The sequence below is a fragment of the Bradyrhizobium sp. SZCCHNR1051 genome (assembly GCF_032489615.1).
Classification (GTDB): Bacteria; Pseudomonadota; Alphaproteobacteria; order Rhizobiales; family Xanthobacteraceae; genus Bradyrhizobium.
In genome coordinates this window covers 1-57,209 of the sequence record NZ_JAUEYJ010000001.1, presented here as the reverse complement: position 1 = coordinate 57,209, position 57,209 = coordinate 1, and the positions used below count along the sequence as shown (strand labels likewise).

Annotated in this window: 51 protein-coding genes, 1 tRNA gene and 1 pseudogene (1 of these 53 running past the window's edge); 26 read left to right on the top strand and 27 right to left on the bottom strand. The window is 65.7% G+C overall.

Annotation, left to right across the window (positions count from 1 at the left end; translation table 11 throughout):
- Together QW868_RS00265 and QW868_RS00260 are read right to left on the bottom strand one after the other, a co-directional pair.
- On the bottom strand, positions 1-1,436 hold the 5' portion of the coding sequence (locus tag QW868_RS00265) for an FAD-dependent oxidoreductase (RefSeq protein ID WP_316229654.1). The gene continues 265 nt to the left of window position 1, outside the view; only the first 1,436 of its 1,701 coding nucleotides appear in the window; the start codon lies at positions 1,434-1,436; its stop codon lies off the left edge, out of view.
- A 20-nt stretch (positions 1,437-1,456) separates the two neighbouring features.
- A complete protein-coding gene (locus QW868_RS00260) occupies positions 1,457-2,830 on the bottom strand; it encodes an MFS transporter (protein WP_315779964.1) in 1,374 nt (457 codons plus the stop codon).
- A gap of 128 nt (positions 2,831-2,958) precedes the next feature.
- On the opposite strand from QW868_RS00260, the gene QW868_RS00255 reads away from it, so the two are divergent.
- Entirely contained in the window at positions 2,959-3,861 is a 903-nt protein-coding gene (locus QW868_RS00255; RefSeq protein WP_315738006.1) for a LysR family transcriptional regulator, read from the top strand.
- 23 nt (positions 3,862-3,884) lie between these two features.
- Here the strand turns inward: QW868_RS00255 and mazG are convergent, their stop codons facing one another.
- The gene (gene mazG / locus QW868_RS00250; RefSeq protein ID WP_316229653.1) at positions 3,885-4,703 is read right to left on the bottom strand and encodes a nucleoside triphosphate pyrophosphohydrolase; all 819 of its coding nucleotides are present in this window, start codon (positions 4,701-4,703) and stop codon (positions 3,885-3,887) included.
- Between the two features lie 134 nt (positions 4,704-4,837).
- Here mazG and queC point away from each other — a divergent pair, with 134 nt between their 5' ends.
- Positions 4,838-5,554 carry a 7-cyano-7-deazaguanine synthase QueC gene (gene queC, locus QW868_RS00245; protein ID WP_315757501.1) on the top strand — a complete coding sequence of 239 codons (717 nt, stop codon included), beginning with the start codon at positions 4,838-4,840 and terminating at the stop codon, positions 5,552-5,554.
- Positions 5,555-5,606: 52 nt separating this feature from the next.
- On the opposite strand, the gene QW868_RS00240 is transcribed toward queC, so the two are convergent.
- The 4 genes from QW868_RS00240 to nthA all read right to left on the bottom strand — a co-directional run bounded on the left by QW868_RS00240 (position 5,607) and on the right by nthA (position 8,249).
- Entirely contained in the window at positions 5,607-6,383 is a 777-nt protein-coding gene (locus QW868_RS00240; RefSeq protein WP_316229652.1) for a hypothetical protein, read from the bottom strand.
- A gap of 185 nt (positions 6,384-6,568) precedes the next feature.
- On the bottom strand, positions 6,569-6,955 hold the full coding sequence (locus tag QW868_RS00235; RefSeq protein ID WP_316229651.1) for a nitrile hydratase accessory protein: 387 nt from the start codon (positions 6,953-6,955) through the stop codon (positions 6,569-6,571).
- The gene (gene nthB, locus QW868_RS00230; RefSeq protein WP_315779952.1) at positions 6,952-7,614 is read right to left on the bottom strand and encodes a nitrile hydratase subunit beta; all 663 of its coding nucleotides are present in this window, start codon (positions 7,612-7,614) and stop codon (positions 6,952-6,954) included. The genes QW868_RS00235 and nthB overlap by 4 nt, the downstream gene beginning before the upstream one ends.
- Positions 7,614-8,249, bottom strand: a complete 636-nt coding sequence (gene nthA, locus QW868_RS00225; RefSeq protein WP_315779950.1) for a nitrile hydratase subunit alpha — start codon at positions 8,247-8,249, stop codon at positions 7,614-7,616. Before nthA ends, nthB begins: the two co-directional genes overlap by 1 nt.
- 278 nt (positions 8,250-8,527) lie before the next feature.
- Between nthA and QW868_RS00220 the strand changes: the two genes are divergently transcribed.
- On the top strand, positions 8,528-9,988 hold the full coding sequence (locus QW868_RS00220; protein WP_316229650.1) for a GH1 family beta-glucosidase: 1,461 nt from the start codon (positions 8,528-8,530) through the stop codon (positions 9,986-9,988).
- Between the two features lie 103 nt (positions 9,989-10,091).
- Here QW868_RS00220 and QW868_RS00215 read toward each other — a convergent pair whose 3' ends face one another.
- Positions 10,092-10,232 (bottom strand): hypothetical protein, encoded by a 141-nt coding sequence (locus QW868_RS00215; RefSeq protein WP_315737998.1) that lies wholly within the window; start codon positions 10,230-10,232, stop codon positions 10,092-10,094.
- On the opposite strand from QW868_RS00215, the gene QW868_RS00210 reads away from it, so the two are divergent.
- The gene (locus tag QW868_RS00210; RefSeq protein ID WP_316229649.1) at positions 10,231-11,064 is read left to right on the top strand and encodes a hypothetical protein; all 834 of its coding nucleotides are present in this window, start codon (positions 10,231-10,233) and stop codon (positions 11,062-11,064) included. The two genes, QW868_RS00215 and QW868_RS00210, sit on opposite strands and share 2 nt — an antisense overlap.
- Positions 11,065-11,134: 70 nt before the next feature.
- On the opposite strand, the gene QW868_RS00205 is transcribed toward QW868_RS00210, so the two are convergent.
- Entirely contained in the window at positions 11,135-11,959 is an 825-nt protein-coding gene (locus QW868_RS00205) for a hypothetical protein (protein WP_315779945.1), read from the bottom strand.
- A 358-nt stretch (positions 11,960-12,317) separates the two neighbouring features.
- Between QW868_RS00205 and QW868_RS00200 the strand changes: the two genes are divergently transcribed.
- From QW868_RS00200 to QW868_RS00190, 3 genes and pseudogenes are all read left to right on the top strand, one after another.
- A complete protein-coding gene (locus QW868_RS00200) occupies positions 12,318-13,136 on the top strand; it encodes a DUF2167 domain-containing protein (RefSeq protein WP_316229648.1) in 819 nt (272 codons plus the stop codon).
- Positions 13,133-13,858, top strand: coding sequence for a site-2 protease family protein (locus QW868_RS00195; RefSeq protein ID WP_316229647.1), 726 nt, complete (start codon positions 13,133-13,135; stop codon positions 13,856-13,858). The genes QW868_RS00200 and QW868_RS00195 overlap by 4 nt, the downstream gene beginning before the upstream one ends.
- An 80-nt stretch (positions 13,859-13,938) precedes the next feature.
- Positions 13,939-14,137: pseudogene (locus tag QW868_RS00190) on the top strand (ABC transporter ATP-binding protein); the annotation flags it as partial.
- Between the two features lie 173 nt (positions 14,138-14,310).
- On the opposite strand, the gene QW868_RS00185 reads toward QW868_RS00190, so the two are convergent.
- The gene (locus tag QW868_RS00185) at positions 14,311-15,135 is read right to left on the bottom strand and encodes a hypothetical protein (protein ID WP_316229646.1); all 825 of its coding nucleotides are present in this window, start codon (positions 15,133-15,135) and stop codon (positions 14,311-14,313) included.
- Positions 15,136-15,613: 478 nt separating this feature from the next.
- Between QW868_RS00185 and QW868_RS00180 the strand changes: the two genes are divergently transcribed.
- Genes QW868_RS00180 through QW868_RS00170 form a run of 3 tightly spaced genes read left to right on the top strand, consistent with a single transcriptional unit; the run spans position 15,614 to position 20,397 of the window.
- The gene (locus QW868_RS00180; RefSeq protein ID WP_315811018.1) at positions 15,614-16,633 is read left to right on the top strand and encodes a TRAP transporter substrate-binding protein; all 1,020 of its coding nucleotides are present in this window, start codon (positions 15,614-15,616) and stop codon (positions 16,631-16,633) included.
- A gap of 25 nt (positions 16,634-16,658) precedes the next feature.
- Complete coding sequence (locus QW868_RS00175) at positions 16,659-18,725, top strand: TRAP transporter large permease subunit (protein WP_316160192.1); 2,067 nt, start codon at positions 16,659-16,661, stop codon at positions 18,723-18,725.
- A gap of 28 nt (positions 18,726-18,753) precedes the next feature.
- Entirely contained in the window at positions 18,754-20,397 is a 1,644-nt protein-coding gene (locus QW868_RS00170) for an acyl-CoA synthetase (RefSeq protein WP_316160194.1), read from the top strand.
- A 43-nt stretch (positions 20,398-20,440) separates the two neighbouring features.
- Here QW868_RS00170 and QW868_RS00165 read toward each other — a convergent pair whose 3' ends face one another.
- Positions 20,441-20,677, bottom strand: a complete 237-nt coding sequence (locus QW868_RS00165; RefSeq protein ID WP_315711932.1) for a helix-turn-helix transcriptional regulator — start codon at positions 20,675-20,677, stop codon at positions 20,441-20,443.
- Positions 20,678-20,683: 6 nt separating this feature from the next.
- On the bottom strand, positions 20,684-21,232 hold the full coding sequence (locus QW868_RS00160; RefSeq protein ID WP_315779930.1) for a DUF2975 domain-containing protein: 549 nt from the start codon (positions 21,230-21,232) through the stop codon (positions 20,684-20,686).
- A gap of 163 nt (positions 21,233-21,395) precedes the next feature.
- Between QW868_RS00160 and QW868_RS00155 the strand changes: the two genes are divergently transcribed.
- Positions 21,396-21,893, top strand: a complete 498-nt coding sequence (locus QW868_RS00155) for a hypothetical protein (RefSeq protein ID WP_316229645.1) — start codon at positions 21,396-21,398, stop codon at positions 21,891-21,893.
- Between the two features lie 5 nt (positions 21,894-21,898).
- On the opposite strand, the gene QW868_RS00150 is transcribed toward QW868_RS00155, so the two are convergent.
- The 7 genes from QW868_RS00150 to QW868_RS00120 all read right to left on the bottom strand — a co-directional run bounded on the left by QW868_RS00150 (position 21,899) and on the right by QW868_RS00120 (position 29,346).
- Entirely contained in the window at positions 21,899-22,528 is a 630-nt protein-coding gene (locus tag QW868_RS00150) for an antibiotic biosynthesis monooxygenase family protein (RefSeq protein WP_315779928.1), read from the bottom strand.
- Between the two features lie 180 nt (positions 22,529-22,708).
- Positions 22,709-23,506, bottom strand: coding sequence for an MBL fold metallo-hydrolase (locus QW868_RS00145; RefSeq protein ID WP_315811023.1), 798 nt, complete (start codon positions 23,504-23,506; stop codon positions 22,709-22,711).
- Complete coding sequence (locus tag QW868_RS00140; protein ID WP_316229644.1) at positions 23,503-24,294, bottom strand: TatD family hydrolase; 792 nt, start codon at positions 24,292-24,294, stop codon at positions 23,503-23,505. The genes QW868_RS00145 and QW868_RS00140 overlap by 4 nt, the downstream gene beginning before the upstream one ends.
- Complete coding sequence (gene metG, locus QW868_RS00135) at positions 24,294-26,348, bottom strand: methionine--tRNA ligase (RefSeq protein WP_316229643.1); 2,055 nt, start codon at positions 26,346-26,348, stop codon at positions 24,294-24,296. The genes QW868_RS00140 and metG overlap by 1 nt, the downstream gene beginning before the upstream one ends.
- Positions 26,349-26,418: 70 nt before the next feature.
- Positions 26,419-27,459, bottom strand: coding sequence for a DNA polymerase III subunit delta' (locus QW868_RS00130; protein ID WP_315774775.1), 1,041 nt, complete (start codon positions 27,457-27,459; stop codon positions 26,419-26,421).
- Positions 27,456-28,136, bottom strand: coding sequence for a dTMP kinase (gene tmk, locus QW868_RS00125; RefSeq protein WP_315779918.1), 681 nt, complete (start codon positions 28,134-28,136; stop codon positions 27,456-27,458). The genes QW868_RS00130 and tmk overlap by 4 nt, the downstream gene beginning before the upstream one ends.
- Before the next feature lie 4 nt (positions 28,137-28,140).
- The gene (locus QW868_RS00120) at positions 28,141-29,346 is read right to left on the bottom strand and encodes a D-alanyl-D-alanine carboxypeptidase family protein (protein WP_316229642.1); all 1,206 of its coding nucleotides are present in this window, start codon (positions 29,344-29,346) and stop codon (positions 28,141-28,143) included.
- 218 nt (positions 29,347-29,564) lie between these two features.
- Here QW868_RS00120 and QW868_RS00115 point away from each other — a divergent pair, with 218 nt between their 5' ends.
- Positions 29,565-30,518 carry an alpha/beta hydrolase gene (locus tag QW868_RS00115; protein WP_316229641.1) on the top strand — a complete coding sequence of 318 codons (954 nt, stop codon included), beginning with the start codon at positions 29,565-29,567 and terminating at the stop codon, positions 30,516-30,518.
- Here the strand turns inward: QW868_RS00115 and QW868_RS00110 are convergent.
- From QW868_RS00110 to QW868_RS00095, 4 genes are all read right to left on the bottom strand, one after another.
- The gene (locus QW868_RS00110; RefSeq protein ID WP_316229640.1) at positions 30,515-31,033 is read right to left on the bottom strand and encodes a GNAT family N-acetyltransferase; all 519 of its coding nucleotides are present in this window, start codon (positions 31,031-31,033) and stop codon (positions 30,515-30,517) included. The two genes, QW868_RS00115 and QW868_RS00110, sit on opposite strands and share 4 nt — an antisense overlap.
- A gap of 18 nt (positions 31,034-31,051) precedes the next feature.
- Positions 31,052-31,600 carry a phage tail protein gene (locus QW868_RS00105; protein ID WP_315774770.1) on the bottom strand — a complete coding sequence of 183 codons (549 nt, stop codon included), beginning with the start codon at positions 31,598-31,600 and terminating at the stop codon, positions 31,052-31,054.
- 62 nt (positions 31,601-31,662) lie between these two features.
- Positions 31,663-32,190, bottom strand: a complete 528-nt coding sequence (locus QW868_RS00100) for a phage tail protein (protein ID WP_315711949.1) — start codon at positions 32,188-32,190, stop codon at positions 31,663-31,665.
- Positions 32,191-32,319: 129 nt separating this feature from the next.
- Positions 32,320-32,862 (bottom strand): phage tail protein, encoded by a 543-nt coding sequence (locus tag QW868_RS00095; protein WP_315797419.1) that lies wholly within the window; start codon positions 32,860-32,862, stop codon positions 32,320-32,322.
- Between the two features lie 1,026 nt (positions 32,863-33,888).
- Here QW868_RS00095 and QW868_RS00090 point away from each other — a divergent pair.
- Complete coding sequence (locus QW868_RS00090) at positions 33,889-38,319, top strand: IPT/TIG domain-containing protein (RefSeq protein ID WP_316229639.1); 4,431 nt, start codon at positions 33,889-33,891, stop codon at positions 38,317-38,319.
- Positions 38,320-38,394: 75 nt separating this feature from the next.
- Here the strand turns inward: QW868_RS00090 and QW868_RS00085 are convergent, their stop codons facing one another.
- On the bottom strand, positions 38,395-39,315 hold the full coding sequence (locus tag QW868_RS00085) for a septal ring lytic transglycosylase RlpA family protein (protein WP_316178239.1): 921 nt from the start codon (positions 39,313-39,315) through the stop codon (positions 38,395-38,397).
- Positions 39,316-40,235: 920 nt separating this feature from the next.
- Between QW868_RS00085 and QW868_RS00080 the strand changes: the two genes are divergently transcribed.
- A tRNA-Ser gene (locus QW868_RS00080) sits at positions 40,236-40,325 on the top strand.
- 116 nt (positions 40,326-40,441) lie between these two features.
- Here the strand turns inward: QW868_RS00080 and QW868_RS00075 are convergent.
- Both QW868_RS00075 and QW868_RS00070 read right to left on the bottom strand, forming a co-directional pair.
- Positions 40,442-41,875, bottom strand: a complete 1,434-nt coding sequence (locus QW868_RS00075; RefSeq protein WP_316229800.1) for a hypothetical protein — start codon at positions 41,873-41,875, stop codon at positions 40,442-40,444.
- A 280-nt stretch (positions 41,876-42,155) separates the two neighbouring features.
- On the bottom strand, positions 42,156-42,884 hold the full coding sequence (locus tag QW868_RS00070) for a Spy/CpxP family protein refolding chaperone (protein ID WP_316229638.1): 729 nt from the start codon (positions 42,882-42,884) through the stop codon (positions 42,156-42,158).
- A gap of 408 nt (positions 42,885-43,292) precedes the next feature.
- Here QW868_RS00070 and QW868_RS00065 point away from each other — a divergent pair, with 408 nt between their 5' ends.
- The 12 genes from QW868_RS00065 to QW868_RS00010 all read left to right on the top strand — a co-directional run bounded on the left by QW868_RS00065 (position 43,293) and on the right by QW868_RS00010 (position 56,533).
- Entirely contained in the window at positions 43,293-44,633 is a 1,341-nt protein-coding gene (locus QW868_RS00065; protein WP_315757472.1) for an ABC transporter substrate-binding protein, read from the top strand.
- A gap of 123 nt (positions 44,634-44,756) precedes the next feature.
- Positions 44,757-45,692, top strand: coding sequence for a sugar ABC transporter permease (locus QW868_RS00060; RefSeq protein ID WP_315737945.1), 936 nt, complete (start codon positions 44,757-44,759; stop codon positions 45,690-45,692).
- A complete protein-coding gene (locus QW868_RS00055) occupies positions 45,692-46,603 on the top strand; it encodes a carbohydrate ABC transporter permease (protein WP_315737944.1) in 912 nt (303 codons plus the stop codon). Before QW868_RS00060 ends, QW868_RS00055 begins: the two co-directional genes overlap by 1 nt.
- A 19-nt stretch (positions 46,604-46,622) precedes the next feature.
- Positions 46,623-47,723 carry a sn-glycerol-3-phosphate ABC transporter ATP-binding protein UgpC gene (locus tag QW868_RS00050; protein WP_315737943.1) on the top strand — a complete coding sequence of 367 codons (1,101 nt, stop codon included), beginning with the start codon at positions 46,623-46,625 and terminating at the stop codon, positions 47,721-47,723.
- Positions 47,724-47,751: 28 nt separating this feature from the next.
- Positions 47,752-48,750: a hydroxyacid dehydrogenase gene (locus tag QW868_RS00045; protein ID WP_316229637.1), complete on the top strand. Its 999-nt coding sequence runs from the start codon at positions 47,752-47,754 to the stop codon at positions 48,748-48,750.
- Between the two features lie 252 nt (positions 48,751-49,002).
- Complete coding sequence (locus QW868_RS00040; protein WP_315774757.1) at positions 49,003-49,413, top strand: hypothetical protein; 411 nt, start codon at positions 49,003-49,005, stop codon at positions 49,411-49,413.
- Between the two features lie 176 nt (positions 49,414-49,589).
- Complete coding sequence (locus tag QW868_RS00035) at positions 49,590-50,381, top strand: transporter substrate-binding domain-containing protein (protein WP_316229636.1); 792 nt, start codon at positions 49,590-49,592, stop codon at positions 50,379-50,381.
- Between the two features lie 275 nt (positions 50,382-50,656).
- A complete protein-coding gene (locus QW868_RS00030) occupies positions 50,657-51,025 on the top strand; it encodes a hypothetical protein (protein WP_316229635.1) in 369 nt (122 codons plus the stop codon).
- A 91-nt stretch (positions 51,026-51,116) separates the two neighbouring features.
- Positions 51,117-51,509, top strand: coding sequence for a FixH family protein (locus QW868_RS00025; RefSeq protein ID WP_315779891.1), 393 nt, complete (start codon positions 51,117-51,119; stop codon positions 51,507-51,509).
- A 78-nt stretch (positions 51,510-51,587) separates the two neighbouring features.
- Positions 51,588-53,012 carry an efflux RND transporter periplasmic adaptor subunit gene (locus tag QW868_RS00020; protein WP_316229634.1) on the top strand — a complete coding sequence of 475 codons (1,425 nt, stop codon included), beginning with the start codon at positions 51,588-51,590 and terminating at the stop codon, positions 53,010-53,012.
- Positions 53,009-56,182: an efflux RND transporter permease subunit gene (locus QW868_RS00015; RefSeq protein ID WP_316229633.1), complete on the top strand. Its 3,174-nt coding sequence runs from the start codon at positions 53,009-53,011 to the stop codon at positions 56,180-56,182. The genes QW868_RS00020 and QW868_RS00015 overlap by 4 nt, the downstream gene beginning before the upstream one ends.
- A gap of 69 nt (positions 56,183-56,251) precedes the next feature.
- Complete coding sequence (locus QW868_RS00010; protein ID WP_315779885.1) at positions 56,252-56,533, top strand: GNAT family N-acetyltransferase; 282 nt, start codon at positions 56,252-56,254, stop codon at positions 56,531-56,533.
- A 330-nt stretch (positions 56,534-56,863) separates the two neighbouring features.
- Here the strand turns inward: QW868_RS00010 and QW868_RS00005 are convergent.
- The coding region (locus QW868_RS00005) for a hypothetical protein (RefSeq protein ID WP_316229632.1) at positions 56,864-57,209 on the bottom strand (346 nt) is incomplete at its 5' end.

The following is a 57,209-nucleotide window of genomic DNA, read 5'->3' as shown; positions in this document are numbered from 1 at the left end:
TCGAACCGCACCAGCGTGTAGGCCGGGCCAAGCGCATCCAGCAGCGATCGGCCATCGGCCAGCCAGACGTGCGGCGCGCGTGCGCCGGGCACTGTGGACGCGCTGAAATGGCCCATGCCGTAGGGCGGCGGCGTCTCGCCATCGTATGAGATCGCCGGAGACCGGTCGTAGTAATAGCCGAAATTCAAGCCGGCGCAGCAATATTGCTGCACGTTGAGATCATAGGCGGCCTTGCCGACCTTGCTGCGCGCCGCGTCGCCGACGGGGCCATCGATCTCCACCTCCGCAGGCACGGCGCGTCTCTGGCTCATCACCGCGAGCGCGTGGTTCATCGCGAAGTGCGACACCTGCTCGGTGATCGGCTGCCGCTCCGCTTCGTACGCGTCGAGCAGGGCAGGGGTGGCCCAGCCGTGGAGGACGCCGGCAAGCATCCAGCACAGGTCGACCGCATCGGCGATCCCTGCATTCATGCCGTAGCCGGCATAGGGGATCCACAGATGCGCCGCATCACCGCAGATGAAGGCGCGGCGATCGCGGAAGCGATCCGCCACCAGGCGACGTCCGATCCAGTCCTCCTTGCTGATGATCTCATACTGGAAACGGTCGTCGACACCGAGAATGGTGCGCAGTGCCCAATCGCGATCGACACTGTCGAACTCGAGCTCCTCGGCCGCGAGGTGGTTGTGGATCAGCCAGTTGTCGCGGCCGTCGATGGAGACGGTGGTGCCGCAGCGCCGCGGGTTGAGCGACATCGTCATCCAGGCCGGCTTCTGGGTGATCAGCTCCTTCAGCGCGGGAGCGTGGATGTAGGTCGACTGCACCCGCTGCACGACATCGGTGCCGCTGAGCCGTGAGCCGATGAGCTTGCGCACCGTGGAGCGGCCGCCGTCGCAGCCAATCAGATAGTCGGCTGAGATGGTGATGTCCCGGCCGGCGTCGAGATCGCGCGCCCGCGCGATCACGCCGTTTTCATCCTGGTCGAACCGATCGACCTGGACGCGGTTGAGAATCGTGATGCCGCGTTGCGCCTCTGCGCAAGCGAACAGGATCGGCTCGAGATAGATCTGATTGATGCGATGCGGCGGCTCGGGCGTCGGCCAATCGGTGTCCGGCCCACCGGTTGCCGTGTAGCGGTCCTGGCGGCATGGGATCGGGATGCGCGTCAGCTCGCGGCCGACGACGGCGGTGCGATAGGCGCAGTCGTTTGGAAAATCAGCCGGCAGGCCGCCTTCGCGCACCTCGCGGACGATGCCGAGGCGGCGGAACACCTCCATCGAGCGCGCGGAGACGTGGTTGCATTTCACGTTGGGCGGCTCTCCGGCGCGCCTGATCTCCGCGACCACGACGTCGATGCCGCGCGAGGCGAGATCCATGGCGGCGGTCAGTCCGACCGGGCCGGCGCCCACGATGAGCACCTGGGTTCGTATCGTCTTCATGTCGGTTCTCTTGCTTTGATCTACGCGCGCTCGGGCGTGGAGAGCGCACTGCGTTGCGCATCGTCGGCGCTCGGAAGACTGCCGCGCATGCCGAGGACCGCGAGGCCGAGGATCACCAGCGCCGAGAACAGTTGCGGTACCGCGCTGGCCTGAAACAGCGAGGAGACGTCCCATTTCGCCGCGAGCATCAACCCGCCGATCGTGACGCCGAGGATCGAGCCGAAGCGGCCGATGCCCAGTGCCCAGCCGATGCCGGTGCCGCGGATGTAGGTCGGATAGATGCGCGCCGCATAGGCGTTGCAGCCGATCTGTCCGCCGATCACCGCGACGCCGGCAATGAAGACGGCCGGCACGAGAATCGGCAACGAGGCTCCCGCGATACCGATGGTGATGATCGAGAGGAAGCCGGCAACGTAGGTCGCGAACAGGACGCGATCGAAGCCGAACTTTTCGATCAGCAGGCCGAGCCCGACGGTGCCGAGCATGCCGCCGAGCTGGAAGGCGATGCCGACGGCGATCGCCGCCTGGACGTCGAGCCCGACACCATGTGTGAGCGTCGGCAGCCAGCTGTTGAGGAAATAGATGTCCATCATGTTCATGAAGAACATGACCCACAGCAGCAAGGTCGGCAGCAGACGCCGCTTGGTGAACAGCTGTGGCAGCAGAAAGCCCTTGCCGCTCTCCTCGATGATCGTAAAGCGCGCGTCGGCGGGGAGGCGGTCCGACGGATCGATCCGCGTCAGCAGCGCGCGCACGCGATCATTCTTGCTGTCGTCGAGGGCCAGCAGCGAGAGCGATTCCGGCAGCCAGATAATGAGGACCGGACAGAGGATGAGCGGCAGAATGCCGCCGATGAGAAAGATGATCTGCCAGCCATAGGCGGTGATGAGCTTGGCCGCGACCGCTCCCCCGATCGCCGATCCCAGCGACACCGTCATGAACATCAGCATGATCAACAGGGTCCTGCGACGCTGCGGCGAATATTCGCCGGTCAGAGCGATCGTGTTGGGCAGGACGCCGCCGAGCCCGAGGCCGGTGAGGAACCGAATGATGACGAGGTCGGATACGCTCGTGGCCTGGGTGGTCGCCAGCGATCCAAGCGCGAACACGAGAACGCCGGCGACGACGAGCCATTTGCGCCCGAGATAGTCGGCCAGCGCGCCGAACACCAGCGAGCCGATCATCACGCCGAACAGGGACGCACCGAACACGGGTCCCAACGCGCCCGGCGCCAGATGCAGGTCCTTGCTGAGGGCAGGGGCGACGAAGCCGAGCGCCTGGGCATCGAAGCCGTCGAGCCCGACGACCAGCGCGCACAGGCAGATCACCCTGATCTGGAATCCCGACAGCGGCCGCTCGTCGACGTAGCGCGTGAGATTGATCGCTTGCGTCAAATGTCCCTCCCCATGTGCTTGTTGTTGCCTGGCCGCTTCACCGCAGCCGCCGGCTGTTTGCAAATATGTTGCATGATCAAACTCTTTCGATTAGTCACAAAATTCTCATTCATTCATGAGGAAAGCTAATGCCCCCGACCTTGCGGCAATTGGAGGCCCTGGTCCTGGTGTATCGGCTCGGCAGCATCACCAAGGCGGCCGCCGAGCTGCGCGTCACGCAGTCGGCGATCAGCCTGCTGATCCGGCAGATCGAGGAGAACTTTCAGCTCAAGCTGTTCGATCGCACGACGCGGGCGCTGCACCCGACGGCGGCCTGCCGCGAGGCGATCACCGCGGCGGAACGCATCCTGGCGGGGACGCAGGGGCTGTCGCAGCGGATGCGCGACCTGGCCGAGATCAAGGCCGGCCGAATTTCCATCGCGGTCTCAGCGGGCGTCGCGTCGGCGCTGCTTCCACGCGTGTTTGCGACGTTTCGATCGCGCCATCCCGAGGTGCGCATCGATCTGCGTGATGTCGCGCCCGACGAGCTGCTCGCGATCGTGATGGCCGGGCATGCGGAGTTCGGCCTCGGCAGCGTGGAGGACGAGGGCGTACCGGAGGTCAGGATCGAGACGCTGATGCAAAGTCCGCTCTCGGCGATCGGCATCAAGGACGGGCGGTTCGAGAAGCACCGCCGTCTGACGTGGGACGGCATCATGAGCTCCGACCTGATCACGATGCGTCACGGCACGCGCATCCGCCGCCAGATCGACGAGGCGCTGGCGGAGACCGGGCGGTCGCTGAAGCCTGCCTGGGAAGTGTCGCTGATCACGACCGCGCTGGCGCTCACGGCGGAGGGCGCCGGCATCAGCATCCTGCCCGCGCACATGCTGCCCAAGGCACAATTTCCGACCTTGGCCGCGATCCCGCTGTCGCAGCCGACGATTCATCGGCACGTCTCGCTGCTGAGCCGCGCCGACTTTGGATTGTCGCCGGCCGCCCAGCGCTTCGTCGAGATCGCAAGGGCCGAGCTGTCGCGCAAGGGCGGCTGATCACGACCTCGGAGCCGGGGACGCTACTTCTCCAGCCGCTTCGCCTCGTTCCACAATTCGTCCATCTCGTCGAGCGACGCTTCTTCGAGTGTGCGGCCCTTCGCCATCAACGCCTGTTCGATGTGCGCGAAACGGCGCTCGAACTTGGCGTTGGTGCCGCGCAATGCGGTCTCCGGATCAACCTCGGCGTGGCGGGCAAGATTGACCAGCGCGAACAGGAGATCGCCGGTCTCTTCGGTCAGCTCGGTCGCATCCTTGTTGTCGAGCGCGGCCTCGATCTCGTCGGCCTCCTCGCGGATCTTCTGCAACACCGCGCGCGGATCGTTCCAATCGAAGCCGACGGTCGCGGCCTTGTGCTGCAGCTCCATGGCGCGAACCAGCGCCGGCTGTCCGGCCTTGATGCCTGATAGCAGCGAGGACTTGCTCGTCTGCGCCTCGGGCGGCCGCCGCGCGGCGCGCTCGGCCTTCTCCTCGGCCTTGATGCGGTCCCAGGTGCCTTTGGTGGGCTGGGTGACGTTGCCGTCCTTGTCCGGGAACACATGCGGATGGCGGCGGACCATCTTCGTCGTGATGCCCTCGACGACGTCGCCGAATGCAAACGCGCCTTGTTCCTCGGCGATGCGGGCGTGATAGACCACCTGCAGCAGGAGATCGCCGAGCTCCTCGCGCAGATCGTCGAGATCGTCGCGCGTGATCGCGTCGGCCACCTCATAGGCTTCCTCGATGGTGTAGGGCGCGATGGTCCGGAACGTCTGCTCGATATCCCACGGGCAGCCGGTGACCGGCGTGCGCAGCGCCGCCATGATCTCGATCAGGCGTGAGATGTCGCGGGAGGGGATCATGGGCAGGTCCTGACAGCATCGTTCGCTCGGGTCCTGTATGCCCCAAGCCGCGCGCGGCTCCCAGCGAAAAGGGCGACTGCACGGGATGCGCCCGGCGGGTTGGCCCGACCCGTCGATGATGCTAAGCGGGAGCCATGAGTGAGCAGGACACGACGGCCCTGGTGCTGTTCTCGGGCGGGCAGGATTCCACGACGTGCCTGGCCTGGGCGCTCGACCGCTTCGCGCGCGTCGAGACGATCGGTTTCGCCTACGGGCAGCGCCATGCGATCGAGCTCGCCTGCCGCGACCGGCTGGTCGAGGGCATCGCGCGCCTGCGCCCCGACTGGGCAGCCAAGCTCGGTGACAGCCACACGCTGGAAATTCCAACGCTGGCTGCGATCTCCGAGACCGCGCTGACGCGCGACGTCGCGATCGAGATGGGCGCCGACGGCCTGCCCAACACCTTCGTGCCGGGCCGCAACCTGGTGTTCCTGACCTTTGCGGCGGCGCTCGCCTATCGCCGCGGCATCCGCCACATCGTCGGCGGCATGTGCGAGACGGACTATTCGGGCTATCCGGACTGCCGCGACGAGACCATCAAGGCGCTACAGAATGCGCTGAGCCTGGGCATGGCGCGCGCGTTCGAGCTGCACACGCCGCTGATGTGGCTGTCGAAGGCCGCGACCTGGCAGCTGGCGCATGACCTCGGCGGCGCCGGTCTCGTCGACCTGATCCGCGACCAGTCGCACACCTGCTATCTCGGCGAGCGCGGCGCGCGGCATGACTGGGGTCACGGCTGCGGTCACTGTCCCGCCTGCGAGCTGCGCGCCAAAGGATGGCGCGCGTACGTCGCGGCGGGCGGGCCATCCTGAATCGGAAGCGGGGCCCTCGGGCCCCGCGGAGAGCTGCGCGACAGACGAGCGCTCAGGCGGCTTCGTTGTCCGACGGCTCACGCTGGCTGACGATGACGAGATCCGCATCGGCGAGGTCGTGGCCGTCATCGGCCTCATTGGCTGCAGCGGAGGCCGCCTGCGCGACGAGGCGCGCGGTGATGTCGTCCTTGGCGTCCTTGCCGCTCTTCTCCCAGGCAGGCGCGTTGAGCACGACGATGTCGTCGTCGTGGGCGGCACCGTCGTGATCGGCGGGCACGATCGACGGCGACTTCACTGGGGTGTCGACGATACGCAGGGTGGGGGCCTCGGCTTCGACCGGCTCCGCTGCGGCTGCGGCCGGTTCGTCCTCGGCCATTTCTGCCTGCTCCGGCTCGGGGGGCGCGGCCTCTTCGGCGGGGGCATCGGTGTCGGCGCTCGCAGCGCGGGCCACAGCCTCGGCGGCTTCGGCGGGCTGTTCGGCGGCCGCGGCAAGGCCCTCCTTGGCCGGCGCATCATCATGCGGCGCGAGGCCGAGATGCTGCGAGATTTCCTTGATCAGCCTGTCGATCGCCACCAGCACGCGATACTCCGGGATCGAGGCCATATGCTGCTCGAACCGGTTGCGCGCATATTGCAGCGAATCGATCACGTCGGTGGCGATGGAGGAGCCCGACGCCTCGGTGCCGTGCAGGGCACCGGCGGCCTTCTCGGTCGAGCTCTCGATCAGCAGGAAGGCCTCGTATTGCGGAATCGATTTGAGCTTCTCGTGATAGTCCTGACGCACGCCGGCGAGCGTGTCGACGATGGTGGCGAACTCTGGCGCGGGCATTTCGACGTCCCCCTCAACTTCAGCAAAGAAGATGCGCGGGACGCTACGGACGCACTGATGAACGTTCAATTTCGAACGAATACCGCTATTCGCGGCATGAATAGCCGGCCGTTAAGACCGGACCATCAAAAGCAGGATCGCTCGCTCACCGGGCATTAAGCATCCGTCGGACGCGCGCGAAGGGCTCAGCCGACAAAATCCTCGGGCCTGAGCTCGATCGGCTTGCCATGCGGGGTGCGATCGGCAGCGTGATCCCAGGCATTGCGGTAACGCGTCAGTGCGTCGGCGGAGGTGACGCCCTTCTCGGCGACGAGGCGCTCGAGCGTCGCGAGCCAGTGCCGGTAATAGGTATCGCCGCAATCGGGATCGCCAGACGCTTGCGCGCGCGAAATCTCGTCGGCGAGCGCAGCCGCCCATTCGGGCCAGGTAAAGAGGCCGCGGGCGTGCAGCGTGACGGCCATCGCGAAGGCGTGGGCTTCCCACGGCTCGCGAAACACGGGCCCGCTGTCGTCGACGGGAATGCCGGGCAGGGCGCGCGTCGCCGCGGCCGCCGCCTCGCGGTCCGGTTTCATCGGGCCGGCTCCAGATAGGGCTCGAAGGCGTCGACCGTGACCTCCAGCAGCGGATCGGGCGCATCGGCCCACAGCTCGGCGCCGCTGAACGACACCGTGTAGAGCCATTGCGGGTCTTCGCCGCCGCCATGGGCGTTGCTGTCCGGAAACACGTGCACGCCTCTGACCGCCTCGACGCGGCCGAGATGGCCGCGCACGTAGCGCGGCAGCCGCGTATGCGTCGTCGGATGGATGTCCTTGGCGCGGACGCGGTCGCCGACCGCGAACAGCGCCGGCTTCGTCGCCGCGCGCTCGGTCGGGCCGCCGCGACGCAAGGTCGGCGCGACGGCATCGGCGGTGAGGATCTTGGCGACGGGCTTGGCCGGATGCAGCACCTTGCCGGCGACGATCTCATCGGCGTCGACCAGATGCCGCTCCTGCATCAGCCGTTCGATGCCCGCGAGCCAGATCTGGTAGTAGCTCATGCCGAGGTAGTCGTCCGGCGGACGGTTCTCGCGCGCGAAGCGCGACATGTCGATGTTCCAGCCGCCGGGCGTCGCCATCGCCAGCGTCATGGCAAAGGCGCGACGCTCCCATTCGGCGTGGAACACCGGCTCGTTCGGCTCGGGGCGGACCGGACCAAAGCCGGCCACGCCGCCCATGTCATGCGCACCATCCATCAGCGGCCAACCTCGTGCGGTTGCTTCGGCAGGCCGGTGCCGATCATGCTGTCGCGCGTGACGAGCGCGGCGAGCTGATCCTCGCTCCAGCCATCGGTCCCGGCGGGGCGGATCGGCAGCACGAAGTAGCGGACCTCGGCCGTCGAATCCCACACCCGAATCTTCGTCGTCGGCGGCAGCTCGAAGCCGAAATCCTTCAGGACGCCGCGCGGATCCTTCACCGCCTTGGCGCGATAGGGCGCCGATTTGTACCAGACCGGCGGCAGGCCGAGCACGGGCCACGGATAGCAGGAGCACAGCGTGCACACGACCATGTTGTGCAGATCCGGCGTGTTCTCGACCGCCACGATGTGCTCGCCCTGGCGGCCGGCATAGCCGAGCTCGCCGATCGCAGGCGTGGCGTCGGCAAGAAGGCGCGCCCGATAGGCGGGATCGGTCCAGGCCCGCGCCACCACCTGCGCGCCGTTGCGGGGACCGACCTTGCTCTCATAGGTCTCGATGAGCACGTCGAGCGCGGCGGGGTCGATATACCCCTTCTCGGTCAGGATGCTTTCGAGCGCGCGGACGCGCAGATCGGTCTCGGACAGGTCCGAGTGATCGTGCTGATGGTCGTGATGGTGATCGTGATCCGTCATGACTCAACCATAGGCGTAATCGGGCACCACTGTCGAGCCGGGGCCACTACGAACCCACGGTGCGAGCAGCCGCGTTTCACTGCCGCCGCAGCCGTGCGGCGGTCACAATGCCGAGCGCGGCGTCCTCGGTCATTGACGCGCCGATTCCGGACGCAGATGTGATCGGGGCCGCTCCATTGCCGCCACCTCGGGCGGTTCAAATCGGAGCCCAGATATGGTTCGTAGTGCTTTCGCCGTCCCGATCGGGCACGATAGCAGCAGAGGTTTGAGGTTCATCAATGCCGAACGACGTTTCCCGCCGTGATCTTGCGAAGCTGGCCGGGCTGGCCGCCCTCGGGGCGGCCAATGGCCCGGCGCAAGCGGAGGAGGGCGCGGTGAAGGAGGACATCGGGCGGCGGTTTCCCGCCGATTTCGTGTGGGGGACGGCGACGTCGTCGTACCAGATCGAGGGCGGGGCTACGGCCGATGGCCGCGGGCCGTCGATCTGGGACGTGTTCACGCATTTGCAGGGCAACATCGAGGACGGCAGCACTGGCGACGTCGCCTGTGATCACTACAACCGCTACAAGGACGACGTGCGGCTGATCAAGGAGCTCGGCTGCCGGGCCTATCGGTTCTCGATCGCCTGGCCCCGGCTGTTTCCCGACGGCGGGCTGACGCCCAATCCGAAGGGCCTCGACTTCTACAACCGGCTCGTCGACGAGCTCCTGGCGAACGGCATCACGCCGTACGCAACGCTGTATCATTGGGATCTGCCGCAGGCGCTGCAGGACCGTGTCGGCGGCTGGCTCTCGGCCGACACGGCCAGGGCCTTTGCGCAATATGCGGGCTACGTCGCGCAGCATCTCGGCGACCGTGTCAAGACCATCTTCACCATCAACGAATGCGGCCGCTTCGTCCCGTTCGGCTATGGCCTCGGCGTCGACGCGCCCGGGCTGAAGCTGCCGCAGCAGCAGGTCAACCAGGCGCGCCATCACGTGGCGCTGGCGCACGGTCTCGCCGTCCAGGCCATCCGCTCCGGCGGGCGCGCCGGCATGCGCGTCGGCATGGCCGAGAACATCACGGCCTGCCTGCCGGCGATCGACACGCCGGAGAACATCCGCGCCGCCGAGATCGCGACGCGCGAATTGAATGCCGGCTTTCTCAACGTCATCCTCGAGGGGCGCTATACCGAAGGGTTCCTGGCGTGGTCCGGCAAGGACGCGCCGAAGTTTACCGCCGACGAACTGAAGATCATTTCGGCGCCGGTCGATTTCGTCGGCCTCAATATCTACGCGCCGCAAGCCTATGTCGTCGCGTCGGACCGCGCGGCCGGATTCGACGTGCTGCCGATGCCGTCCTCGTTCCCGCACATGAGCTCACCCTGGCTGCTGGTCGGTCCGGAGACGGCCTATTGGGTGCCGAAGCTCGCCGCCAAGATCTGGAATCTCCAGACCATCTACATCACCGAGAACGGCACCTCCTCGGACGACAAGCTGACCGCCGATGGCAAGGTCCACGACCTCGACCGCGTGATGTATCTGCGCAACTATCTCGCCCAGCTGCAGCGCGCTACGTCCGAGGGCGTGCCCGTGAAGGGCTACTTCCTGTGGAGCCTGCTGGACAATTTCGAGTGGGTGTTCGGCTACAAGCAGCGCTTCGGCATCTATCACGTCGACTTCGACACGCAGGTGCGCACGCCCAAGCTCAGCGCGTCGTACTACCATCACGTGATCAGCCGCAACGCCGTGAGCGCGTGAAGCGCCGCGACGCCACCCGGGGTCCAGCCGGACGCAGTCCGCGCCATTCAGGCGGCCAATGTGCCGTCGGCATCCGGCGCATTGAGTGTCGGCACGCCGGCCTTCACGCCGCGATTGCAAATTCATGATGCGGAAAGCACACCTTGTGCGACTCTTTTGCGCGCATGCCGTTTTCGTGGCGAAAGCTGGCTGCAGATGACGTAAACCGGCAATCTGCCGGCCCCTCAAGCGAGTTTTCCAGCATGCAAGTTTCCGTTGTTTGTCCGCCAGCCGTCCGCGCCGGCGTTCTGTTCTGCGTCCTCGGAGTGATCGCTGGCTCCAGCGCCTGGGCTCAGGGAGCCGCGAACGATGCGGCCAAGCCCGCCACGGAGCAGTCTGCCGCGCCGACGGCCGACAAGCCCGCAGAGTCCGAGCCGAAACCCGCGGTCGCTGAAACCAGGCCCGCCGAGCAGCCCTCGGATGCCGCCGGCAAGCCTGCGGCCGAGCCTGAGAAGACGGCCGAGAAGCCCGGCGAGCCAGCCGCTGCGGACACCAAGCCCGTTCAGGCCACAGACAGCGCGAGCCAGCCGCCGGCGGACAAGGCATCGACTGAAAAAACCGCGACGGATGCTGCGGCCGAGAGCAAGCCGGCCGAGGCCAAATCCGAGACCAAGGTCGAACCGAACTCCGGCACCGACGTCGGCCAGAAGCCGGCCGTGACCGAGTCGAAACCGGCAGAGCCCACTCTGGCCGTTCAGCCCGCTGCCGTCGCCAAGGACGCGCCCGCATCGGAGAAGGTCGAGGAGAAGGCCGCCGAGAGCAAGCCCGCGGCCACGCCGGAGAAGGCGGCTGCGAAGCAGAACACCGCAACCACGTCAGCCAAGCCCGAACGGCACGGCCAAGCGCATCACCATGCCGAGGACGACGCCAAGCCCGCCAAGCGCGAGCACCGCGCCCGCAAGCCCAAGAGCGAACCGAAGAGCGACATGAAGCGGGAGGCGAAGAGGCGGGGTGTGAACTGCAAGAGCTTCCGCACCTATGACGCGGAGAAGGGCACCTATCGGGGCTACGACGGGCGCGTTCACACCTGCTCGTAAGGACCGATCGGCGAGTGCGCTCATCGGCGGCGGCCAAGACCGCCACCGATCGCCGCTGCCGATCACACCATCAACGCGGCATCGGCGGCTGAATGCCCGAGGTGTTGCGGGTAAAGAGTGTCCCGAACGTCGAGCCCTGCGGCTGCGCCGGCTGCGGACGGGCCATTCCCGTCGTGGTCCGCTGCTGCGGCGTCACGATGATCTGCTGGGGCGGGCCCGGGGGGACCGCAGTGCCGCGTGCCTGCACCGCCTGGTTCGTCATCCGCGACACCAGTCGCATCAGCTGATCCTGGCCGGCCTGCAGTTGCTCGATGGCGCGGGTGTGATCGCGGCTGGCCTGATCCTGCGTCGACTTGATCTGCTCGATGCCCTGCTGCAGCTCGGCGATGTCGCGCGCCATCCTCTGCATCAACGTTCCCGGCTCACGGGCGCCGGTGGTGTCTTCCGCTCCCCTCAGTGAGGCATTCGACATCATGGCATCCTCGCTGCCCTGCTGGACCGACGCCTCATCCTGCGACGCTTCGCTGGCGCCCGGCATCCAGCGGTCCATCAGCGAGGTGCCGGCGTCGCGCTGCGACCAGGCGACGGAGCCACCGACCAGCACGACCAACAGAGCGAGACCAACGGCGTTGCGCCCGCGCAGCTTGCCGAGCGGCGCCTTCATCCGCGCCCAGCGGCCGGCCCCGCTGCCCGTCGCCTCGCTCGTGCTCGCCGCCGCAGCAGCATCCGCCGCCACACCCGGCTTCTCGATCGCCGCGAGCCGCGTATCGATCCGGGTCAGCACCTCGCGCAGCACCCGCCGGTACAGTTGATCGTAGCTTGCCTTCTCGGGCTTCTCCGGGGCGAGGCCGATCTCGCTCTGATCAATCTGTTGCACGTTCTGTGTGGACTGCATTGCTGATCCCCAAACCCTTTAGCCCGCCGCCGACGCCGCTGTTCTCTTTGAATTTTCAAACGTGACTCGACCCGCCGCTTTGGCCGAAAGCAAGACAGCGTCGTGACGAGGAGGGGGCCTTTTCGGACCATCTCTCCCTCGGTGCAGCGCCAGCAGATCGCTTCGAGAGGCCTGAATCCGCCCTTGGTTGCGCACCGCCGAGCCTTCGAGGTACTATCCGACCGATATTTTTGGGGGACTGGGGCCGGTGCAGAGCTTGATTGTCATTGCGCGCGCAGTGTTGTGCGCAGCGTTCGTAGTCCTTGCGGTTCACGTGCAGGCCGCGCCAGCGGATGAGGCCACGCGCAAGGCTGAATTGATGGCGGCTTGGCAGGCGGCGAGCCAGGCGGGCACCGACGGACCAAGCGACATCGTGCTGATCGATCAGGGCACGCTGAAGCTGCCGGCCGACTACTTCTACGTGCCGAAGAGCGAAGGCCTGCGGGTCCTACGCGCGCTCGGCAACGTCGTCAACGACGCGACCTTCGTCGGGCTGGTCGTCGGCAGACGCCAGAACGACGATTGGATGGTGGTCATCAAGCACATCAAGGACGGCTACATCAAAGACGACGACGCCAAGAACTGGAACGCGGACGATCTCCTGAGCAACCTTCGCGCCGGCGCCGAGGAGGCGAACAAGGACCGTGCGGCGCGCGGATTTCCGGAAATGGCCGTCGTCGGCTGGGTCGAGCCGCCGGCCTACGATGCCACGACGCATCGTCTCGTCTGGTCGCTGCTCGCGAAGGAGAAGGGCCAGCCCGACGATGCGCCGAAGAACGTCAACTACAACACCTACGCGCTCGGGCGTGACGGCTATTTCAGCCTGAACCTCCTGTCCGGCTCGGAGCGGATCGCGGGGGACAAGGCGGTGGCGCACGAGCTGCTGTCCGATCTCTCCTACAATGCCGGCAAGCGCTATGAGGATTTCAGCGCGAGCACGGATCGGATCGCCGAATATGGATTGCTTGCGCTGGTCGGCGGCGTTGCCGCCAAGAAGCTCGGACTGCTGGCGCTCGCCGGCGCCTTCGTCCTGAAGTTCGCCAAGATCATCATCTTCGCGGTCATCGGGTTCGGGGCTGCGGTCATGAACTTCTTCCGCCGCAAGTCGCGCAACGACAACGCCGGCGGAGCTGCGTGAAAGCCCTCCTGCTGATCCTGTTCTCCGGCCTGAAATGGGGCAAGCTCGCGATGAGCGGCGGCACCATGCTGCTGTCGCTGGTCGTGTATGCCGGCATCTGGGGCTGGCGCTATGCCGCCGGATTCATCGCGCTCCTGTTCGCCCATGAAATGGGGCACTACATCGCGGCGCGCCAGCGCGGCCTCAACGTCGGCGCTCCCGCCTTCATCCCCTTCGTGGGGGCGTGGATCGCGCTGAAGGAGCAGCCGGTCGACGTCGAGACGGAGGCCTATGTGGCGCTCGCCGGCCCGCTGGTCGGGACTGCTGCGGCGCTGGCGGTCTATCTGTGGGCGAGGTCGGACGACAGCGGCCTGCTGCTTGCGATTGCCTATTCCGGCCTGTTCCTCAACCTGTTCAACCTGCTGCCGATCTCGCCGCTGGACGGCGGCCGCGTCACCAGCGTGCTGAGTCCGCGCATCTGGCTGCTTGGCGTTCCCATGCTGCTGACCTTGATGCTCTATCGGCCGAGCCCGATGCTGATCATCATCGCCATCCTCGCAGCGCCACAACTGATGAAGGCCTGGCGCTACGATCCCGGCGCGCCCGAGAACGTCGCCTATTACGGCACGACGCTGCAGACGAAGCTCGAATATGCCGGGACTTATCTCGCGCTGGCGGCGCTTCTCGCCGTCATGACCTACGACGTGCACGAGATGCTTGGGCACTTGCGTCAGCTTGGCTGAGTGCTGTTGAGGTCGCCGCTTCAGTTGAGAAGCTTCATGTAGGTCAAGGCGCCGCCTCGTCGTGAGGACATGGGCCTTCCTCAGCGTCCGAGGTCGCCGACTTCTCCGACCTCATCCGCGACGTGCTGCTGGTCGATCACAACGTCAAGAGCGTGTCGGCGCTGGTCGATCGCGTGCTCGCGATGTATCTCGGCAAGAGGATCGCCGAGGGCAGGGCGACCGAGGGTGATGCAGGACGAGACCGTGCGCCGCGTCTATCTCGGCGGCGCGCTGGTCGCAGCCTTGCCGGCGGCCCGGCGGTGCAGATCGCGCGATCCGGCATCGTGCTGGATCATGCCAAGATCGTCTGGGAAGGCCCGCCTGAACGCTTCGAGGCGGAGGCTGCGGCGGACTATCTCTGAGGGACAGGAGCAGGGGTCCCAGCTCCCTGCCCGGATCTCATTCGTTCGGAGCTACGGGAAACGGGGCGGGCGCGCCTGGGGCGGCCGGGGCGCGAGGCGCGCCGCTGCGCCGACGGTCGTCGGTTCGGTCTTCGCAGCGCGGAACGCACGCGCGAGCTGGTCCTGGCTCGCCTGCAGCTGTTCGATCGCCCTGGCGTGATCGCGGTTGGCCTGCTCCTGACTGGCCTTGAGCTCCTGAAACCCGCTCTGCAGTTCGGCGACATCATGCGCGATCTTCTCGATCAGCGGCGCGACGTCCCGGTCGGGAGCGGGCGGCATGTCATGCTCCGGCGTTGCCTCCGCCATCGCGGAGGATGGATCGCTGGAGCGCGTTGATGCTGATGCCGTCTCGGGTGTCGGCGAAACGGATGGTGATGGCGAGGAAGGGGCCGTCTCTGCCGTCTCGGCCGCGCTCGATCCGCTCGCCGCCGTCTCCGGTGACCCGGCCGGATTCGCCGTCTGAGCGTTCTCACGCCGGATGGATTGAACCGCCGCTTCGATCCGGTCGGTGACGGAGGTGATGGTCTCAGTATGGTCCCGCGCCAGGGTGACGGCAGCGCCGACGAGCCCGGCTGACGCTATCAGCGTGATCATCGCCCGCAATACGGGCCGGCGCCGGGTCGGAGGAGGCGTTTCCACGGGCTCGCTGCCTACAGCGGGGTCGGCAGCCTCGACTGCATCAGCGGCGGCCTGGGCCTCGATGGCGGCGATCCGCTGGTCGATACGTGCGCGCACCTCGGCCAGCACCCGCTGATAGATCTCCTCGCAGATATCGTCGTCGGGCGGCAGCGCGACATCACCCGGATCAACTTCCTTCGGCGTCGACTGAACTGGCATGTCTTCGGGTCCCATTCGCGATACGCCCGTGCCCAATCCTGAAGGATGCGCTTTTGACCTCCGGGCTTTGACCAAACGAAGACTGCGGGGTGACAAGGCGGGGGCGATTTCGCACAGGCGCCGACGTGCGCTGGGCGGGCCGTTGTGCGGCTTCTCACGTCAGGAGCCGCCCATAAGCAATTCGCATAAGGTATATTATGGAATATTAATATGCTAGGGCAAATCAGAGACTTGCGGCCGACTCCTCAAACTCTGCCGTAGCACCGAGCCTGCAGCCCGCGTCGCGAGCACGACCATCGCCGCTCGCCATTGGCGCCTGAAACCCGCGCCAAGGCGCCCGCAGCGAACGCCGCATATTGCTGCTGCGGCTCATCGCTGCAATAAGCGCTGATGACGCTGCTAACGTCGCGGGATTCGGACCGCGCCATCATGCGGCGACTGGATGCAACAAGAAGAAGCTTCTCAGGGAGAAACGAGCATGAGCCTGTCACGACGCGCGCTGCTGAAGGCCTCCGCAGCGTCAGCCGTACTGGGTGGGATCGCGGCGCCGCATGTGGCGCGCGCCCAGAGCGCCGAATTCACCTACAAGTACGCCAACAACCTGCCCGACACCCATCCGCTCAACGTTCGTGCCAAGGAGATGGCGGCGGCGATCAAGGCCGAGACCAACGGCAAGTTCGACTTGCAGATCTTCCCGAACAACCAGCTCGGATCCGACACGGACATGCTGAGCCAGATCCGCTCCGGCGGCGTCGAGTTCTTCACGCTGTCCGGGCTGATCCTGGCGACCCTGGTGCCGGCGGCCTCGATCAACGGCATCGGCTTCGCGTTCCCGGACTACGACACGGTCTGGAAGGCCATGGACGGCGATCTCGGCGCTTACGTGCGCGGCCAGATCAACAAGGCCGGCCTGGTGGTCATGGACAAGATCTGGGACAACGGCTTCCGCCAGACGACGTCGTCGACCAAGCCGATCAATGGGCCCGACGACCTCAAGGGCTTCAAGATCCGCGTGCCGGTGTCGCCGCTGTGGACCTCGATGTTCAAGGCATTCGAGGCGGCGCCCGCCTCGATCAATTTCAGCGAGGTCTATTCGGCGCTGCAGACTAAGGTGGTCGAGGGCCAGGAAAACCCGCTGGCGATCATCTCGACCGCCAAGCTCTACGAGGTGCAGAAATACTGCTCGCTGACCAACCACATGTGGGACGGCTTCTGGTTCCTAGCGAACCGCCGCGCCTGGGAGGCCGTGCCGGCCGACATGCGCACGATCGTCGCCAAGCACATCAACGCGGCCGCCCTAAAGGAGCGTGAGGACGTCGCCAAGCTCAATGCCGGCCTGCAAGCAGAGCTCGCATCGAAGGGCCTGACCTTCAATCAGCCCAACGTCGCGCCGTTCCGCGACAAGCTGCGTACCGCCGGCTTCTATGCCGAGTGGAAGGGCAAGTATGGCGACGAGGCCTGGGCGCTGTTGGAAAAGGCCGTCGGCAAGCTGTCGTAACGTGTAGGGGCGTTCGGGTGACGTCATGGCGCATGCCGAGTTCACGGAAATCGCGATCAGCGAGGTGGTCATCGAGACCCCTCGCCGCCGGTCCTGGCTGGATGGACTGGAGGCCCTGCTCGGCCTCCTCGTCGAGATTCCAGCCGCGCTGCTCGTCGTGGCCGAGATCGTCATCCTCTTCGCGGGCGTGGTCGCGCGCTACGTGTTGCACCAGCCGCTGATCTGGTCGGACGAACTGGCCTCGATCCTGTTCCTGTGGCTCGCCATGCTCGGCGCCGTCGTTGCGTTCCGCCGGTCCGAGCACATGCGGATGACGGCGGCCGTTGCCATGGCAGGCCCTCGACTATGGGTCTTTCTGGACATCGCAGCGATCGCCGCGGCACTGGCATTCCTGCTGATGGTGGCTTGGCCGGCCTATGAATACGCCTATGAGGAAAGCTTCATCACCACGCCGGCGCTGCAGATCGCCAATATCTGGCGGGCGGCGGCACTGCCGATCGGCATTGGCCTGATGGCGGTGTTCGCGGTGCTGCGGTTGGCGCGGTGCGGCGAGCACCGGATAGTCGTGGGCGCGATCCTATCGGTTGCCCTCATTATCGGACTGTACTGGTATGCGCTCCCTCACCTGTGGGTGCTCCCGGTTCCGAAGCCGGAGAGCTGGCTCGGGGCGCTGGCTGTTGGTACCTGCTTGGCAGTGCTATTTGCCTTCCTGCTAGTAGCGCGCAGCAGCCAGAACAAGTTGGTCGTAGGCGCGATTATGTGTGTCGTCGCCGTGATCGCGCTGTTCTGGCTGGCGCAACCGCTGCTGAAGCCGCTCGGCAACATCAATCTCGTGATTTTCTTCGTCGGCGTGGTCGGCTTCTGCGTCTTCGCCGGCGTGCCGATCGCGTTCGCGTTCGGGTTGGCGATCTTCGGCTATCTCGCGCTGACCACCCGCACGCCGCTGATGGTGCTGGTCGGGCGCATGGACGAGGGCATGAGCCACTTGATCCTGCTGTCGGTGCCGCTGTTCGTCTTTCTCGGCCTGCTGATCGAGATGACCGGCATGGCGCGCGCCATGGTCGCGTTCCTGGCGAGCCTCTTGGGTCACGTCCGCGGCGGCCTGCACTACGTGCTGGTCGGCGCGATGTACCTGGTGTCCGGCATTTCCGGCGCCAAGGCGGCCGACATGGCCGCGGTCGCGCCGGTGCTGTTCCCGGAGATGAAGGCGCGCGGCGCCCGTCCCGGCGATCTCGTCGCCCTGCTCGCCGCCACCGGCGCACAGACCGAGACCATTCCGCCGAGCCTGGTTCTGATCACGATCGGCTCCGTCACCGGCGTGTCGATTGCGGCGCTGTTCACCGGCGGCCTGCTGCCGGGCGTCGTGCTGGCGATCACGCTGTGCGCGCTGGTGTGGTGGCGTTACCGCAACGAGGATATGAGCGGCGTCCGCCGCGCGACCGGAGCCGAGATCGGCAAGGCCTTCATCGTCTCGCTCCCTGCCCTGGCCCTGCCCTTCGTGATCCGCGCTGCCGTCGTCGAGGGCGTCGCGACGGCGACGGAGGTCTCTACCATCGGCATCGTCTATGGCGTGCTGGCGGGCCTGCTGGTCTATCGCCGCTTCGACTGGCGCCGCCTGATGCCGATGCTGATTGAGACGGCGGCGCTGTCCGGCGCCATCCTGCTGATCATCGGGACTGCGACCGGCATGGCCTGGGGCCTGACGCAGTCCGGCTTCTCACGCGCGCTGGCCTCCGCCATGACCGGGCTACCGGGCGGCCCGGCGACGTTCATCGCGGTCTCGATCGTCGCCTTCACGATCCTGGGCAGCGTGCTCGAGGGCATTCCGGCGATCGTGCTGTTCGGCCCGCTGCTGTTTCCGATCGCGCGTGCCGTCGGCGTGCACGAGGTGCACTATGCCATGGTGATCATCCTGGCGATGGGAATTGGCCTGTTCGCACCGCCGTTCGGAGTTGGATATTACGCCGCCTGCGCGATCGGCCGGGTCGATCCCGCCGAGGGCATCCGTCCGATCTGGGGCTACCTGCTGGCGCTTCTCATCGGCCTCATCATCGTTGCGATTTTTCCGTGGATTTCGATCGGGTTCCTGTAAACTCTTCAGATGACGAGGGAGGGTGGTGATGAGCACGAACCAGTATCAGCTCGGTCTGGACAAGACGCCGGCCAACTACGTGCCGCTGACCCCGCTCAGCTTCCTGGCGCGCAGCGCGGCCGTCTATCCCGACCACGTCAGCACGGTCTATGAAGGCCGCAGCTTCACCTGGCGCCAGACCTATGACCGCTGCCGGCGCTTCGCGTCGTACCTCGCGGGCCGCGGCATCGGCGTTGGCGACACGGTGGCGGCGATGCTGCCGAACATCCCGGCGATGAACGAGGCGCATTTTGCCGTGCCGATGGCCGGCGCCGTGCTCAACACGCTCAACATCCGCCTCGACGCGCCGTCGATCGCGTTCCAGCTCGATCACGGCCAGGCCAGGATCATCCTGGTCGATCCGGAGTTCTCAGGCGTGATCAGCGAAGCGCTGAAGCTGATGAGCGGCGCAAAGCCGTTCGTGATCGACGTCGACGACGCCTCCTATGCCGGCGGCAGCCGCATCGGCGAGATCGAGTACGAAGCCGCCGTCGCCTCGGGCGATCCGCTGTTCGAGCCGCGCCGTCCGGCGGACGAATGGGACGCGATCGCGATGAGCTACACCTCGGGCACCACAGGCAATCCCAAGGGCGTCGTCACCCATCACCGCGGTGCCTATCTGAACGCTGTCAGCAACATTCTCGCGGGCGGGCTCGGCCAGCATCCGGTCTATCTCTGGACCCTGCCGATGTTCCACTGCAACGGCTGGTGCTTCCCCTGGACCATGGCCGCCGCGGCCGGCGTCAATGTCTGCCTGCGCAAGGTGGAGCCGACGAAGATATTCGAGCTGATCGAGACCCACGGCGTCACCCACATGTGCGGCGCGCCGATCGTCTACAACGTGCTGATCAATGCGCCCGACGCGCCCAAGGGCAAGCGGGAGAAGCCCGTCGTCGGCCTGATCGCCGGCGCCGCGCCGCCGGTCGCGGTGCTCGAAGGTGCCGAGAGCATCGGCATCAAGCTGACGCATGTCTACGGCCTGACCGAGGTCTACGGCCCCGCCTCGGTCTGCGCCGAGCAGCCCGGCTGGGACGACCTGCCCGCGCCCGAGCGCGCGCGGCTGAAGCGGCGCCAGGGCGTGCCATATCCGTTGCAGGAAGCCGTCACCGTGCTCAATCCGGAGACGATGCAGGAGGTGCCGCGCGATGGCGAGACCATCGGCGAGGTCATGTTTCGCGGCAACATCGTCATGAAGGGCTATCTCAAGAACGAGAAGGCGACGCAGGAAGCTTTCGCCGGCGGCTGGTTTCACACCGGCGATCTCGGCGTGCTCGACGAGCACGGCTACGTCATCATCAAGGACCGCTCCAAGGACATCATCATCTCCGGCGGCGAGAACATCTCCTCCGTCGAGGTCGAGGACATCCTCTACAAGCACCCCGCCGTGCTGTTCGCCGCCGTCGTCGCCAAGCCCGATCCGAAATGGGGCGAAGTGCCCTGCGCCTTCGTCGAGCTGAAGGATGGCGCCGAGGCGACCGAAGCCGAGATCATCGCCTATTGCCGCAGCCACATGTCGGGCTTCAAGACGCCCAAGGTCGTGGTGTTCGGCCCGATCCCGAAGACGTCGACGGGCAAGATCCAGAAATTTCTGCTGCGCAATCAGATCGACTCGGCCAAGGCGATCTCGGCGTAAGCCAAGGACATGCGCATGAGCGAGGCGCGCGCGTGCGCCTCGCTCATGCGGTCTCCGGCGTGGTGGTGTCTTCGTTGCCTCTGCGATACTCGAGAATGTCACCGGGCTGGCAGCGCAGCACCTCACAGATCAGCGCAAGGGTGTCGAAACGCACGCCCTTCACCCGGCCCGATTTCAAGAGCGAGACGTTCTGCTCGGTGATACCGATGCGTTCGGCGAGCTCCTTGGATCGCATCTTGCGGCGCGCCAGCATGACGTCGAGATTGACGATGATCGGCATCACGTCTCACACGATGCTGGCGTTCTCTTCGGCGATCCGGGTCGCCTCAGCCATGACCCAGGCGACGGCGAGCAGCACGCTGCCAACGATCAGCGCGATGTAGTCGTTGACCGAGAGCGCGATACCGAGTTGCCGGCTGCCAGGCGGATTGCTGATGGTGAAGGCGATCAGCAGGGCCGTCGACGACAGCGGACCAAGCAAGGCCTGCGCCAGGACTGTGACGGCGAAATCGCGCAAGCGGCGCGCTGTCGCCAGCGTGAAAACCATCCCTTCCGCAAAATCCAGGAACAGGGCTCTCACCCGCCACAACCCGTACAGCATCACGCCGACCGGGATCGCAGTCACCGCCGCGCCCAAAAGCACGCGATCCGGCGTGGTTTGCAGCTCCGCGCCAGCCGTGCCGAGGCGCGCCAGGAGCAGACCTCTCGTCCACTCCGGAATCATAAAGACGAGACACGTCGCGGCGGCGATCAAGACGATGCCGAGTCCCGTGATCCAGGCCATTACCCGGGAGAAGTGGCGCAGGCGACGGGATTGATCCGCACGGTCCACCATAACGAGCCTCCTATTGACCAGTGAATAATTTATCGTATTACGATAATTAATGACTGTCAAACGAAGGCTCCTCCTCATGCCCATGCATCCCTTCCAGCGGCTCGTTCTGGCCATCGGACTAACGTTGAGCGCTGTTGGTTGTGGCCATATGCCGGTGACCTCAATGGTCAAGCTGGCCCGGGTCGATTTCCAGACCAGCGACCCCGCACAGCTGCGCGCGGCCGTGAGACTGCCCACGAGTCTGCGGCCGCTGCCAGGTGGCGTGGTGCTGAGGATTGCCGTGAAACGCGGGCGCGGCGCGGAACAGCAGCGGGACTTCGTGCTGCGGGAAATTCCGGATCCCCCGGCTCTGGCGCAGGAGGCCGGAGCCGGCACGCGCATCTACGCCTACCGCCTCGAGGAGGCCGACACGGCGCGTCTACAGTCTTTTCGCGCCGAGCTGATGGCGGAAAAGAACTCTGCCGGTGGCGGATCGATCACGATCTCGGTCGCGCCGAAGGCCTGCACCACCGTAGCGCTGCCGGCTGGCCCCATCAACTTCACGACCTATCTGAGGACATCGGAGACCATCGACTATGTGACGCTGGCACGTGACGCCGATCTGCGCTCGATTGCTCCTGATCAGGCCGTGGTCGATGGCATTCCGCGCTGCCCCACCTGAGCTCGCTACGCGTCTCGTGTCTTCTCCGCGTAATATTGCGGCGCCTCGCGGCGGTCGTACATGCCGTAGTCGCGGGTGACCTCGACGATACGGATGTTGTCGGCACCCGGCTCGGTGAGCAATTGTTTGCTCAGCGCAAGGCCGGTGGCCTCGTCCGGCAGCTCGACGAGATGCGCGAAGCGGCCCTCGCGATAGACGCTCGAGAAGCTCGCGACCGGCAGGTCGGTCACGCTGCCCAACTGCGGCCTCGCCGTCTCGACGGCCAGCACATACGTCGGCGCCCGCCGCTTCGGATCATTGTAGGTGCCGCGCCGCTCCGGCTGCCAGGCGGCCTGCCCTGGCTTCACCTCGTGGACCAACTCGGCGATACGCAGGCGATAGTCCGAGAACACCTTGTCGCGGCCGAGGGTCTGGATGTCGTGATGATGGGCGTGGACGCGCCAGGCGGTCATGGCGCCCTCGTCCTGCCAGATCTGATAGGACAGGATCAGATTGTCGCGCGACAGGCTCCGGAAGCGATCGAGGAACAGGCAGCCGCCGAGCGCATCCAGCTCGGGCCGCAGCGCCGCCGCGAGCTGCAGATACTGGTCGAGCCGGCCCGGCTTGACCTCGACCTCGAAGAACAGCGACAGCATGACGGTGCCTCCATCTATTCGGCTGCGGGGCTGTATGCACCAAGCCGGGTAGCCGGTGCACTCGCTATCCATGATCGTCATTGCGAGCGAAGCGAAGCAATCCAGGGTCATTCCGACGACTCTGGATTGCTTCGTCGCCTTCGGCTCCTCGCAATGACGGCCTTGGGTGGCCGACGCGCCCTAACCGACCTCCAACCGCATCCCGTCATACGCCGGCACCACGCCCGCCGGCAGGCTCTGGCGCAGCACCTCGTAGTCGAGATCGGCGGTCATGTTGGTGATGACGGCGCGCTTCGGCTTGAATCGTTCGATCCAGGCCAGCGCGTCGCTGACCGAGAAATGGCTCGGATGCGATGCGGGGCGCAGGCCGTCGACGATCCAGATGTCGAGATCCTCGAGCGCTCCCCAGCTCTCCTCCGGAATGTCGTTGAGATCCGGCGTGTAGGCGGCGTTGCCGATGCGATAGCCGAGCGCGGGGATGTTGCCGTGCTGGACCAGGAACGCCGTCAGCTTCAGCTCGCCGCCCTTGCCTTCCACCGCCTGGGTCTCGCCCGCCTCGATCGCGTGCTGGGTCAGGATCGGCGGATAGTCGCTTCCCGGTGGCGAGATGAAGCAATAGGAGAACCGGTGCATGATGTCCTTGGCGGTCGACTGGTTCAGGTAGACCGGAATCCGCCGCCGCTGATGCATCACCACCGAGCGCAGATCGTCGATGCCATGGGTCTGGTCGGCATGCTCGTGCGTGAGAAACACCGCGTCGATGTGATCGACTTGCGTATCGATCAACTGCTCGCGCAGATCCGGCGAGGTGTCGATGACCACGCGCGTCACGCCATGCGCTCCGCGGCGCTCAGCCAGAAGCGAGCAGCGCCTGCGGCGGTTCTTCGGGTTGTTGGGATCGCAGGCGCCCCACCCCAGCGCCGGGCGCGGCACGCCGGCCGAGGAGCCGCAGCCGAGGATGGTGAGCGTCAGCGTCATGCAGCCTCCTGTGGCCGCGGCACCTTCGAGAACAGCTTGAAGAAGGTCTCGGTGGTCTGGCGCGAGAACTCCTCGAGCGAGACGCCGCGCGCTTCTGCCAGCACCTTCGCGGTCTCGACGACGTAGGCGGGCTCGTTGCGCTTGCCGCGAAACTTGCCGGGCGCCAAATACGGCGCGTCGGTCTCGACCATGATGCGGTCGGCCGGCACCTCGGCGGCGAGCGCGCGCAATGCCTCGGACTTCTTGAACGTCACGATGCCCGTGAACGAGATGTGCAGTCCAAGATCGATCGCCTTCATCGCCAGCTCACGCCCGCCGGTGTAGCAATGCAGCACGGCCTGGAAAGGTCCGCGCGCCATCTCCTCCTCGAGGATACGGCTGCACTGCGCGTCGGCCTCGCGGGTGTGGATCACCAGCGGCAGGCCTGTTTCACGGGCGGCTGCAATATGCGCGCGGAACCCGCGCTCCTGGGCGTCCTTCGAGCCGTGATCGTAGAAATTGTCGAGCCCGGCCTCGCCGAGCGCGACCACCTTGGGATGACGGGTCAAGGCAATCAGCTCCGCGGCCGGGATGCCGTCCTCCTCATCCGCATTGTGCGGATGGGTGCCGACCGAACAATAGACATTCTCGAACCGCTCGGCGATGGCGAGCAGCTCAGGCAACCGCCGCACCCGCGTCGAGATCGTCACCAGGCGGCCGACGCCGGCGGCCGCGGCGCGCGCGACGATGCCATCCAGATCCTCGGCGAAATCTGGAAAGTCCAGATGGCAATGGCTGTCGACCAGCATCACGCCGCCGTCGGCTCGATGTAGCGCGGGAACACCGCCTGGGGCGCCGGCAGTTGCGTGCCGGCCGCAATCCTGACCTCGCCGCCGAGCTGCGCGAAATTCCGTTCGTCCTCGGGGATGCCGAGGCTGTCGAGCAGCTTTGCCGAAGCTGCCGGCATGACCGGCTGGGTCAGGATCGCGACCTGACGGATCACCTCGGCGGTGACATAGAGCACCGTGTGCTGGCGCGGCGGATCGGTCTTCGCCAGTGCCCAGGGCGCCTCACCCGCGAAATAGCGGTTGGCCTCGGCCACGACCGACCAGACCGCATTGAGCCATTGGTGGATCTGCTGCGTCGCCATGGCTTTCCGTGCGGCGCCGATCATCGCGTCGGCCTCCGCCAGGATCGCCTTGTCGTTGGCCGAGAACTCGCCGGGCTCCGGCAGCACGCCGCCGAGCTGCTTTGCGATCATCGACAGCGAGCGCTGCGCGAGGTTGCCGAGGTCGTTGGCGAGATCGGCGTTGATGCGCGCGACGATCGCCTCGTGATTGTAGTTGCCGTCCTGGCCGAACGGCACCTCGCGCAGGAAGAAGTAGCGGAGCTGGTCGACGCCATACTGGTCGGCGAGATTGAACGGGTCGACGACGTTGCCGACCGATTTCGACATCTTCTCGCCCCTGTTGAACAGGAAGCCGTGCGCATAGACCCGCTTCGGCACCGGCACGCCGGCCGACATCAGGAACGCCGGCCAGTACACCGCATGGAAGCGGATGATGTCCTTGCCGATGACGTGCACGTCGGCCGGCCAGTATTTCCAGTTCGCATCGCTCCCGTCGGGAAAGCCGACGCCGGTGATGTAGTTGGTCAGCGCGTCGACCCACACATACATCACGTGCTCGTCGTCATGCGGCACCCGGACGCCCCAATCGAACGTCGTGCGCGAGATCGACAGGTCCTTCAGCCCGCCCTTGACGAAGCTGATGATCTCGTTGCGCCGCGCGTCCGGCCCGATGAAATCGGGCTGGCTGTCATACAGCGCCAGCAGCTTCTCCTGATAGGCCGACAGGCGGAAGAAATAGCTCTTCTCCTCGACCCATTCGACCGGCGTGCCCTGCGGTCCGCGGCGGACGTTGTCCTCGCCGACGACGGTCTCATCCTCGGCGTAATAGGCCTCGTCGCGTACCGAGTACCAACCCGCATAGCTGTCGGCATAGATGTCGCCATTCTCGCGCATGCGGTTCCAGATCGCCTGGACGGAGCGATGATGCGCGGGCTCGGTGGTGCGGATGAAGCGGTCGAACGAGACGTTCAGTCGCTCGTCCATGTCGCGGAAGCGGCCGGCGTTGCGGGTCGCCAGCTCCGATGGCGTCAGCCCCTCGTTCTGCGCGGTCTGCACCATCTTCAGCCCGTGCTCGTCGGTGCCGGTCAGGAAGTACACGTCCTTGCCGTCGAGCCGCGCAAAGCGCGCGATGGCGTCGGTCGCGATCGCCTCATAGGCGTGGCCGATATGAGGGTTGCCGTTGGGATAGGCGATCGCTGTCGTGACGTAGAAGGTGTTCTTGTCGACGGGAGCTGCGGCGACCTGCGCTACGACCTCGTCGATCTCGACGACCACGACGGCATCGACCTTCGGCTTGCGCGGTGCCTTCGGCTTCGCGGCGCGTGGCGGCTTCGGCGCTTCAACGATGGCCGGCGCGGCCTTCCTCGGTGCGGTCGGCTGCTTCGGAGCGGCGGGCTGCTTCGCTGCCGATGGCTTGTTCGTTGCTGCCGCGGGCTTGGGCGCGGTCTTCTTGACCGGCGGTGTGGCAGGCTTTGCCGCGGCCTTCTTGGCTGGCGCCTTCACAGCTTTCTTGACAGCTTTCTTGGCCGCGCTCGCCGCCGGGGCTTTGCTCTTGGCTTTCGCGGGCGCCGTCTTGGATTTGGCGGTCTTTTTCTTGGCGCCCTTGTCCTTCGCTGCCTTCGCTTTGGACGCGCTGGTCTTGCCCTTCGCGGGCGCCTTGGCGGCAGCCTTCTTCGCGGCGCTCTTGCCCGCGGGCTTGCCCTTCTTCACGGTGGTCTTGCTGGCCTTCGCCACGGCAAATTCCTCTTTGACGACGTCGGTCGACGGATTGATCCTGATGATCCCGGGATGATGGTCGGCGCGGTTACCGCGTGGCTTCGGCGAGCATCCCGAACACCGAGAAAACCAGCGGTTTTCGCTCCAGATTATAGGATTCGGTGTCGCGCGCGGCGCGGACGATCTTTTCCCATACCTCCGCCAGCCGTGCAAGGCGCGGCAGTTCCGCGTTCGGATCTGCGGCCCGCAGCCGCTCCGCCACCCAGCGCTCGATGCTGTCGAGGAAGCTTGCCAGCGCGACGCGGTCGCTGGTGCCGAGCGCATCGCCCAGGGCATGCAGCTCGCCCGGGTCGATCCGGGGCAGGCTCGCGAGCAGCGCGGCGGTCCGGGTCTGCAGCTGCAGCCCGTCGCCGCCCAACAGCATCAGGGTCCGCGCGACGCTGCCCTCGGAAGCCCTGGCGGCCTCGCGCAGCGCCGGATCGGCTCCGTCCATTCCGGTGGCCTCGGCCGCGGCGCTGACGACGTCGTCGGTCGACAACGCCCGCAGCGCCAGCCGGCGGCAGCGCGATTTGATGGTGGCGAGCACCCGTGCCGGCGCGTGGCTGACCAGCAGGAACAGCGACTGCTGCGGCGGCTCCTCGAGGATCTTGAGGAGCGCGTTGGCCGCGTTGGGATTGAGTTCGTCGACGGTGTCGACGATGCACACCCGCCAGCCCTCGACCGCCGCCGTCGAGCCGAAGAACGAGATCGTCTCGCGGGTCTCGTCCACGGTGATGACGGTGCGCAGCACGCCCTTGTCGTTGGCCGAGCGCTCCAAGGTGAGCAGCCCGCCATGAGCCTCGGAGGCGATCAGGCGCGCGACGTGGTCCTCCGCATCGACGTACAACGAATCGGCAGCACGCACCTCGGCGGTGGTGGGATCGCGGTGGGCCAGCACGAAGCGCGCCATGCGGTAGGCCAAGGTGGCCTTGCCGATGCCTTGTGGGCCGCCGATCAGCCAGGCATGCGCCATCCGTCCGCTGCGGTAGGCGGAAAGCAGCGCCGCCTCGGCGTCGCGATGCCCGAACAAGGCGGTGGTTTCGCGTGGATGGCGGACCGCGATCTCCGGCTCGACCTTGCGTGCGCTCATGACGCCGCCGCCACTTCCGTGAACAGGCGCTCGCGCACGGCGTCCCAAACGAGCTGCGAGACCGTTTCCGCGCTCGCCGTCGCGTCGATCAGCACGCAGCGCCGGGGATCCTCGGCGGCGATCTTGTGAAAGGCGTCGCGCAGCCCCTTGTGGAACTTGATGTCTTCGCCTTCGAACCGGTCCGGGGTTCCGGCGCCGCGCCGCGCCCCGGCACGCTTGAGACCGATCTCGACGGGAACATCGAGGATGAGGGTCAGATCCGGCTTGAGGTCGCCGATCGTCACCCGCTGCATCGCATTGAGCACGTCCGGCGCGACCTTGCCTTGGCTGCCCTGGTAGGCCCGGGTCGAATCGAAGAAGCGATCGCACAGCACCCAGCTGCCCTGGTTCAGCGCCGGCAGAATCACGTTGCGGACATGGTCGTCGCGCGCGGCGGCAAACAGCAGCGTCTCGGCTTCCGGGCCCAGCAGCCTGCCCATGCCCGACAGCACGAGGTGGCGCATGATCTCCGCGCCCGGTGAGCCCCCGGGCTCGCGGGTCAGGACCAGGCGCACACCCTCTTTCTGCAGATGGTCCGCCAGCATCTTGATCTGCGTCGATTTTCCGGCGCCCTCGCCGCCCTCGAAGGTGACGAATCGGCCGCGGCCAGGACCACGTTTCAAAGCTGCTTCCGCCATGTCTCTAGAGCTTCTCGGCCCCGGCGCGGAACATCCCGATCACGAGCTCGCTGACCCCATCGATCGCACGCCGCATCGTGGACCCCTTGCCCACCGCTTCCGCAGCATAGACAGGGGCCTCCATGGCGATATTGGGGCCGCGCCAAACCCTGACAACCCCGACCTTCTGCCGGGGCTCGACGGGAGCCCTGACCGGGCCACTGTAGACGATGCGGGCGATCAGCTTGTCGCCGCCGTTCTTCTGCACCATGACCTTGACCGGCACCGGGCTCGACAGCTTGACCGAGCGGCTCTCGCCGCCGAACACCTTGGCGTAGCCGATCGGCTGCTCCGCGGCGAACAGGGTGCGGGTCTCGAAATTGCGGAAGCCCCATTCCAGCATCTTCTTGGCCTCGGTGGCGCGGTCCTCGGAATCCTCCAGGCCATTGACGACCACGATCAGCCGCGTGCCGTTCTGCACGGCCGAGCCGACCATGCCGTAGCCGCCTTCCTTGGTGTAGCCGGTCTTGAGGCCGTCGGCGCCCTCCATCGCGTTCAGCAGCGGGTTGCGGTTCTGCTGCCGGATCTTGTTCCAGGTGAACTCCTTCTCGCCGAAGATCTTATAGAACTCCGGGAAATCCAGGATGATGTGCCGGGCGAGCATGGCAAGCTCGCGAACCGTCATCTTGTTGCCGGGATCCGGCAGCCCGTTGGAATTGGCGAAGGTCGATTTGGTGAGGCCGAGCTCGCGCGCCCGCTTGGTCATGTAGTCGGCGGCGAAGATCTTCTCGTTGCCGGCCATGCCCTCGGCGAGCGCGATGCAGGCGTCGTTGCCGCTCTGGATGATGGCGCCGTGCAGGAGGTCGCTCACCGACACCTTGCTGTTGAGCGCGGCGAACATCGTCGAGGTGCCGGAGGGCGCCCCGCCCCGGCGCCAGGCATTCTCGCTGATGCGGTATTCGTCATTGAGCTTGATCGTGCCCTCCTTGACGGCGTTGAACACCACCTCGGCGGTCATCAGCTTCATCATGCTGGAGGGCGCCCGCAGCTCGTCCGCATTCTTCTCGAACAGCACGCTGCCGCTGTTGGCCTCGATCAGGATCGCGGTCGGCGCATCGCCGTCGAAGCCGCCATCCTCCTTGCGCGCGCCCTGGACGCTCTGGTTGGCAGCGAAAAGCGCACCGCTCCAGCCGACGGCAACCGCCACGGCCAAGGCGACGAGCGCACGCATCGTCCGTCCGGACGTGAAACCGGCGCGACGCAGCGGTAAGGTCATGAAATCCATCGGCTAAGCTCTGGAGCGCACTGGGAATCTAGCAGCTGCGGGGGGCGCAAACAACTCGGCAATCCCGCGGATCAGACCGCTCTCCCGTGGATTTGCACGGCCTTTCGCGCGGTGCGATACGTCCTGGGCCGGCAATCAAAGGTCGAGCAATCAAGGGGGAAACGGTGTCATCGACGCGGATCATCAAGGCCAACGGAATCGAGCTGTTCGTGCGCGAACAGGGCGAAGGTCCGCTTGTCGTGCTGTGCCACGGCTGGCCCGAACTGTCATATTCGTGGCGGCACCAGATCCCTGCCCTTGCCGCTGCGGGCTATCGGGTCGTGGCGCCCGACATGCGCGGGTTCGGCCGCTCGCAGGCGCCTGACCACATCGGCGCCTACACCATCTTCGACGCGGTCGGAGACGTGGTCGGACTGGTCGGGGCGCTCGGCGAGCGCCAGGCCGTCATCATTGGCCACGACTGGGGCGCGCCGGTCGCCTGGCATGCGGCGCTGTTCCGACCGGACCTGTTCAGGGCCGTTGCCGGACTGAGCGTGCCGCCGCCGTTCCGCGGCCGCAGCCGGCCGCTCGAGACGCTCCGCGCCGGCGGCATCGAGAATTTCTACTGGCAGTATTTTCAAACGCCCGGCGCGGCCGAGGCCGAGCTCGAGCGCGACGTGGCGCTGACGATGCGCACCATGCTGGCGCGCGGCTTCTCCGATCCGCAGTCGCTGTTCGTCGCACCGGACAAAGGCTTTCTCGGCGACGTGACGCCGGATCTCGCTCTGCCGGCGTGGCTGAGCGAGGCCGACCTCGCAGAGTTCGTCGCGGCCTATCGCGCCTCCGGCTTTCGCGGCGGCCTGAACTGGTACCGCAACATCGATCGCAACTGGGAGCTCACCGCGCCGTGGCAGGACGCGCAGATCCGCCAGCCGTCGCTGTTCATCGCCGGCAGCGAGGACGCGGTCGTGACCGGGATCATCGGTGCCAAGCGCGTTCAGGAGATGACGCGCGTGCTGCCGGATCTCCGGCGCAAGCTGATCATCGACGGCGCCGGGCACTGGATCCAGCAGGAATGCGCTGCCGAGGTGAATGCGGCGCTGATTGCGTTCCTGCGCGAGGTGGCTCCTGCTCGCTAGCACGCGAGCGACCGCTCCATCGTGCGATGCGACGCCGTCGCCTCGTCCGCGACGTCGCGGAAGCCAAGCCGGACGTAGAACCTTATCGCGTCCTCATTCGTCGTCGCGACCGCGAGCGAGAGCACCTCGGCGCCCTGCTCCCGTGCCGCCGTGGCGACCGCCTGCATGATCTCGCGTCCGACACCCGCGTTGCGCGCGCCCGGCAGCAGCGCGAGATCGACCGCGTGCCATCTCTGCGCCGCGCGGTCGAGCAGCAGCCGCCCGACCGGCGCGCCGTCACGGAGGATGATCAGCGATTGCGCCGCAGGACACTGCGCCGCATGGCCCTCGACCTGTGCGCGATATTGCTGCGCCAGCACGAGGTCGAGCATAGCAGGCGGCAAGCCGGCTGCGGCAAGTTGCACGCCTTTGACGGATTTGAACAGATTGTGCAGGAACGGCTCGTCGGCGGCCTCGGCAAGCCGCAGCCGCAATCGGGCGTCGCGTGAGACTATCTCGGATTCGATCGTCGTCACGCCGACCGAGCTCACCGGTCAGGAGTTGTTGAACGACGGGTAGATGCCGGCATAGGCGATGCACCAGATCAGCGCCTGGGTCGGCTGCGTGTTGTCATGGGGAATGCCCTGCCCGGTCAACGTCATGGCGTTCGGTGCGAGCGTGGTGGTGCTCGGCAGCGGCACGAAACCATTGAAGATGGGATCGATGGCGGCCATGGTCCCGGCCGTTCCCGGACCAGGCGCCGCATTTGCGGCCGTCTTGCTCCCCAACTGCAGACCGTGGGTGTGCGCCGCCATCTCACTGGTGATCAGGCCGACCGTGCTGCTCCCGATCGATTCGCCGATCACGCGTGGCTGAAGGCCCGGGCCGTCGCCTTGACTGTTGGTGATGCAGCCGCTGAGGTTGGGCAGTTGAAAATTGCTGGTCCCATTGCCGCCGAAGGCGGTGCCGATCAACGCGAACAGGGGTGTGAATCGCTGGATCGGCACCAACTGGCCGAAGCATGGCAGCCAAGCCTGGTTGAAGCCCTGAGCAGCAAAGGTAAACGGGAAGGCCTGGATTTCGCCGATATACGGGTCCGACACGTGGTCTCTCCTCAAATCCAGTGAAGCGTGAAATCTGCCGACGCGCGTAGGACGAGGCGCGATCAGCCCGATGACGGAAAGATGCCGGCGAAGCAGATGCAGTAGTTGCCCACGACCGTTGGCATGATGTTGTTGTGCGGCAAACTGTTGCCTGCAAGCGCGACGCCGGCCGCCATCGTCTCATACGGCGCGGCGTCTGCTGCCGGCGCGTACAGATTTCCCGCTGACGCCGTCGCCAGGTGAACGGTCGCACCCGGCGTCTGCGTTTCCGCCGTGACGGTCGACGACATCAGCGCGTGGCTATGCGCGGGCATCTCGTTCTCGATCAGGACGTGTCCGTCCTCTCCGGCGATTTCGCCGAGCACATAGAGCGGCAGAGCCGGTCCCTGCCCCTGGCCAATCGGCACCCGGCCGCGCAGATCGGGCGCATTGAAGGTCTGCACGCCATCGCCGCCATAGGTGGTGCCGATGATGGCATAGAGCGTATCGTATTGTGCGATCGCCAGGCTTTGTCCATTGCAGGCCAGCCAGCCATCCGGCACCCGTGGAAACCCGAACAGCCGGATTTCGCCGATAAAGGGGTCTGACATCGCCGAAGTCCCTTTCAAGTATCGATTGCAAATCAATGTCGGGAACGTGTCGCCTCTCACGAAGCGCAGTTCGGGAAAGCTCAATCATGGAAGCGGTTTGCTGGAGCTGAACGCTTCGCGGTCGAAGTCTCAGTCGCGAGACGGAAAGACGCCGTTGAGCGCAATCATGTAGTTGATGACCAGGTACGGCTGCATGTTGTTATGAGCTTGATTGCCGCCTTCGTTGAGGACATTCGTGCCCGGCGCCAGCGGCACCTCGCCGCTGCCTGCGGTCACGAAAATAGACTTTGGGCCGGCTGGCGGAATGGTGTTGGTGCCGAACAGATTGTTGGTCGCCGAAGCGCCTCGTCCGGCTCCCTGCGCTGTCGATGCCAAAACGATGTGGTTATGGCTTGGAAGCTGCTGTGCGTTCAGGGTCACCGAAACCGTGCCGCTGGTCATGCCGGCAGGAAAGGTGCCGCTGCCGCCGGTGGATCCGAGAATCGCACGGCCGCGCAAGTCGGGCAGCGCGAACGTCCTGACGCCGTCACCACCGTAGTAGGTCCCGAGCAATGAAAACAGCGCCTGATTGGTCGGGATTGCCAGGAGCGCGCCGTTGCACAGCGCCCACCCTCTCGGCACCGTCGTGCCGGCAAAGGGCATGATCTGACCCAGGATGGGCTGTAGCGGCATGCTCCCCCCTCTTGCAGCAGGCGATGGATCGCCTTGTCATTGAAGCGCGGAATATCGACGCGCGGTGGATAAGAAAAACGCAGTGCGTCACGATGCATATGCTCGCAAAGATTGTTAGTGGGCGGAACCGGCGCCGTCAAGCCCGCACGCGCAGTCATCGAGAGCAACAACTTCTGGCAGTGTCGCTCGCAGCGAGCGGCGCTGAGTCGGCTGCCACGCAAGATGTGCTGCCGCGGGAGGGCGCGGCGGGCCCAGGCGGTTCCACCACACACTGCCCTGTTGCTGAGCTGCAACTGACGGTCGCAAAGTGCTCGCAATGGCTGGGTTTTGCCGGGAACAATCGTCTGCCTGCTTGCTCGCCGCGCACCGTCACGGCCTAATGCACGCAAACGACCTAATACACACAATAACAGTCGAATTTTTTATCAAAGAATTTGCAGCGGCATCGTCCAGCTCGAGGACGGGCCGCGAGGGGGCGTTGTGAATCTCACTGCCGGGATCTGGATGGTGGTCCGTGCCATGGGGTACGCATTCGCCCACGCTTTCGGCTTCTCGCTCGACAGACCGCCGGCACGCCCGTCCTCCCATGCGACAGCCTCTGCCTCCCGGCCCGGCAAAGCCGGCGCGCGGCGCTACGCCGTCGTCTCGGCAGTGGTCTCGGCAGTCGTGGGCCTCGTATCCTTTGCTGCAAGTGACGCCTGGGCTGCCAATTGCACGGCAGTGTCCGCATTGACGGTGTCGACGAGCATTCAGCTGAACTCGCAGATCACATTCAGCGTCAATGGCGCCACCGGTCCCGGCGCGACGCTCGTGCCGAAAACGGGCACACAATACAATCGAATCGCCAACAGCGGCCTGTACAATGCGTGCGGAACTGACACAAATACTGGTTTCCCGATTACAGGGGCCGGATCCGACACGTCCGCATCGATCGCTGGTTCGAATGGGGGCGTCTACACGATCACGCCGATAGAGACGATTGATCCCAATAACGGCAATGCCTACTACGTAACTTATAATCTGACGATGACGACGGCGCCGCCGACGACCTCCGACACGATCATTCTGAACTATTCGTCGACGACTGATGTTGGCACTGGCACGTTCGGCACCACCGATAGTGGCCTGACCATCTCGCTCTCGAACGTCACGCCCAGCCTCTCCGTCACCGCATTGTCACCGAGTTCCGGCCCGACCGCGGGCGGCAACTCGGTCGTCATCACCGGCACTGGATTCACGGGGACCACCGGCGCCGGCGGCGTGAAGTTCGGTTCGAACAATGCGACGAGCTACGTGGTCAACTCCAACACCCAGATCACGGCGGTCGCGCCGGCCGGGTCGGCGGGCACCGTCAATGTGACGGTCACCAATGGCGCCCCATCCCAGGCGGCGGCGGCGAATCAATACACCTATGTGGCCGCGCCCACGGTATCGTCGATCGCGCCGACATCGGGCCCCGGCTCCGGCGGTACATCTGTCGTCATCACCGGCACCGGCTTCACCGGCGCGACCGCGGTCAATTTCGGCGCCACGTCTGCGACCGGATTCACGGTCAACTCGGCCACCCAGATCACCGCGACGTCGCCGGCCGGCACCGGCACCGTCGATGTGACCGTCACCACTGTGGGCGGAACATCGGCCACGTCTGCCGCCGATCAGTTCACCTACATTCCCGCACCGACCGTGACCTCGATCTCGCCGACCTCGGGCCCCGGCGCCGGCGGCACCACGGTGACCATCACCGGCACGAACTTCACCGGCGCCACGGCAGTGAATTTCGGCGCCACGCCGGCGACCGGCTTCACGGTCGACTCGGCGACCTCGATCACCGCGACCTCGCCAGCGGGAACGGGCACAGTCGACGTCCGCATCACGACCGCCGGTGGCACCTCGGCCACTTCGGCTGCCGACCAGTTCACCTACATCCCCGCACCGACCGTCACCTCGATCTCGCCGACCTCGGGGCCGGTGGCCGGCGGCACGACGGTCACCATCACCGGCACGAACTTCACCGGCGCCACCGCGGTCAATTTCGGCGCCACGCCTGCCACCGGCTTCACGGTCAATTCCGCCACCTCGATCACCGCGACCTCGCCCGCTGGGACCGGTACGGTCGATGTCCGGGTGACGATTCCGATAGGCGGCACCTCGGCCACTTCGGCGTCGGATCAATTCACCTATGTTGCCGTGCCGACCGTGACCTCGATCTCGCCGACGGCAGGCCCGACGGCCGGCGCCACGACGGTGACGATCACCGGCACCGGCTTCACCGGCGTGACTGCAGTCAATTTCGGAGCGACGCCTGCGACCGGCTTCACGGTCAATTCCGCCACCTCGATGAGCGCAACATCGCCGGGCGGCACCGGCACTGTCGACGTGACCGTCACGACCGCTGGCGGAACGTCGGCCACCAGTGCCGCTGATCAATTCACCTACGTTGCCGCGCCGACGGTGACCTCAATCTCACCGACATCGGGGCCTGGTGCCGGCGGCACCTCGGTGACGATCACCGGCACCGGCTTCAGCGGGGCGACCGCGGTCAGTTTCGGCGCCACGCCGGCGACCGGCTTCACGGTCAACTCGGCCACCTCGATCAGCGCAATAGCGCCGGCCGGCACTGGGACCGTTGACATCAGGGTCACGACCGCCGGCGGCACCTCGGCGACCTCGGCAGCCGACCAGTTCACCTACATCCCCGCACCGACAGTCACCTCGATCTCGCCGACCTCGGGCCCCGGCGCCGGCGGCACCACGGTGACCATCACCGGCACCGGCTTCAGCGGGGTGACCGCGGTCAATTTCGGCGCCACGCCTGCAACCGGCTTCACGGTCAACTCGGCCACCTCGATCACCGCGACCTCGCCGGCCGGCACCGGCACCGCCGACATCAGGGTCACCACTGCAGGCGGGACCTCGGCGACTTCGGCGGCCGACCAGTTCACCTATATCGGCCCGCCGACCGTGACCTCGCTTTCGCCGACATCCGGGCCTGTCGCCGGCGGCACCTCGGTGACCATCACCGGCACCAGTTTCACAGGGGCGACCGCGGTCAATTTCGGCGCCACACCGGCGACCGGCTTCACGGTCAATTCCGCCACCTCGATCACGGCGACCTCACCGGCGGGGACCGGCACCGTCGACGTCCGCGTGACCACCCCGAGCGGCACCTCGGCGACGTCGGCCGCCGATCAGTTCACCTACTCGCCGGTACCGACCGTGACGTCGATCGCGCCGACTGCCGGGCCGTTGGCGGGGGGCACGTCGGTGACCATTACGGGCACCGGCTTCACGGGCACCACAGCGGTGAATTTCGGTGCGACGCCGGCGACAGGCTTTACGGTCAACTCGGCCACCTCGATCACCGCGACCGCACCCGCCGGCACGGGCACGATCGATGTGAGGGTGACCACCGCGGGCGGCACTTCGGCCACCTCTGCGGCCGATCAATTCACTTATATGACAGCTCCGACCGTCACCTCGGTCGCACCAACCTCCGGACCTGGGATCGGCGGCACCTCGGTCACCATCACCGGCACCGGCTTCACGGGGGCGACCGCGGTGAATTTCGGCGCCACCGCCGCGACCGGCTTCACGGTCAACTCGGCCACCTCGATCACCGCGACATCGCCAGCGGGGACCGGTACGGTCGACGTCAGGGTCACCACCGCCGGCGGCACCTCGCCGACCTCGGCGGCTGACCAGTTCACCTATATCGGCGCGCCCACCGTGACATCGATCTCGCCGACGTCAGGCCCCGCGGCCGGCGGCGCCACGGTCACCATCACCGGCACCGGCCTCGCCGGCACCACCGGTGCGGGAGGCGTGAAGTTCGGCGCCGTCAATGCGGCGAGCTACACCGTCAATTCCGCGACCTCGATTACGGCCACCTCGCCCCCCGGCACCGGGGCGGTCGATGTGACCGTGACCAACAACGGGCAGACGTCCGCGACCTCAGTCGCGGACCGGTTCACCTATTTGTCGGCGACGACGCGGACAACCCTGAGCTCGTCGCAGAACCCGAGCCAGGGCGGTCAACCCGTGACGTTCACGGCAACGGTCACAGGGTCGGGTGGAACGCCGACGGGCACGGTGACGTTCAGCGACAACGGCACACCGATCGGAACAGCGACGCTGAGCGGCGGCGTTGCGGCCTTCACCACATCCGCGCTGGCGGTCGGCAGCCACACCATCATCGCAAGCTATACCGGCAGCCCAACCTTTGCGGCGAGCACCTCACCCGGCCTTGCGCAGACCGTGAACGTTCCGCTCGACAGCGTCAGGCTTCGCGCGTTGCAGCTCAACGTCACCAAGATGGTGGCGCAGAACTCAGGCCAGGCCATTTCCGGGGCGATCGACGATGCCATCGCTGATGGCTTCAACGATGGCGGCGCGTTCGTGACGCCCAGCAACGGCCGCATGCGCTTCAATTTCTCGGCTGACCCGCGGGACCAGGACGACGCCGCGGCGGTCCCGAGCTCGGCCAATTCGGGCAGCAGCGCCTTTACAGACCGTGGCGGAAACCCCGGCCCGGGCGGCAGATCCGCCCGTGGCCGGTCGCGCATCGACAATGCCTTCGCAGCGATCGACCAGCAGACGCCGGAGAAGGCGTTGCCAAAGTGGCACGAGGACAAGCAGTGGCTGCTCTGGGCCGATGTGCGTGGCACCAACATCGACCGTTGGAGCACGACCAGCGCGTTCGGTGTCACTCAGGCAAGCCAAACCTCGCTCTACGGCCAGCAGCTCAACGCGCTGATGGGGTTGACCTACAAGGCGACGCCGAATGTCCTGATCGGCGTGCTCGGCGGGTATGAGACCTTCAGCTATACCGAGCAGGATATCAACGGGAAGCTCAAGGGAGACGGCTGGACGGTTGGCGCCTATCTCGGCTGGAAGATCTTGCCGACACTCCGCTACGATGCGACGGTCGCCTATTCCGGCATTGGCTATAACGGCACGGCCGGGACGGCGCAGGGCAATTTCAACGGCGAGCGCTGGATGGCGTCGACGGGACTGACGGGCATGTACAAGGCCTATGGCTTCCTGCTCGAGCCCTCGGCCAAGGTCTACGCGCTGTGGGAGCACCAGAATGCGTATACCGATTCGCTCGGCACCCGGCAGGGCACCAATGACTTCGCCAGCGGCCGCGCCTCCGGTGGCCTGAGAGCCGCCTACCCGGTGGCCTGGTTCGACAGCGGCATCGTGCTGACGCCGTTCGTCGGCATGTATGGCGACTATTACTTCAACAAAGAGGATGCCAACACGCTCGCCAACGGCGGCACCGGTCTGGCCTCGACCCCGCTGCTGCAGGGCTGGTCGGCGCGCGCCACGGGCGGTCTCGGCATCAGGACTCAGGGCGACGCCAGCGTCGGGCTCGGCGCCGAGTTGGGCGGCATCGGCAGCACCACCCGCGTCTGGACCTACTCGGCGAGAGCGCGCGTGCCGTTCTCGGCCCAATAAAGCTTTGCTGATCGCCGGAATCAAAACCGCCCCGGCATGGGGCGGTTCACGTGAACAAGCCGTGCTTGGCGGAGTTCAGTACAGGCCGCGGCCGCTCATGATGTCGCGCGCCTCGTTGGCGCCGTCGTTCGGCTCTGCCCTGCCCTGCGAGACGTAGCGGCCGTCCTGGTCGTAGGACACAGCGCGCGGGTTCTCGAGGTTGCGGCCCCGCGTCCTGCTGGACGCCGACATTTCCGAGGTCGCGCCGATCGAGGCGAGATCAGCCGAGCCGTTGCCGAGCGTATAGGGGCGCCCTTCGGGCAGCGGGATCTCGCCGCGAATCGGACGGCCTGTGCCCATCTCGGGCACGAACGGCCTGGCCGAGGCGACGCGCACCAGGGACGGTGCCGGCGCCGGGATGCCCGTGCGCAAGGTCGCCATCAACTGGACGTCGTCTGAGCCCTCCAGCGGGGCACGGCCGACATACTCCACCCGCACCTTGGCGATGCCGTTGCCCTTGAACTCGAGCAGATCGGCCGCCTTGTTGGAGACGTCGATCAGCCGGTTGCCGTGGTATGGCCCGCGATCATTGATGCGGACAATGAGCGATTTGCCGTTGGCGAGATTGGTGACGCGGGCGTAGCTCGGCAGCGGCAATGTCGGATGGGCGGCCGTCAGCGACGTCATGTCGAAGACCTCGCCATTGGCAGTCAGGCGGCCGTGAAAATCATCGCCATACCAGGACGCCATGCCCTCGGCGCGATAGTTCGTATCCTCCTCAGGAACGTAGGTCTTGCCGGCGACGGTGTAGGGCTTGCCGATGCGGTAGACGCCGCCGCCCTTCGGCACCGGCTCGCCGAAGCCGACGACGCGCGGGCTCGACGACACGCCGTATTTCGGATCGACCTTGCTGGCGAACTTGTTGGACGAGGCGCAGTTCGCGACCATCAGGCAGGCGAGGACGGCGACGGCACTGCGCACCGCTCTCTCGACCGGATCTGTTTGACCAATCCCCATCGACCCCAATTACCAATGTGCCGGTCGCAGCCGGGCCATCCCATCAGCCCCGCGCGCCGCGCGCTTGTCCCCGCGAGTCGCGTCCCCCGCAACTCAACGCACAAGGATAACGCAACCCGAACACGGCGGAAATGGGGTAGGCCCCGCCGTGGTTAACCGGAGCTTTCCGGAGGACGATAGCCGCCTAAGCGTGCGCTCCGCTCCGCCTCCTCGTTGCGAGTGCACCTTTTTGGACACATATGTTGCGTGAAATCCTCACTTGAGAGTGTTCTCATTTCCCGGGACCTGAATCATTTTGACTGTGCAGGGCTGCACGTCGTTTGCTTCACGTGGGGCGCAACAGGGTGTGTTCGCTATGATCGAAGCAATGACGGCAGTGATGGGCTTGGTTGGCGCCGGGATCTTCCTTGCTCATGCGTTTGAAGGGGTCCGCTCGCGGGCCTGATTCCGGACGGATCGGACAGCCGACGTCATGGTCGGCTCTCGTCCGCTTCAAAGATTTCGTCCGCTTCAATAACGACACTTCAGGAACATCCCTGAAGCCGGCAGTTTCGACCAACAGATCTTTCAGACCGCTCTTCGTCCGGTCCTCCGCTTCTTCCGATCGACGTGAGGTCGGACCGGCAGCCCAGCTGTAGAAGGTGGCCCATGCGATACCCATACCTACGACGTCAAGACGTTGGACGTCCGGACTTGCTTTCGAGCAGCTTTCTCGCCCTGGCAGCGCTGAGCACGGCAGTGTTGTGCTCGAGTCTGATGGTTTTCGCACTCCGCTAAGCCGCGGGCTTTGAGCTGATGCCGTTCGGGCAGGCGTGAATGCGCCGTTGACGAGCCGCAAGCCAGCACCCTAAACAAGGATCGCGTCGATCTCGCGCCCCCGCGGCGTGGACGTCGCCGACGTCCCGGAGACGACGCCGGATGGAAGGGTGGCCGAGTGGTTTAAGGCACCGGTCTTGAAAACCGGCGTGCCCGCAAGGGTACCGTGGGTTCGAATCCCACCCCTTCCGCCAAGTCTCCTTCCACGTCCCCGAACTTGCCGCTGATCCGGGACCCGATGGATCGGCTGGCCGCGCACAACGCTGGCGAGCGCGCCCGCAGCCCCCCCTGCTCAGAGCTGCGCGTCCGGTCAACGACCAGGGTGCGCTCCATGGCTTGCCTGCGGCGCGCGGTGGCCGTTCACGGCGCCGGCGGTCTCGGGGGGCACGCCGACCCGCTCCATCAGTTCGCGAACGTCGCGGATGCGGTTGTCGAGAAGGCCGTGCATCTCGCTGAGCGTCCAACGCAGCTCATCCAGCGCGCCCGGCGCCGCGTCGGGAAAATGCGAGAGATGATAGACCATCTCGTTGAGGACCTGCCGCAGCCCGTACAGGTCGTCATGGGCGAGCTTCTGGACATCGAGCTGGCCGAGCAACCGCTGCACGAAGCTGCGCCGATCGGGCGGCACATGGCGCAGATCGACGAACCGGTTGACGTGGAAGGCTCGCGGCGCCTCGGCACTGCCGGCCGCTTGGGCCAGCGCGAGGCGCACGTTGTCCGCGTTGAGATCCTCGGTATCGACGGAGAGCGTGTTCGGGAACAGGCTCTTGTAGCGTTCGATCAAGGCGTGGGTCTTGTCGTAGTACCAGCCGAACTTGTCGGCCAGCGACAGATCCATCCATTGCTGCCTCGACATCTCTCCGAAGTGGAAAGCGGTCGGACGCTTGCGCTGCGCGGCTGGCGAGTCGGCGTAGTAGAGGTGGTTCTGCGGCGACAGCTCGGCATTCTCCACCAGGCTTGCGATGCACGCCGCCCGGTCGCGCCGGCGCAGATGCACCAGCGTGACCTGATCGCCGAGGAGCTCGGCGATGATCGGCAGCACGGCCGCGTAGCCGTTGCCGACGACGCAAGCATGGGGGCAATCGAGGATCGTCTGACGAATCTGATCCGCGAAGCTGGGATCGTTGGTTTCCTTGAGCTGGCAGAACAGCTCATTGAGCTCGCTCGACGCCCATTCGTGCACGGCCCTGTCGCCGTTGCCCTGGTTGTCGAACACCTCCTGCATCATCCGCGTCAGCGACGTCGTGCCGTCCCGGCCGGTGCCGACGCACAGCACCCGCAGCGTGGAAGGTGGAGAATTCCTCAGGGCCGCGTCGCGGCCATTGCCGGAGGGGCGCGTCGCTCCATTGTCCGAGACCACGGCCAGGCGCTTACGCGCCAGCCGGCGAAGCTCCGCGGACGCCGCCTCCCACTCCAGCCTGTAGCCGTCGCGCTCGTCGCGCAGGCGGCCCATGATCACGCCCCTCTCTTCGGTGATGCGCCTGTACCGCTCGGACTCGTCCTTCGCAGCGACCAACTCCGCTTGCAGCGCATCGACGAAGCGTTTCACGTCCGCATCGAGGCGGCTTTCGGTGCTGGCGGTGCCAATCCCCAATCGGTTCTCGATCCACCGGCGCAGTCGCACTCTCGACAACAATAATCCTCCAAGAAATCGAGCCGAACGGCCTGCTGATCGTCTGCCGCCCGATCGCTGCTGCGATTCAGCACGCCTGCGAAGGCCGCCCTGCCGGCTCCGGCTCTCCATGTAATACAATTGCAATGTACATCAAACCTGCATCGCAATTCGGTTGCAGAGGCAGCGATGGTGGCCGGCACGTTGCGCGAGCCGCGCCCGCTCATGCCCGATAAATGTGCATGCCGCGGAGCCTGCTTTCTCCCGACCATGCCGTCAACGCGACCAATTGCCGTTCCTAGGGTATTAATGTACCGTGATGCGGCGCGACCGCGGTGGTCACGCGTCACGGCATGCCGCAGGCGCCACTGCTGCCAACGGGCGCAGCCCCGACGACGCCAACTCCGTTGAGCTAGTCCAGTCCGCGCTCGCGACTCAGGCGCACCATCTCGTCGATGAAGATCTGCTTCTGCTTGTCGCCGAGGCTGGTGAACAGCGGTTCGGACGTGTCGGCCACCGCGCGCTGGTCGGCGGCCCGATCGACCAGGAACTGAGCCTCGTTGCGCATCTGCTCGACGATGTCATCCGGCGGATCGCGCTTCGACCGTGCGATGCGCAGCTCGAGTCGATCCGCGCCGTTGCGGCCGAGCGCGTGCATCGCGTCGGCGAACGGACCCCAGTTCTTCGCCTGCTCTTCCGTCAGGTTCAGCCCGGTCTTCAGGCGCTCGATATTGCTGTCGCTGTTGGCGACGATCTGTTCGGCCGTGAGTTGCGGGACGCCCGGCTGCGTCAGCATCGGCGTCGCCTTGGCGACCTTGCTCGTCTTCGTCGCCTTGGAAGGCTTCGCCTTCCTGCCCTCGGCCGGCGGTGCCTCGGGCTGCGTACTCTGCTGGCCGCTGTTGCCGGTGAACGCCCCGGTCACGCCGGTAACCACGCCGACGACACCGCCGATCGCGCCGCCGAGCACACCGCCGACCGGCCCCGCCGCCTTGTTGCCTTCGCGCGCGCCCTGCTCGACGCCCTTGAACAGGCCCTGCGCGGCAGGCTGACGCGGCAGGCCCGCGAGGCCGATGAGGCCTATTGACACTCCTATTGCGATGCACCGGAAAGACCGGCGCCAAATGCCGGCGGGGCTCGTCATCATCAGTTCAGGCTCCGTGCAACACGTCCGACCGTCGCGCGCAGTCGCTGGTCGTGACGGCCATGATTCCAACGAATTCTATCGTTGCCGCAACGCGCAAGTCCATCGGCCGCATGCAGTGCGATGCATCGAGCGCGTTCGGCTAGACTGATTCCGGCTCTGCTTCCTGCTCTGCCGGGACGCGCCTTGCACTGCAGCGCTCAGCGCTGCGATGCAATCAGTTACGGACCTGCGACGAATTGTGCCCGCCATTAGTTCAAGGATTCGCCTCACCTGCTTTCTCGACAGCCGCTCGCAATTCTGCTCTGATTGCACCCAAGCGAAATCCATGCGCGCATGACGCGACGCAACAACTAACAAATCGGATTCGCATCGACAGAATGCTTGGCTCACCAGGGAGGGAACGCCATGTCACGGAGGAAGCTGAACCGCCGACAATTCGTTGCTGCGACCGCTGCCACCTCGGCGGTCATGATTGCCGCGCCCTATGTGCGCGGTGCGTACGCCGCCGGCAAGCTCTCGATAGGCTTCTGGGACCATTGGGTTCCGGGCGCCAACCAGGCCTCGACCGATCTCGTCAACGAGTGGGCCGCCAAGGAGAAGGTCGAGGTCCAGATCGACTACATCACCAGCCAGGGCAAGAAGATCGAGCTGACGATCGCCGCCGAGGGCGCCGCGAAGTCCGGCCACGATCTGATCGCTATGCCGACCTGGTGGCCGCATGCGCATGCCGAACTGCTGGAGCCGGTCAATGACATCATGGGGCCGATCATCCAGGAGAATGGCGAGGTCAACGGCACCGTCAAATATCTCGGACAGTCCGGCGGCAAATGGCTCGCCGTGCCGGCCTGCGTCGGCAGTCAGATCAAGGGCCCCTGCACCCGCATCGATCTCATGAAGAAGCATGCGGGCATCGACGTGCAGGAGCTGTATCCGGCTGGCTCTCCACCGAAGGCCGACAGCTGGACCACAGAGACCTTCCTGAAAGCGGCGGAGGCCTGCCAGAAGGCTGGCGTGCCGTTCGGCATCGGGCTCGGCGAAACCACCGATAGCGTGGACTCCGCCGGCGCGTTCTTCCAGGCGTATGGCGCCGAGCTGGTGAATGCCAAGGGCGATGTCACGGTGAAGACGGATGCCGTGCGCCAGGCGCTCGAGTTCTACAAGCGGCTGATCGCGGCACTGCCGCCGGATGTCGCCTCATGGGACGACGCATCGAACAACAAATGGCTGGTCTCGGGCAAGGGCGCGATGATCATGAATCCGCCGAGCGCCTGGGCGGTGGCCAAGCGCGACGCGCCGCAGATCGCCGAGCAATGCTGGACCCACGGCTTCCCGGCCGGCCCCAAGGGCCGCTTCGCGCCGTTCCTGCCCTACTTCTGGAGCATCTGGTCGTTCTCCAAGAACAAGGAGGCCGCCAAGAGCCTGATCGTGCACCTGTCGAAGCCGGCATCGATCGAGAAGATGGTGGTGGCGAGCGGCGGCTACGATCTGCCGGCCTATCAGAAGCTGACGACGCTCAAGGTGTGGCAGGAGGAGGGACCGCCGAAGGGGACGCTCTATCACTATCCCAACCCCTATAATCACCAGACGCTGTCGATCGCAGCCTCCCCTGCTCCGCCCAAGATCGCGCAGCAGATCTATGCGCAGGCAACGATGACCAAGATGTGCCTGCGCTACGCCCAGGGCGAGAAGATGGAATCGACCCTCGCCTGGGCCGAAGGCGAGTGCGAAGGCTTCATGCGCAGCTGAGGCATGTTGAAGCAACGCCGGCGGTCCGCTTCAGCAGGCGGGCCGCCTCCTTTCACCTTGTCAGTGTTCCCCATCCAGTGAGGACCCCGCCGTCGCGGGGGACATCACGAGGAGCCTTTTTTCATGGTTGATGCCGCCATCGGTGAAAACGCCGTCGCCCGCCCTCGCGCGGCCCGCCGCAATGGTCTGCACAGGGCGTTGAAGCGGAAATCGACCGCCGCTTTCCTGATGACGCTGCCGCTGATCCTGCTGATCGTGCTCCTCGTCGTTTATCCCGCCCTGTATTCGGTGCATCTGGCGACGCTGAACAAGTCGATGCAGCGCTTCGTCGGTTTCGGCAATTTCGAGTTCCTGTTCAAGCGCGACACGTTCTGGCTGGTCGTCAAGCAGTCCTGCATCTTCGCGATCACCGCCGTCGTGTTCAAGGCGCTGATCGGCTTCATCGTCGCGCATTTCGTGCACAACATCCCCGCCAAGGGGCAGCGCAAATGGCGCGGCATGCTGCTGGTACCCTGGGTGATCCCGCCGGCGATGAGCACGCTGGCGTGGCTGTGGCTGTTCGACCCGTCCTACAGCGCCTTCAACTACACGCTCGCCTTCTTCGGCATCGGCCCGATCCCGTGGACCGGCGACGCCGCCTGGGCGCGGTTCTCGGTGATCCTGGTCAACATCTGGTACGGCGCGCCGTTCTTCATGATCATGTACCTGGCATCGCTGAAATCCGTCCCGGAGCAGCTCTACGAAGCCGCAGCGATCGACGGCGCCAATTGGTGGCAGCGCATCTGGTACGTGACGCTGCCGATGATGCGCAACATCATCGCCATCACGACGCTGTTCTCGCTGATCGTGACGTTCGCCAATTTCGACATCGTCCGCATCCTCACCGCCGGCGGCCCGCTCGACAAGACGCACATCTTCGCGACCTGGGCGTTCCGCGTCGGCATCGAGGGCAGCGACATTCCGCTCGGCGCCAGCGTCTCGCTGTTCATGGTGCCGATCCTGGCGGTGGCCGCCATCTTCATCCTGCGCGACGTCAACAAGCGGGGGAACGAATCCTGATGAGCACCGTCACGATCGACAAGGCCGGCCCGACCCGCAACGTCAAATATGGCTCGATGAGCCGCGACCGCGCCTGGGCGCTGCGCTGGTCGTATTTCTTCCTGACGCTGTTCGCGATCTTCTCGCTGGTGCCGCCGCTCTACATGCTGATCACCTCGCTGAAGGGCAGCGCGGAGATCTCCGCGGCGACCAATCCGTGGTGGGTATTCCACCCGACGCTGGAGAACTATCTCGAGCTGCTGACCTCGAACCAGTTCATGCGCTTCTTCTTCAACTCGGCCATGGTCTCGATCGTCGTCGTGATCATCACCATGCTGATCAGCATCCCCGCGGCGTTCGCGCTGTCGCGGATGAAATTCTGGGGCTCGGCCACGCTCGCGACCGGCGTGTTCCTGACTTACCTGATTCCGGACAGCCTGCTGTTCATCCCGCTGTTCAAGATGTTCGCGCTGATCGGCGACGTCACGGGCATCCAATTGATCAACCGCTGGTACGTGCTGCTGTTCATCTATCCGACGCTGACGGTGCCGTTCTGCACCTGGATCATGATCGGCTATTTCGCGTCGATCCCGAAGGAGCTCGACGAAGCCGCCATCATCGACGGCGCCTCCTGGCTGCAGACGCTGACGCGGATCTTCATTCCCGTCGCCCTGCCCGGCCTGATCGCCGCGACGATCTTTGCCTTCACCGTCTCCTGGGCGCAGTTCCTGTATCCGCTGGTGTTCACGACCTCGACCGACCAACTGGTGCTGCCGGTCGGCATCGTCACGAGCCTGATCAAGGGCGACGTCTTCAACTGGGGACAGATCATGACCGGCGCGCTGCTTGGCGCGGCGCCGCCGCTGATCATCTACGCGTTCCTGATGGACTATTACATTGCCGGACTCACGGCCGGCGCGACCAAGGGCTGATGACGGGGGTTGACCACACATGGCTGAAGTGAGCTTGCGCAAGGTCGTGAAGCGTTATGACGACGTCGAGGCGGTCAGGGGCATCGATCTCGATATCGCCGACCACGAGTTCGTCGTGCTGGTCGGCCCGTCCGGCTGCGGCAAGTCGACGACATTGCGGATGATCGCAGGGCTCGAGGACATCTCCGACGGAGACATCACCATCGGCGGCGACGTCGTCAACGACGTGCCGCCGAAGGACCGCGACATCGCGATGGTGTTCCAGAACTACGCGCTCTACCCGCACATGACGGTGGCCGAGAACATGTCGTTCGGGCTGCGTCTGAAGCACTATCCGAAGGCCGAGATCAAGAGCCGCGTGGCGGAGGCCGCGCGCATGCTGGATATCGCCGACCTCGTCGACCGCAAGCCCAAGCAGCTCTCCGGCGGCCAGCGCCAGCGCGTGGCGATGGGCCGCGCGATCGTGCGCAATCCCAAGGTCTTCCTGTTCGACGAGCCGCTGTCAAACCTCGACGCCAAGCTGCGCGTGCAGATGCGCATCGAGATCAAGAAGGTGCACCAGAAGGTCCGCACCACGACGGTCTACGTCACCCACGACCAGGTCGAGGCGATGACCCTGGCCGACCGTGTCGTGGTCATGAACAAGGGCCGCATCGAGCAGATCGGCACGCCGAACGAGCTGTACCACAATCCAGCGACACGCTTCGTCGCCGGCTTCATCGGCTCGCCCGCGATGAACTTCGTGCCGTGCCGGCTCGAGGAGGCCAATGGCCGGCTCCACATCCGCCTCACCGACCGCATCGCCTTTCCGCTGCCGCCGGCGCGCGCCGCGCGCTATCAATCCGTGTCGCGAAATGAGCCGCTGCTGCTCGGCATCAGGCCGGAGCACATCACCGAGACCAAGCCGCATGCGGAGCCTGGGATTGAGCCGTTCGAGGCGCTGCTCGACGTCACCGAGCCGATGGGCATGGAGACGCTGGTCTACTTCACCCTCAACGAGACGCCGGTCTGCGGGCGGGTCAACCCCAACGCCGGCGCGCGGGATGGCAGCCCTCTGCGCATGGCAATGGACCTCAACAACATGCACCTGCTAAACGAGGCGACCGGGCTCGTGATCTGACGAGCACAAGAAGCTTCAAGGGCAGGATATGACCACCAGGACGGCAACCAACAAGAACAAGATCCTCGTCACGGAATCCTTCTCGGCCAAGGGACGCGCGCTGCTCGCGGCGCGCGACGACGTCGAGATGATCGAGTTCCCCAACATGATCTCGGCGGCGGACTTTTCTGCGCTGCTCACCTCCCATGCCCCGGTGCATGGCGTCGCCCTCGGTGCGACCCGGTTCGGCGAGCCGGAGCTCGTCGCTGCCGGCGACATGAAGGTCGTGACCCGGATCGGCGTCGGCTTCGACGCGGTCGACGTGCCGGCGCTGAGCCGCCACAAGGTGCCCTTGATGGTCGCGGGCACCGCGAATTCGCCGTCGGTCGCCGAGCAAGCGCTGTTCATGATGCTGACGCTGGCAAAGCGCGCCAACGAGATGCATGCGATGGTCAGGGACGGCACCTGGGGCGCGCGGCTCGGCGTGCTGCCGTTCGATCTCTACGGCAAGACCGTGCTGATCATCGGCTTCGGCCGCATCGGCACCCGCACCGCCAAGCGCTGCCTGGCGATGGAGATGCACGTCCTGGTCTACGACCCGTACAAGCCCGCCGCCGATATCGCCGCCGCCGGCTGCGAGCCGGTGACCGACCTCGACGCCGCGCTGCCGCGCGCCGATTTCGTCAGCATCCACTGCCCGAAGACGCCGGAGACCATCGGCCTGTTCAATGCAGCGCGTCTGCGGCTGATGAAGCCGTCCGCCTACCTGATCAACACCGCGCGCGGTGGCCTGATCGACGAGGCAGCGCTGTACGACGCGCTGGTGTCCGGCCGCCTCGCCGGCGCCGGCCTCGACGTGTTCGAGCAGGAGCCGCCGCCGGTCGGCCACGCGCTGCATGCGCTGCCCAACGTGATCATGGCGCCGCACGTCGCCGGCGTTACCCGCGAGGCCGTCGACCGTATGAGCGAGCAGACCGCGCGCAACATCCTGAGTGTGCTCGACGGCGATCCGATCCGGCAGAACGTGATCAATCAGGACGTGCTCTGAGTCGCGAGCTGGTACCGTCCTCGGACTGACCCATGCTCAGTTCTCACGAATAATCATGGCCGGGCTCCGTCCCGGCCATCCATTTTTGGAGAACGGGCCGGCTGAGTCGAGCGTCCTCCTGCACTCCTCGAGATCCTCATCCACCGCTTTGTTGCCCAAATTTGAACGCATTATTGCATCTCGCCCAGATTTCGCTACAACTATAGCTATTGGCGTCGGCGTTTGCGCGCGTCAGTAGGAACAGAGGCGATCATGAGTGTTGCGACGGAGCACGCGCTCGCAACGATAGCGAGCATCCTCGACAAGCCGGAGTCTGCGAAGCGTGACGACCGGGCGGCCGCGCCTGCTCCCAACTCTCCCGCCAAGAAAGCCGCAGGCACGGTGGTGTCGTTCGATCAGGCCGACGGCTACACCAAGATCGGGCCCGGCCCGATCTCTGCGATCCGCTTCCGCTGGACCGCGCGGCGCGGCGAAGACGGTTACTACGTCGACGAGACCGTCGGGCCGACCTCGATCGCCGTCAGCAGCGGCCCGATGACGGCCGAAGCCGCCATCGACATGGTCGACACCCGTGCGCACGAGGCGGCAGAGCGCTTCGAGGCGCTGAAGAACGAGATGACCGGCAAGGGTGCGTTTGCTCCGGTAGGACCCGGCCGGACCTAGCGCTCCGTCGCCCCGCATCGTTGAACGATGCGCGGCATCGCCTGGTGGACCAGCATCGACTGCCGGCGGCGGCCGTGAGCCGCTCCGAACGGTACGACAGCCGCCTCTGCCCCTCGTCCCGCGACACCGCTTCGTATAAGAAGAACCTCGTCCCACTCAAGCCGAGGTGTCGCATCATGGGGTTCTTCGATCGTCCGCTGTCCGTTCTGACTGGGCTCGTCCTCGTCTGCAGCCTTGCCGTCCCGGCGGCCGCCGAGCAGGCCTCGCGCCTCGACGAGATCATGCAGCGCGGTAGCTTGCGGGTCGGCATGACCGGCGACTACAAGCCCTTCACCTATCTCGACAAGGCCACCGGCAAATTCTCCGGTTTCGACGTCGACATGGCCGAGTCGCTCGGCAAGGCGCTCGGTGTCAAGGTCGAGTTCGTGCCGACCAGTTGGCCGCAACTGATGAAGGATTTCGAGGCCGACAAGTTCGACGTCGCCATGGGCGGCGTGTCGATCACGCTCGACCGCCAGAAGAAGGGCTACTTCTCGACCGCGATCATGCGCGAGGGCAAGACGCCGATCGCTCGCTGCTCGGACACGTCGAAATACCAGACGCTGGCCGATATCGACAGACCGGGCACCCGCGTCGTCGTCAACCCCGGCGGCACCAATGAGCGCTTCGCCCGCGCCAACGTCAAAGCCGCCGACATCCGCGTCCACACCGACAACGTCACCATCTTCGACGAGATCGCCAAGGGCGACGCCGACCTGATGATGACGGACGCCTCGGAGACGCGTTATCAGCAGAAGCTGCATCCCGGCGTGCTCTGCGCCGTCCACCCGGAGAAGCCGTTCGACTTCTCCGAGAAGGCCTACTGGCTGCAGCGCGACGTCGCCCTGAAGGCGTTCGTGGATCAGTGGCTGCACATCTCGACCGAGAACGGCAGCTATCAGGCCATCTACAAGAATTGGTTTGATTGACGTTGGCATCTGCCCCGCGCGACTCCTGTCGGAACCATCGCTTCAAACCGGGCGCGCGCCGGAGTGGCAGGAATTCACCAGACCTTCGGTCGTCATGCCCGGCTCGCCCGGGCATTCACCCCGGCTTGCGGAATCTACCCCATGGGGGTATATCGTGGTCGATGACGTCGACCCTGGCAGCCATCGCGTCCGCGATGGCGCAGTTTGACCCGTCTCAAGGACTGCCTCCAGAAGCGCAGTAAGGTATGGTGCGGTCAAGGCAAACTCGGATCCTGATGCGGCTTGTTCGTACCATCCTGGCGTTCGCGATCGCCCTCTCGCTGGCGATGCTGCCGATTGGCGCATCGACGGCGGCGGTCGCAATGTCGTCGAACGACATGCAGGCAAGCATGGCCATGGGCGATGGCGCCGACATGTCGATGGACGAGTGCTGTCCTGACGACGTGAAGGGGACGAGTTCCCCGTCACACGGCGACAAATGTGGGATGGGTTTCTGCTGCGCCGGCGGAACGGTTGCCCTCGGCGATATCAGGACCATCGTCGTCGCTCCACTCGCCATCGCGGCGACCACGCTGGCACTTCCCGCCGACCAGGTGGCCTCCCTCGATCGCGGCAGTCCTCCTTTCCGACCTCCTCGAGTCTGATCTCGTTACCGACGCGCGCGTGCCTGCGCGCCGACAGCAGACGTGCGCGCCATCGGCGCCACGGCCGAGATCCATTCATGAGGACAGGACCATGCTTTCCAGACTTAGCATCGCGGCGTTCGCCGCCACCCTTTCGCTTGCCACATCAGCCGCCTTGGCAGGCGTGACTGACTACACGTTCGAGCCGGTCACTCCGGAGATGAAGAAGGGCGACGATGTCACGGTCGCCATTCGTCTCACCAACAAGCAGACCGGCAAGCCGGTCGCCGACGCGGTCATCTTCAAGACGCGCGTCGACATGGCCCCCGACGGGATGGCCGACATGGTGTCGGACGTGGCGCCGCTGCCGTCGAAGGAACCGGGCGTCTACGCCTTCAAGACCGACCTGCCGATGGCCGGGCGCTACCAGGTCACGCTGTCCGCCAAGGTGCAGGGCGAGCCTGAGACGGTCACCGGCAAGGTCATCGTCAAGGCGACGAAGTGAGCTTCGCGGGGCGCTCCCGACGAGCGCCCCCAGTCTCCCAACGGATAGCGCGCGCCCAGCGCGCCTCACGGTGATGCCATGAACACGTTGCGTCTGCTCGCGACCATTGCGGTCGGTGCTGGCCTCGGCTTGGGTGGGCTCGTATCCATCCAGACCACGCCTCCGTCGTTTCGCGCCCCTCTTGCCGCCGCCGCGGCGGATCGGATGCCGCTGTACTATCGCGACCCAAGCGGTGCCCCCGCTTGGTCGGCGACCCCCAGGAGGGACGATCGCGGGCACGACTATCTGCCCGTCTATGACGACGATCAAGCGGGGCCGGAGCCGGCCAAGCCGAAGCAGCAGGCGGACTCCTCACGCAAGATTCTCTACTACCGCAATCCGATGGGCCTGCCGGACACGTCTCCCACTCCGAAGAAGGACCCGATGGGAATGGACTACGTTCCGGTCTACGACGGCGACGAGGCCGACGACGGCGTGGTGAAGCTGTCGCCCGGCAAGATCCAGCGCAGCGGCGTGAAGTCAACGCCGGTCGAGCGGCGCACGCTCCACGTCGCGGTGAAGGCGCCGGGCACCGTCCAGCTCGACGAGCGGCGCATCTCCGTGATCGCGATGCGCGCCGAAAGCTTCGTGCAGAAGGTCGCCGACGTGACGACCGGCACGCGCGTCAGAGCGGGCCAGCCGCTGATGGAGATCTATAGCTCGGCGATCGCGGCGGCCGCCGCCGAATATCTCTCCACCATCAATTCCAACATCGTCGGCGGCAATGCCGCCTATGGCCGCGGCTCGCGCCAGCGGCTGACCAATCTGGACGTGCCGGAGCCGGTCATCGCGGCCATGGAGAAGTCGCACGTCGCCCCCGTGACGGTGCAATGGTCGGCGCCGCGCGACGGCATCGTGCTCGAGCGCAATGCGATTGAAGGCATGCGGGCCAATCCGGGCGACGTACTGTTCCGCATCGCCGACATCTCGCTGGTCTGGGCCCTGGTCGACGTCGCCGAACGCGACCTCGGCAGCATCGCGGTGGGTCAGCCCGTGATGATCCGCGCGCGCAGCTTCCCGGGGCGAACCTTCGCTGGCGCGATCGCGGTGATCTATCCCCAGGTGAACAAGGACACGCGGACGGCGCGGGTGCGGATCGAGCTCGCGAATCCGGACCTCGCGCTGCTGCCTGACATGTATGTCGATGCCGAGATCGAGACCGCAGGCCCGGCGCCGGTGCTGGCTGTGCCGGCGGATGCCGTGCTCGACACCGGCAGCCGCCAGGCGGTCCTGATCGATAAGGGCGACGGCCGCTACGAGCCGCGCGCCGTCAAGCTCGGCCGCCACGGCGCCGGCTATGTCGAGGTGCGGGACGGTCTGTCGGAGGGCGAGGCGGTCGTCACGTCAGCCAACTTCCTGATCGATGCCGAGAGCAACCTCAAGGCCGCGTTGAAGAGCTTTGCCGAAGCAGCTGAGCAGCAGCCCGCCAACGCCGATCACGCCGGGATGGGAGCGCACAAATGATCGCCCGCATCATCGCCTGGTCCGCGCGCAATCTCCTGCTGGTCCTGTTCGGCACCGGCTTCGCCGCAGCCGCCGGCTTCTACGCGCTCATTCATCTGCCGCTCGACGCGATCCCCGATCTGTCGGATACACAGGTCATCGTCTACACCGAATATCCCGGTCAGGCACCGCAGGTGATCGAGGATCAGGTCACCTATCCGCTGACCACGGCCATGCTCACGGTGCCGAAGTCGAAGGTCGTGCGCGGCTTCTCGTTCTTCGGCGTCTCGTTCGTCTACGTCATCTTCGAGGACGGCACCGACATCTATTGGGCACGCTCGCGCGTGATGGAATTCCTGAACAGCGCAGCGTCGCGGCTACCGGCGGGAATTGCACCCACGATCGGCCCCGACGCCACCGGCGTCGGCTGGGTCTATCAATACGCCGTCATGTCGAAGGAGCTGAACCTCGCCGACGCCCGCACGATCCAGGATTGGACCCTCAAATTCGCATTGGCCAAGGCCGAGGGTGTCGCGGAGGTCGCGAGCATCGGCGGCTTCGTCAAGCAGTACAACGTCGTTCTTGATCCGCAGCGGATGCGCGATCGCGGCGTCAGCATGCAGAAGATCCGCGACGCGATCCGTGCCAGCAATGCCGATGTCGGCGGCCGCACCGTCGAGCTCTCGGAGTTCGAATACGTCATCCGCGGCAAGGGCTACATCAAGAATATAAACGACCTCGGCAGCATCGTGCTGAAGACGTCCGGCGGCACGCCGGTGCTGCTGCGCGACGTCGCAACCGTCGAGCTCGGTCCGGACGAGCGGCGCGGCATTGCCGAGCTCAACGGCGAGGGCGAAGTCGCCAGCGGCATCGTGCTGCAGCGCTTCGGCGTCAACGCGCTCGATGTCATCGAGAACGTCAAGAAGCGCTTGCACGAGATCGCGAGCAGTCTGCCAAAATCGGTCGAGATCGTTCCGGTCTACGACCGCTCGAACCTGATCTATGCCGCCATAGCCACGCTCAAGCACACCCTGCTCGAGGAGAGCATCGTCGTCGCCCTCGTCTGCGTCGTCTTCCTGCTGCACGTCCGCAGCGCCCTGGTCGCGATCCTGATGCTCCCGGTCGGCGTGCTCATGGCGTTCGGCGCGATGAAACTGCTTGGGCTCGGCTCGAACATCATGAGCCTGGGCGGCATCGCGATTGCGATCGGCGCCATGGTCGATGCCGCGATCGTCATGATCGAGAACGCCCACAAGCACCTCGAGCGGGCCAAGCCCGACCAATCGCGTGTTCAAATCCTGATCGACGCGGCCGCGGAGGTCGGCCCTGCCCTGTTCTTCAGCCTCCTGATCATCACCGTGTCGTTCATGCCGATCTTCACGCTGGAGTCGCAGGAAGGCCGGCTGTTCAGCCCGCTCGCCTTCACCAAGACGTTCTCGATGGCGGCGGCCGCGCTGCTGTCGGTCACGCTGGTGCCGGCGCTGATGGTGATCTTCGTGCGCGGCAGAATCATTCCCGAGCGCCGCAACGTCATCAACCGCTTGCTGATCTGGATCTACCGGCCCGTCATCAAGGGCGTGTTGCGGGCCAAGACGATCGTAATCCTTGCCGCGGTCGCGGTGCTCGCCATCTCCATCTGGCCGGCGCGCCAGCTCGGCACCGAGTTCATGCCCAGCTTGAACGAGGGCACGCTGCTCTATATGCCCACGACCCTGCCCGGCATCTCCGTGACCAAGGCCGCGGAGCTGATGCAGATGCAGGACCGCATCATCAAATCGTTCCCGGAGGTCGCTTCGGTCTACGGCAAGGCCGGGCGGGCGGCGACCGCAACCGATCCCGCGCCGATCGAGATGTTCGAGACGGTCGTCAACCTCACGCCGAGGGATCAATGGCGCCCTGGCGTCACGATCGACAGCCTGATCGCCGAGATGGACAAGGCGCTGCAATTCCCCGGCGTTTCCAACGCCTGGACGATGCCGATCAAGGCCCGCATCGACATGCTCTCGACCGGCATCCGCACGCCGATTGGCGTGAAGGTGATGGGCACTGATTTGACCGAGATCGATCGTCTGGCAAAGCAGATCGAACGGGTCATCAAGACCGTCCCCGGAACGTCCTCGGCCTATGCCGAGCGCGGCATCGGAGGCTACTACCTCGAGATCACACCCGACCGCGAGGCGCTCGCTCGTTACGGCCTGCTGGTCCAGGACGTCCAGGATACGATCGCGGCTGCGCTCGGCGGCCAGACGGTCACCACCACGGTGGAGGGCCGCCAGCGCTTCACGGTCAACATGAGGTATCCGCGCGATCTCCGCGACAATCCGAAGGCCATCGCCGACGATGTCCTGGTGCCGATGCCGGCCGGCGGCGCCGTGCCGCTCGGCGAGGTCGCCAGGATCGAACCGGTCCGGGGACCCACCTCGATCCGGACCGAGAACGGACAGCTTGCAACTTACATCTATGTCGACATCCGCGATCGCGACATCGGCAGCTACGTCGCCGACGCGCAGCGCGCCGTCACCGAGAACATCCAGTTTCCAGCCGGCACTTACGTGGTCTGGAGCGGCCAGTACGAATATCTGCAGCGGGCCGCTGCCCGCCTCAAGATCGTCGTCCCCGTGACGCTCTCCATCATCTTCCTGCTGCTCTATCTGAACTTCAGGGCCATGACGGAGACCCTGATCGTGATGCTGTCGCTGCCGTTCGCGCTGGTGGGCGGCATCTGGATGATGTGGTGGCTCGGCTTCAATCTATCGGTCGCCGTCGCGGTCGGCTTCATTGCACTCGCCGGCGTGGCCGCTGAGACCGGCGTCGTGATGCTGATCTATCTCGACCACGCGCTGGCCGAGATGAAAGCCAGGCGGGCCGCTGAGGGCGCGCCCTTGACCCGGCGCGATCTCCAGGACGCGATCATGGAGGGCGCCGTCGAGCGCGTCCGGCCGAAGATGATGACCGTGGTCGCCATCATGGCGGGTCTGCTTCCGATCATGTGGAGCAATGGTACGGGCTCAGAGATCATGCAGCGCATCGCCGTCCCCATGATCGGCGGCATGATCTCATCGACTCTGCTCACTCTGATCGTGATCCCCGCCATTTTCGGTCTGGTGAAAGGACGCGGCCTGTCATCCGGCAGCACAGCGGCGCGCGGCGCCTCTGGCGATGGATCGGAACCGGTGGCAGAGGCGGCTTGAGCCGAAGCTTCGAGACGGAGGTTAGGTCATCGCCCTGCCGCCAGGCTCGCTTGGACACGTCGACGGGACTTGCGGATCGCGCGCTCGCGGTGGCACGCGAGAACAGCCGTCTTCCAATATGCTGCCTTGGGGGAGCTGCGCGACCTGCGTTGCGCCGACAGCGCCATTGCCTCCCCTCGTCTGGCGCAGGACACGTGCTTGCCGAGTGATTACGCCCATTGCGGCACCCTCGGCATAGGTCTGCTGCCAGCTCATCGCGGCCGCGGAATTGGTCGTGCTCTCATTCGACGGACGATGGACGCCGCGCTTGCCTTCGGCCTCACGCGCATCGAGCTGACCGTGCGCGAGTAGAACATGAATGCGATCGCCTTAAGGACGTCGGCTTCCGAGCCGAAGGGCTGCAACGCAACGCCGTCCGCATCGACGGCCGCTATGAGAACGTGATCTCGACGGCGTTCGTGGTAGCGTGAGTGTAGCATAGTACGATGATTTCGCTGCTGTGGATGTCTCCGGAGAGCATTATCGCGGGGCTTATACAAGACGGCGGTCGGGGTCTCCATTGGGATACTGCGGATTCCGAGATGAGGCCGCAGCCGGAACCTGACATGGAATGTCCAGCAGGACGCAAAACGCAAAGTCCTGCAGTCATTTCAACGCGAAGACCCATGTCCAGTCCTTGCGCTAAAAATATTCACCTTTCGTTTTTCCGGAAACTATGATTGACTGCCGCCATCCCACCTCAACGAGAGGGGCGTTGCGCGCGATCGTCACGACACGCGAGGTGGGGAGGCGATGGCCGCGTTTTGCCGCAGCGTGCTTGCACGCGGACGAACGGCACGGCGCGGACGTGAAATCGCAGCGTCCTGACACCCCGATGCTGGTGTCCAGCGCAGTGCGCGCAAGCGCATTGTCGCCATGGTGGCCAACAAGCCCGGCGCACCAGGGAGACTGCGTATAAGGTGCGCCGTGGAAAGGCGCGGTTCTTGAGAGGGTGAAAGTCCCTTCCGGCAAATGTCGTTCCAGCCGG

Bases quoted from the DNA above. Each gene is read 5' to 3' on its own strand.
- QW868_RS00235 (WP_316229651.1), bottom strand. From the start codon at position 6,955: ATGAAACCGGACCGCGAGGCGGCGGCCGCGGCGACGCGCGCCCTGCCC.
- QW868_RS00060 (WP_315737945.1), top strand. From the start codon at position 44,757: ATGGTTGATGCCGCCATCGGTGAAAACGCCGTCGCCCGCCCTCGCGCG.
- QW868_RS00255 (WP_315738006.1), top strand. From the start codon at position 2,959: ATGCCCCCGACCTTGCGGCAATTGGAGGCCCTGGTCCTGGTGTATCGG.
- QW868_RS00065 (WP_315757472.1), top strand. From the start codon at position 43,293: ATGTCACGGAGGAAGCTGAACCGCCGACAATTCGTTGCTGCGACCGCT.
- QW868_RS00045 (WP_316229637.1), top strand. From the start codon at position 47,752: ATGACCACCAGGACGGCAACCAACAAGAACAAGATCCTCGTCACGGAA.
- tmk (WP_315779918.1), bottom strand. From the start codon at position 28,136: ATGGCGGAAGCAGCTTTGAAACGTGGTCCTGGCCGCGGCCGATTCGTC.
- QW868_RS00210 (WP_316229649.1), top strand. From the start codon at position 10,231: ATGCAAGTTTCCGTTGTTTGTCCGCCAGCCGTCCGCGCCGGCGTTCTG.
- nthB (WP_315779952.1), bottom strand. From the start codon at position 7,614: ATGGATGGTGCGCATGACATGGGCGGCGTGGCCGGCTTTGGTCCGGTC.
- QW868_RS00130 (WP_315774775.1), bottom strand. From the start codon at position 27,459: ATGAGCGCACGCAAGGTCGAGCCGGAGATCGCGGTCCGCCATCCACGC.
- QW868_RS00025 (WP_315779891.1), top strand. From the start codon at position 51,117: ATGCTTTCCAGACTTAGCATCGCGGCGTTCGCCGCCACCCTTTCGCTT.
- QW868_RS00200 (WP_316229648.1), top strand. From the start codon at position 12,318: ATGGCGGCTTGGCAGGCGGCGAGCCAGGCGGGCACCGACGGACCAAGC.
- QW868_RS00180 (WP_315811018.1), top strand. From the start codon at position 15,614: ATGAGCCTGTCACGACGCGCGCTGCTGAAGGCCTCCGCAGCGTCAGCC.
- QW868_RS00160 (WP_315779930.1), bottom strand. From the start codon at position 21,232: ATGGTGGACCGTGCGGATCAATCCCGTCGCCTGCGCCACTTCTCCCGG.
- QW868_RS00205 (WP_315779945.1), bottom strand. From the start codon at position 11,959: ATGCAGTCCACACAGAACGTGCAACAGATTGATCAGAGCGAGATCGGC.
- QW868_RS00055 (WP_315737944.1), top strand. From the start codon at position 45,692: ATGAGCACCGTCACGATCGACAAGGCCGGCCCGACCCGCAACGTCAAA.
- QW868_RS00030 (WP_316229635.1), top strand. From the start codon at position 50,657: ATGCGGCTTGTTCGTACCATCCTGGCGTTCGCGATCGCCCTCTCGCTG.
- nthA (WP_315779950.1), bottom strand. From the start codon at position 8,249: ATGACGGATCACGATCACCATCACGACCATCAGCACGATCACTCGGAC.
- QW868_RS00085 (WP_316178239.1), bottom strand. From the start codon at position 39,315: ATGGGGATTGGTCAAACAGATCCGGTCGAGAGAGCGGTGCGCAGTGCC.
- QW868_RS00175 (WP_316160192.1), top strand. From the start codon at position 16,659: ATGGCGCATGCCGAGTTCACGGAAATCGCGATCAGCGAGGTGGTCATC.
- QW868_RS00140 (WP_316229644.1), bottom strand. From the start codon at position 24,294: ATGCTGGTCGACAGCCATTGCCATCTGGACTTTCCAGATTTCGCCGAG.
- QW868_RS00100 (WP_315711949.1), bottom strand. From the start codon at position 32,190: ATGTCAGACCCCTTTATCGGCGAAATCCGGCTGTTCGGGTTTCCACGG.
- QW868_RS00035 (WP_316229636.1), top strand. From the start codon at position 49,590: ATGGGGTTCTTCGATCGTCCGCTGTCCGTTCTGACTGGGCTCGTCCTC.
- QW868_RS00090 (WP_316229639.1), top strand. From the start codon at position 33,889: ATGACGACGGCGCCGCCGACGACCTCCGACACGATCATTCTGAACTAT.
- QW868_RS00050 (WP_315737943.1), top strand. From the start codon at position 46,623: ATGGCTGAAGTGAGCTTGCGCAAGGTCGTGAAGCGTTATGACGACGTC.
- QW868_RS00155 (WP_316229645.1), top strand. From the start codon at position 21,396: ATGGTCAAGCTGGCCCGGGTCGATTTCCAGACCAGCGACCCCGCACAG.
- QW868_RS00215 (WP_315737998.1), bottom strand. From the start codon at position 10,232: ATGCTGGAAAACTCGCTTGAGGGGCCGGCAGATTGCCGGTTTACGTCA.
- QW868_RS00220 (WP_316229650.1), top strand. From the start codon at position 8,528: ATGCCGAACGACGTTTCCCGCCGTGATCTTGCGAAGCTGGCCGGGCTG.
- QW868_RS00070 (WP_316229638.1), bottom strand. From the start codon at position 42,884: ATGACGAGCCCCGCCGGCATTTGGCGCCGGTCTTTCCGGTGCATCGCA.
- QW868_RS00170 (WP_316160194.1), top strand. From the start codon at position 18,754: ATGAGCACGAACCAGTATCAGCTCGGTCTGGACAAGACGCCGGCCAAC.
- QW868_RS00075 (WP_316229800.1), bottom strand. From the start codon at position 41,875: ATGGAGAGCCGGAGCCGGCAGGGCGGCCTTCGCAGGCGTGCTGAATCG.
- QW868_RS00145 (WP_315811023.1), bottom strand. From the start codon at position 23,506: ATGACGCTGACGCTCACCATCCTCGGCTGCGGCTCCTCGGCCGGCGTG.
- QW868_RS00020 (WP_316229634.1), top strand. From the start codon at position 51,588: ATGAACACGTTGCGTCTGCTCGCGACCATTGCGGTCGGTGCTGGCCTC.
- QW868_RS00040 (WP_315774757.1), top strand. From the start codon at position 49,003: ATGAGTGTTGCGACGGAGCACGCGCTCGCAACGATAGCGAGCATCCTC.
- QW868_RS00015 (WP_316229633.1), top strand. From the start codon at position 53,009: ATGATCGCCCGCATCATCGCCTGGTCCGCGCGCAATCTCCTGCTGGTC.
- mazG (WP_316229653.1), bottom strand. From the start codon at position 4,703: ATGATCCCCTCCCGCGACATCTCACGCCTGATCGAGATCATGGCGGCG.
- QW868_RS00165 (WP_315711932.1), bottom strand. From the start codon at position 20,677: ATGCCGATCATCGTCAATCTCGACGTCATGCTGGCGCGCCGCAAGATG.
- QW868_RS00240 (WP_316229652.1), bottom strand. From the start codon at position 6,383: ATGCCCGCGCCAGAGTTCGCCACCATCGTCGACACGCTCGCCGGCGTG.
- QW868_RS00120 (WP_316229642.1), bottom strand. From the start codon at position 29,346: ATGCGTGCGCTCGTCGCCTTGGCCGTGGCGGTTGCCGTCGGCTGGAGC.
- QW868_RS00150 (WP_315779928.1), bottom strand. From the start codon at position 22,528: ATGCTGTCGCTGTTCTTCGAGGTCGAGGTCAAGCCGGGCCGGCTCGAC.
- QW868_RS00185 (WP_316229646.1), bottom strand. From the start codon at position 15,135: ATGCCAGTTCAGTCGACGCCGAAGGAAGTTGATCCGGGTGATGTCGCG.
- queC (WP_315757501.1), top strand. From the start codon at position 4,838: ATGAGTGAGCAGGACACGACGGCCCTGGTGCTGTTCTCGGGCGGGCAG.
- QW868_RS00095 (WP_315797419.1), bottom strand. From the start codon at position 32,862: ATGCCGCTACAGCCCATCCTGGGTCAGATCATGCCCTTTGCCGGCACG.